52 protein-coding genes (1 of these 52 running past the window's edge) are annotated in these 57,671 nt (G+C 69.0%); 27 read left to right on the forward strand and 25 right to left on the reverse strand.

All coding sequences use genetic code 11. The annotated features are described in order from the left end of the window. Positions 1-281: 281 nt before the first annotated feature. The 6 genes from AB0C66_RS35145 to AB0C66_RS35170 all read right to left on the reverse strand — a co-directional run bounded on the left by AB0C66_RS35145 (position 282) and on the right by AB0C66_RS35170 (position 5,842). Positions 282-581 (reverse strand): hypothetical protein, encoded by a 300-nt coding sequence (locus tag AB0C66_RS35145; RefSeq protein WP_362448387.1) that lies wholly within the window; start codon positions 579-581, stop codon positions 282-284. Next, positions 574-864, reverse strand: coding sequence for a hypothetical protein (locus AB0C66_RS35150; RefSeq protein WP_362448390.1), 291 nt, complete (start codon positions 862-864; stop codon positions 574-576). Before AB0C66_RS35150 ends, AB0C66_RS35145 begins: the two co-directional genes overlap by 8 nt. 172 nt (positions 865-1,036) lie before the next feature. Continuing rightward, positions 1,037-2,491 (reverse strand): replicative DNA helicase, encoded by a 1,455-nt coding sequence (locus AB0C66_RS35155; RefSeq protein WP_362448393.1) that lies wholly within the window; start codon positions 2,489-2,491, stop codon positions 1,037-1,039. 82 nt (positions 2,492-2,573) lie between these two features. Beyond that, entirely contained in the window at positions 2,574-3,839 is a 1,266-nt protein-coding gene (locus tag AB0C66_RS35160) for a hypothetical protein (RefSeq protein ID WP_362448396.1), read from the reverse strand. A 630-nt stretch (positions 3,840-4,469) separates the two neighbouring features. Continuing rightward, a complete protein-coding gene (locus tag AB0C66_RS35165) occupies positions 4,470-5,033 on the reverse strand; it encodes an ATP-binding protein (protein WP_362448399.1) in 564 nt (187 codons plus the stop codon). Positions 5,034-5,077: 44 nt separating this feature from the next. Further along, the gene (locus tag AB0C66_RS35170) at positions 5,078-5,842 is read right to left on the reverse strand and encodes a GntR family transcriptional regulator (RefSeq protein ID WP_362448402.1); all 765 of its coding nucleotides are present in this window, start codon (positions 5,840-5,842) and stop codon (positions 5,078-5,080) included. Between the two features lie 464 nt (positions 5,843-6,306). On the opposite strand from AB0C66_RS35170, the gene AB0C66_RS35175 reads away from it, so the two are divergent. The 16 genes from AB0C66_RS35175 to AB0C66_RS35250 all read left to right on the forward strand — a co-directional run bounded on the left by AB0C66_RS35175 (position 6,307) and on the right by AB0C66_RS35250 (position 31,858). After that, positions 6,307-6,693, forward strand: a complete 387-nt coding sequence (locus AB0C66_RS35175; RefSeq protein ID WP_362448405.1) for a hypothetical protein — start codon at positions 6,307-6,309, stop codon at positions 6,691-6,693. 193 nt (positions 6,694-6,886) lie between these two features. Further along, positions 6,887-7,231: a hypothetical protein gene (locus AB0C66_RS35180; RefSeq protein ID WP_362448408.1), complete on the forward strand. Its 345-nt coding sequence runs from the start codon at positions 6,887-6,889 to the stop codon at positions 7,229-7,231. Positions 7,232-7,306: 75 nt separating this feature from the next. Then, on the forward strand, positions 7,307-9,145 hold the full coding sequence (locus AB0C66_RS35185; protein WP_362448410.1) for a hypothetical protein: 1,839 nt from the start codon (positions 7,307-7,309) through the stop codon (positions 9,143-9,145). Between the two features lie 96 nt (positions 9,146-9,241). Next, positions 9,242-9,745: a hypothetical protein gene (locus tag AB0C66_RS35190; protein ID WP_362448413.1), complete on the forward strand. Its 504-nt coding sequence runs from the start codon at positions 9,242-9,244 to the stop codon at positions 9,743-9,745. Then, positions 9,742-9,933 (forward strand): hypothetical protein, encoded by a 192-nt coding sequence (locus tag AB0C66_RS35195; RefSeq protein ID WP_362448416.1) that lies wholly within the window; start codon positions 9,742-9,744, stop codon positions 9,931-9,933. Before AB0C66_RS35190 ends, AB0C66_RS35195 begins: the two co-directional genes overlap by 4 nt. A 124-nt stretch (positions 9,934-10,057) precedes the next feature. Next, complete coding sequence (locus AB0C66_RS35200; protein WP_362448419.1) at positions 10,058-11,944, forward strand: hypothetical protein; 1,887 nt, start codon at positions 10,058-10,060, stop codon at positions 11,942-11,944. A 2-nt stretch (positions 11,945-11,946) separates the two neighbouring features. Beyond that, positions 11,947-12,420: a hypothetical protein gene (locus AB0C66_RS35205; RefSeq protein WP_362448422.1), complete on the forward strand. Its 474-nt coding sequence runs from the start codon at positions 11,947-11,949 to the stop codon at positions 12,418-12,420. Positions 12,421-12,455: 35 nt separating this feature from the next. Further along, positions 12,456-14,561 carry a hypothetical protein gene (locus AB0C66_RS35210; protein ID WP_362448424.1) on the forward strand — a complete coding sequence of 702 codons (2,106 nt, stop codon included), beginning with the start codon at positions 12,456-12,458 and terminating at the stop codon, positions 14,559-14,561. Positions 14,562-14,742: 181 nt separating this feature from the next. Then, the gene (locus AB0C66_RS35215) at positions 14,743-15,246 is read left to right on the forward strand and encodes a hypothetical protein (protein ID WP_362448427.1); all 504 of its coding nucleotides are present in this window, start codon (positions 14,743-14,745) and stop codon (positions 15,244-15,246) included. A gap of 59 nt (positions 15,247-15,305) precedes the next feature. Continuing rightward, positions 15,306-15,542: a hypothetical protein gene (locus AB0C66_RS35220; protein ID WP_362448430.1), complete on the forward strand. Its 237-nt coding sequence runs from the start codon at positions 15,306-15,308 to the stop codon at positions 15,540-15,542. Next, complete coding sequence (locus AB0C66_RS35225) at positions 15,539-15,874, forward strand: hypothetical protein (protein WP_362448433.1); 336 nt, start codon at positions 15,539-15,541, stop codon at positions 15,872-15,874. Before AB0C66_RS35220 ends, AB0C66_RS35225 begins: the two co-directional genes overlap by 4 nt. Further along, entirely contained in the window at positions 15,871-16,323 is a 453-nt protein-coding gene (locus AB0C66_RS35230) for a hypothetical protein (RefSeq protein WP_362448436.1), read from the forward strand. Before AB0C66_RS35225 ends, AB0C66_RS35230 begins: the two co-directional genes overlap by 4 nt. Positions 16,324-16,521: 198 nt before the next feature. Further along, complete coding sequence (locus tag AB0C66_RS35235; protein ID WP_362448439.1) at positions 16,522-17,418, forward strand: ParA family protein; 897 nt, start codon at positions 16,522-16,524, stop codon at positions 17,416-17,418. Then, positions 17,415-18,272 carry a hypothetical protein gene (locus AB0C66_RS35240; RefSeq protein ID WP_362448442.1) on the forward strand — a complete coding sequence of 286 codons (858 nt, stop codon included), beginning with the start codon at positions 17,415-17,417 and terminating at the stop codon, positions 18,270-18,272. The genes AB0C66_RS35235 and AB0C66_RS35240 overlap by 4 nt, the downstream gene beginning before the upstream one ends. A gap of 330 nt (positions 18,273-18,602) precedes the next feature. Continuing rightward, positions 18,603-18,893, forward strand: coding sequence for a hypothetical protein (locus AB0C66_RS35245; RefSeq protein WP_362448445.1), 291 nt, complete (start codon positions 18,603-18,605; stop codon positions 18,891-18,893). Between the two features lie 92 nt (positions 18,894-18,985). Then, on the forward strand, positions 18,986-31,858 hold the full coding sequence (locus AB0C66_RS35250) for an SNF2-related protein (RefSeq protein WP_362448448.1): 12,873 nt from the start codon (positions 18,986-18,988) through the stop codon (positions 31,856-31,858). 73 nt (positions 31,859-31,931) lie between these two features. Here AB0C66_RS35250 and AB0C66_RS35255 read toward each other — a convergent pair whose 3' ends face one another. The 4 genes from AB0C66_RS35255 to AB0C66_RS35270 form a co-directional block, all read right to left on the reverse strand. After that, positions 31,932-32,597: an HNH endonuclease family protein gene (locus AB0C66_RS35255; protein ID WP_362448451.1), complete on the reverse strand. Its 666-nt coding sequence runs from the start codon at positions 32,595-32,597 to the stop codon at positions 31,932-31,934. 251 nt (positions 32,598-32,848) lie between these two features. Beyond that, a complete protein-coding gene (locus AB0C66_RS35260) occupies positions 32,849-33,367 on the reverse strand; it encodes a hypothetical protein (protein WP_362448454.1) in 519 nt (172 codons plus the stop codon). A gap of 49 nt (positions 33,368-33,416) precedes the next feature. Next, positions 33,417-33,686: a hypothetical protein gene (locus AB0C66_RS35265; RefSeq protein WP_362448457.1), complete on the reverse strand. Its 270-nt coding sequence runs from the start codon at positions 33,684-33,686 to the stop codon at positions 33,417-33,419. Between the two features lie 34 nt (positions 33,687-33,720). Further along, positions 33,721-34,041: a VOC family protein gene (locus AB0C66_RS35270; protein ID WP_362448460.1), complete on the reverse strand. Its 321-nt coding sequence runs from the start codon at positions 34,039-34,041 to the stop codon at positions 33,721-33,723. A gap of 210 nt (positions 34,042-34,251) precedes the next feature. Between AB0C66_RS35270 and AB0C66_RS35275 the strand changes: the two genes are divergently transcribed. After that, complete coding sequence (locus tag AB0C66_RS35275; protein WP_362448463.1) at positions 34,252-34,944, forward strand: hypothetical protein; 693 nt, start codon at positions 34,252-34,254, stop codon at positions 34,942-34,944. Between the two features lie 491 nt (positions 34,945-35,435). Continuing rightward, positions 35,436-35,654 (forward strand): hypothetical protein, encoded by a 219-nt coding sequence (locus tag AB0C66_RS35280; protein WP_362448466.1) that lies wholly within the window; start codon positions 35,436-35,438, stop codon positions 35,652-35,654. Positions 35,655-35,702: 48 nt separating this feature from the next. Here AB0C66_RS35280 and AB0C66_RS35285 read toward each other — a convergent pair whose 3' ends face one another. From AB0C66_RS35285 to AB0C66_RS35300, 4 genes are all read right to left on the reverse strand, one after another. Continuing rightward, positions 35,703-37,661: a UvrD-helicase domain-containing protein gene (locus AB0C66_RS35285; protein ID WP_362448469.1), complete on the reverse strand. Its 1,959-nt coding sequence runs from the start codon at positions 37,659-37,661 to the stop codon at positions 35,703-35,705. A 91-nt stretch (positions 37,662-37,752) separates the two neighbouring features. Next, complete coding sequence (locus AB0C66_RS35290; RefSeq protein WP_362448472.1) at positions 37,753-38,817, reverse strand: DUF6083 domain-containing protein; 1,065 nt, start codon at positions 38,815-38,817, stop codon at positions 37,753-37,755. A 120-nt stretch (positions 38,818-38,937) separates the two neighbouring features. Further along, entirely contained in the window at positions 38,938-39,177 is a 240-nt protein-coding gene (locus tag AB0C66_RS35295) for a hypothetical protein (protein ID WP_362448475.1), read from the reverse strand. Then, on the reverse strand, positions 39,174-40,064 hold the full coding sequence (locus AB0C66_RS35300) for a hypothetical protein (RefSeq protein ID WP_362448478.1): 891 nt from the start codon (positions 40,062-40,064) through the stop codon (positions 39,174-39,176). Before AB0C66_RS35300 ends, AB0C66_RS35295 begins: the two co-directional genes overlap by 4 nt. A gap of 319 nt (positions 40,065-40,383) precedes the next feature. On the opposite strand from AB0C66_RS35300, the gene AB0C66_RS35305 reads away from it, so the two are divergent. After that, the gene (locus AB0C66_RS35305; RefSeq protein WP_362448481.1) at positions 40,384-40,578 is read left to right on the forward strand and encodes a hypothetical protein; all 195 of its coding nucleotides are present in this window, start codon (positions 40,384-40,386) and stop codon (positions 40,576-40,578) included. 224 nt (positions 40,579-40,802) lie between these two features. Next, positions 40,803-41,168 (forward strand): hypothetical protein, encoded by a 366-nt coding sequence (locus AB0C66_RS35310; RefSeq protein WP_362448484.1) that lies wholly within the window; start codon positions 40,803-40,805, stop codon positions 41,166-41,168. A 137-nt stretch (positions 41,169-41,305) separates the two neighbouring features. On the opposite strand, the gene AB0C66_RS35315 is transcribed toward AB0C66_RS35310, so the two are convergent. Continuing rightward, positions 41,306-41,809 (reverse strand): hypothetical protein, encoded by a 504-nt coding sequence (locus AB0C66_RS35315; protein WP_362448487.1) that lies wholly within the window; start codon positions 41,807-41,809, stop codon positions 41,306-41,308. A gap of 310 nt (positions 41,810-42,119) precedes the next feature. Continuing rightward, on the reverse strand, positions 42,120-42,890 hold the full coding sequence (locus AB0C66_RS35320) for a hypothetical protein (protein ID WP_362448490.1): 771 nt from the start codon (positions 42,888-42,890) through the stop codon (positions 42,120-42,122). Between the two features lie 116 nt (positions 42,891-43,006). On the opposite strand from AB0C66_RS35320, the gene AB0C66_RS35325 reads away from it, so the two are divergent. The 7 genes from AB0C66_RS35325 to AB0C66_RS35355 all read left to right on the forward strand — a co-directional run bounded on the left by AB0C66_RS35325 (position 43,007) and on the right by AB0C66_RS35355 (position 49,210). Next, positions 43,007-43,942 (forward strand): hypothetical protein, encoded by a 936-nt coding sequence (locus AB0C66_RS35325; protein WP_362448493.1) that lies wholly within the window; start codon positions 43,007-43,009, stop codon positions 43,940-43,942. Next, positions 43,939-45,024 (forward strand): tyrosine-type recombinase/integrase, encoded by a 1,086-nt coding sequence (locus tag AB0C66_RS35330; RefSeq protein ID WP_362448496.1) that lies wholly within the window; start codon positions 43,939-43,941, stop codon positions 45,022-45,024. Before AB0C66_RS35325 ends, AB0C66_RS35330 begins: the two co-directional genes overlap by 4 nt. A gap of 894 nt (positions 45,025-45,918) precedes the next feature. Further along, complete coding sequence (locus AB0C66_RS35335) at positions 45,919-46,122, forward strand: hypothetical protein (RefSeq protein WP_362448499.1); 204 nt, start codon at positions 45,919-45,921, stop codon at positions 46,120-46,122. An 11-nt stretch (positions 46,123-46,133) separates the two neighbouring features. Further along, entirely contained in the window at positions 46,134-46,649 is a 516-nt protein-coding gene (locus AB0C66_RS35340; protein ID WP_362448502.1) for a hypothetical protein, read from the forward strand. Positions 46,650-46,749: 100 nt separating this feature from the next. Further along, positions 46,750-47,133 carry a hypothetical protein gene (locus AB0C66_RS35345; RefSeq protein WP_362448505.1) on the forward strand — a complete coding sequence of 128 codons (384 nt, stop codon included), beginning with the start codon at positions 46,750-46,752 and terminating at the stop codon, positions 47,131-47,133. A gap of 170 nt (positions 47,134-47,303) precedes the next feature. Further along, positions 47,304-48,167: an ATP-binding protein gene (locus tag AB0C66_RS35350; protein ID WP_362448508.1), complete on the forward strand. Its 864-nt coding sequence runs from the start codon at positions 47,304-47,306 to the stop codon at positions 48,165-48,167. After that, the gene (locus AB0C66_RS35355) at positions 48,164-49,210 is read left to right on the forward strand and encodes a zeta toxin family protein (RefSeq protein WP_362448511.1); all 1,047 of its coding nucleotides are present in this window, start codon (positions 48,164-48,166) and stop codon (positions 49,208-49,210) included. Before AB0C66_RS35350 ends, AB0C66_RS35355 begins: the two co-directional genes overlap by 4 nt. Positions 49,211-49,443: 233 nt before the next feature. Here the strand turns inward: AB0C66_RS35355 and AB0C66_RS35360 are convergent, their stop codons facing one another. The 9 genes from AB0C66_RS35360 to AB0C66_RS35400 form a co-directional block, all read right to left on the reverse strand. After that, positions 49,444-50,280 (reverse strand): hypothetical protein, encoded by an 837-nt coding sequence (locus tag AB0C66_RS35360; protein WP_362448514.1) that lies wholly within the window; start codon positions 50,278-50,280, stop codon positions 49,444-49,446. Positions 50,281-50,986: 706 nt separating this feature from the next. Continuing rightward, entirely contained in the window at positions 50,987-52,126 is a 1,140-nt protein-coding gene (locus AB0C66_RS35365; protein ID WP_362448517.1) for a polyprenyl synthetase family protein, read from the reverse strand. Between the two features lie 18 nt (positions 52,127-52,144). Beyond that, positions 52,145-53,347 (reverse strand): enoyl-[acyl-carrier-protein] reductase FabV, encoded by a 1,203-nt coding sequence (gene fabV / locus AB0C66_RS35370; protein ID WP_362448520.1) that lies wholly within the window; start codon positions 53,345-53,347, stop codon positions 52,145-52,147. Further along, positions 53,344-53,625: an acyl carrier protein gene (locus tag AB0C66_RS35375; RefSeq protein WP_362448523.1), complete on the reverse strand. Its 282-nt coding sequence runs from the start codon at positions 53,623-53,625 to the stop codon at positions 53,344-53,346. The genes fabV and AB0C66_RS35375 overlap by 4 nt, the downstream gene beginning before the upstream one ends. After that, positions 53,622-54,818, reverse strand: a complete 1,197-nt coding sequence (locus AB0C66_RS35380) for a hypothetical protein (RefSeq protein WP_362448526.1) — start codon at positions 54,816-54,818, stop codon at positions 53,622-53,624. The genes AB0C66_RS35375 and AB0C66_RS35380 overlap by 4 nt, the downstream gene beginning before the upstream one ends. Beyond that, the gene (locus AB0C66_RS35385; RefSeq protein ID WP_362448529.1) at positions 54,815-55,282 is read right to left on the reverse strand and encodes a DUF6082 family protein; all 468 of its coding nucleotides are present in this window, start codon (positions 55,280-55,282) and stop codon (positions 54,815-54,817) included. The genes AB0C66_RS35380 and AB0C66_RS35385 overlap by 4 nt, the downstream gene beginning before the upstream one ends. Positions 55,283-55,405: 123 nt before the next feature. Then, positions 55,406-55,912, reverse strand: a complete 507-nt coding sequence (locus tag AB0C66_RS35390; protein WP_362448531.1) for an RpiB/LacA/LacB family sugar-phosphate isomerase — start codon at positions 55,910-55,912, stop codon at positions 55,406-55,408. A gap of 283 nt (positions 55,913-56,195) precedes the next feature. After that, positions 56,196-56,660 carry an ATP-binding protein gene (locus AB0C66_RS35395; protein ID WP_362448594.1) on the reverse strand — a complete coding sequence of 155 codons (465 nt, stop codon included), beginning with the start codon at positions 56,658-56,660 and terminating at the stop codon, positions 56,196-56,198. 553 nt (positions 56,661-57,213) lie between these two features. Next, positions 57,214-57,671, reverse strand: partial view of a helix-turn-helix transcriptional regulator gene (locus AB0C66_RS35400; RefSeq protein WP_362448534.1) — the 3' portion only. Its footprint extends 778 nt past the window's final position; the window shows 458 of its 1,236 coding nt (coding positions 779-1,236); its start codon lies beyond the right edge, outside the window — the gene reads right to left on this strand; its stop codon occupies positions 57,214-57,216.

Consider the following 57,671-nt stretch of genomic DNA (forward strand, 5'->3'; position numbering starts at 1 on the left):
CAGACGCCCGGCCACCCACCCCCCTCTCCCCGCCAGCCGCCTTTTCCAGCCCGAAGCACCCGCAGCCGCCCACGCTCCAGGCCACGGAGGCTTACGGACCCTAGGCGGATACCGCCCGTCCCTGGAGCACCTTCCAGCGGGCACCGCACGGCAAGCTAATCGGAGGTTCCCGCCGACCCCGCTCGCCCAGAACCACTCACGGACCGCAAGATCAAAAATGGCCCCTCGCCCACCGAAAAGCCCGGCGGACGGGTGTCTCGCCGGGCCCGGGGGTGGGGTGGTCAGTAGAGCTGGATGCGAGTGAGAACAATGCTCGGCGGGTCGGCGTCAGCAGAGATGACGTACTCGGCGATACCGAGCTCCCCGGTCGCTCCGAGTGGCATGCGCCGCTGCTCGGGCCACTTCACAGACGCCGTGCTGCCCGGCACCTCACCACGCGTCTCGTTGATCACCACCGTGGCGGCGACGATCGCGCCGAACACCTCGCCGGGCAGTGCCGGGTCCAGGAGGAGCGCAGTGACCTCCTCGGACAGCACGCACGGTAAGCCCTGGGGCTCCTCGCCCCCGTACGACTCACTCAACGGGCAACCCTGCCTGGCGGCGGCGGGCGACGATGTCGCCGACCTCGGCGGTCGGCAGCCTGCCGTCGAGCGCGGCCGCGGTGAGCCGGTCACCGGCCGGGTCGGTGTCGAGCATCGCCTCGCACCACCAGCGCTTCAGCACACGCTCCGCTTCCTCCGGGGCAGCCGCGAGCAGCTCACGGTAGAACTCCATGCGTCGCTCGCCGTCCAGGGCGGCCGCGATGCCCTCGGCGTTGCGCGGCACCCGCTCCGGCTCGTGCGGCTGGATCGGCTGTGCGGTCATCGCGATCCCCTTTCGGTCTGGTCTGAGTCTGCCGTGTCCCGGCGACCGGCGTCGACCGGCTATGAGAAGGTCTCGACAGGCCCCCGGAAGTAGCAGGCCGGTGAACTGCGGTTTCCCGATTCGGTGCCAAGATCGTGAGACTGTGCCACGGAATCTGAGACACCACACGTTTTCAGAAGTCCTGGCCCATGGGTTCGATCTTGCTGAAACGGCCCCGGAATCCGCAGGTCACGACTCCGGTGGAACCTTCGCGGTTCTTGGCAACGATCAGGTCGATCTCGCCAGCGCGCTCGCTCTCTGGCTCGTAGTAGTCCTCCCGGTGCAACAGGATGACCGCGTCGGCGGCCTGCTCGATCTCTCCGGACTCGCGCAGGTCGGACAGCTGCGGGACCTTGCTCTCCCGGCCGGTGGTCTGGCGGGAGAGCTGCGCGGCGGCGAAGACCGAGAGATCGAACTCCAAGGCGATCTCCTTGAGCCCGCGGGCGATGGCGTCGACCTCGTTGGTCCGGTTCCCCCCTCGGCTCTGGCCGTCGGGCTTGACGATCTGGAGGTAGTCGATCGCGAGCGCGTGGGGCAGGCGATCCTCGATCTGCCAACGGCGCAGGCCTGACCGGATCTGCGGCACGGTGATGCCGCCGGGCGGCACGATCAGCCGCAGCGGGGCGCCGACGATCCGCGGGCGGACCTTGTCGTACTTCTTCCACTGGTCCGAGGACAGGGCGCGCTTACGGATGTCGTGCTGAGGGATCTCGGCCTCGGCGGCGACCAGCCGGTTCATGATCTGGCGACGGGCCATCTCCAGAGAGATGAACGCGGCCGGACGACCGTGCACGATGGCGAGGTGGCGCACGAGGTCAAGCAGCGCCACCGACTTACCCATGCCGGGACGGCCCGCGAGGACAACCAGGTGACCGGGGACGGTGCCCAGCATGGCCTGGAGGTCCTCCCACGGCATCGGGAGGCCCGGGTCCAGGCCCGCAGCCTGATCGTCCTCCCACTCCTCCACCCGGTCCTCCATGAGCGCGTCGAACCCAGCAGGGTCCTTGCCCATGTCAAAGCTGGCCTGGAGCGCCAGCAGCCGAGCCGCAGAGGCTTCGATCACCTCAGCCGGGTCCGCATCCTGGGCGTAGCCCATCGCGGTCACGCTCGTGCCGGCCTCGATCGCCTGCCGTAGCTTCCACTTGTTTCGGACGATCTCGGCGTAGTACGAAGCGTTCGCCGCCGTGGGCACGCACTGGACGAGGGCGTGGAGGTAGGACGCGCCGCCGATCCGCGCGATCTCTCCGCGTCGGGTGAGCTCTTCCGCCAGGGTGATGGGGTCGACCGGCTCGCCCTTGCCGTACATGTCGACGATGGCGAGGTAGATCGTCTCGTGGGCGGGCTTGTAGAACTCGTGGCCCTTGAGGACCTCCACGACCTCGGTGATGGCGTCCTTGGACAGCTGCAACCCGCCGAGGACGGACTGCTCGGCATCCCGGTCCTGGGGCGGAACCCGGTCGAAGCCGTCGCCTGGCGCTGTCCGGAAGGTCTCGGGGATGTCTCCGCGATCCTGAGCAGGCAACATCACGGGGTCGCTTTCGAACAGGCTGCCTTCGCCCGCGGGGTTCTGGGGTGTCATGCTGGTCATCGGATCTCTTCCTTCGCGGTTGGGATCAGCACGGCGGCCGGTTTCTTCGCGGGAGCACGGCCGCCGTGACGTATTTCGGGGGTCAGACTGCGGCAGACTGCCGCACACCGCCGGGATGGCACTCCGGGCACTTGACCAGGCGACCGCCGTGCCGACGGAATCGCTCGGCGACAAGCTCGGGCTCGATGCCGTCGTTGCACTCGCCGCACCACTCCAGGACGCCGGGCCGCTGGCCGGGCACCTTCGTGCCCTGCGGGGCCGGGCACTGCGGATGGGTCTTGGCCCTGGCAAGGTCCAGGTAGTTGCGGCTGACCATGAACGGCACCACCGACTCCGTCAGCCACTCCAATGAGTCCTCGGCCGCGATGGCCTCGGCAACGTCCAGAGCGATGCTGTCCAGCTGACGGCGGCCCGGCCGCGTACCCCGCGCGGCCTTCCACAGGATCGCGAACTGCTCAGCAACAGCAGCAGCGCCGGGCTCCTCGCCGACTCCGGCGTCCGCCGCCGGGGTGGTGCTCGTCGGCGGAGCCGGAATCTCTCTCCCTTTGGTCGGTGAAGTCCTGTCGGCCGGAGCCTCTGGGACGGGTGAGTAGGGAGAGAGAGATTGGTCTAGTTGATATTGGTCTCGTTCAACCCCCTGGGGCGGGGGTACCGAACCCCCTTCAGCGGGGGTACGTACCCCCTGGCGCGGGGGTACGGTGCGACCAGTGGGTTTCTGGATCGGTGCAGGTCGTGCCGTACCCCCTCCAGCGGGGGTACGGAAGTCTGTGAGGACCGGCGCGATGAACAGCTCGATGGGTGGAAACGCGGCTTTCGCCTTCTTCGCCGCCGCGCGGGCTTTGGCGACACTGTCGCAGTGAGCCTTGAGACCATCGCGGACCGCCAACAGCCACTGGTCGAACTCGCTCTCACGCGCTTTACGGGCCTCGGGGGTCTCTCCCTTTGGGCCTCGGTTCAGCGCGTACCACTCGCTCGTCGACCGCGCGCCGGTGTGCGACGTTGGCGGCGTCTGGTGGACGATGTACCGGTTACGTCGCACCAGCCCGACCATGGTGCGAACGACCTCGATCGCGCCGATGACCTCCAGCTGGAGCATGTACTTGGAGACGTTCTCCGGCTTCTTCAGCTGGAGGATCCGTGCCAGCGCGGCCAGGCCCGGCCAGACTTCTGTGTCGTCGCGGACGCTGGTGTTGATGTGCGCGGATAGCCCCCAGTACAGGGTGCGGGCATCCGAGTCCACGCCGGAGAACAGCACCCAGTCGCCCAGTTGGCTGAAGGGGGCACGGCGGCCGAGGCCGACCTCAAGGGTCTCGTCGAGCTCGTTCGGGTCCGACAGGTGGTCCTTCATGTGACCACCGCCGACGCGGCCGGGACAGAGAGGGGGTCGAGCATAGGGTGCGATCTCTCAATCGGGGTAGAGAGTCGCACGTCGGTGGTTACAGCAGGTGACCGTGTGGGTCAACAGGCAGTGCTGCACAAAACCTGTCGCGCCGGTTACTCTAGCTAACGGTGACCGGGCCCCTTGGGGTCATAGGGAGCCCGGCGTTACCGCCGACGTACGACTCAGGATCTGGAGGCTGGGGAGCCAAGGAGCTGGGTCAAAGTTGAGATCGAGGGCCGTCTCTGCGCCAACAGGGGCGGCCCTCGGCGTTACGGAGCACGTGCACACATGAAGATCATGGTGGGGTCCTCCACCCACTCAGCGAAAGCGGGATTCCCCTCCCGCTCATTGAGGGAGAGCTCGTCGGCCCGCCGCGTCATGCGGAAGTAGCGGGTTGTCATCGGCGTGTTGCCGTGTCCCGTTGGCTCACCGGTGGCGGGCTCGCGTAGCCTGCTAGACATCGCAGGCACCTCCTATTCAGGTGCTGTCGCGGGTCGGGGCCACCACAACACCGACCGTGCGACTGACAGGCCCCCGCGGGGGCCTGTTTGCGTTCTGCGGAGCAACATCCTCCCCCGCTGGAGCCTTCTCGCGTGTTCAACGGGTCTGCTTCGGAGTGTCGCCCATGCTGTTGCCCTGGGGCTGCTCGGGGTGAGCCTCAACTTGGGCCAGAGCGAAGAGGATCGACGCAGGGTTACCGTCATAGACGATATGAGGCTCGGTGTCACTCGGTGAGATGAAGCGGCCTTCGTATCGGCGAAGGTCGGACTCTGTGAACGAGATCGCATTGGCGTCGGCGTGGGCTCGCGCATTACGTCGCTGGATGCGGGCCCACCTGGTCTCGTGCGAGACGTTTAGGTAGACCATCAGCGGCGCTACCCCGACCTCGATTGCGAGACGTTGCCAGCTGGCACGTTCTTCCGGTGTCCACCAGCCGTGGTCGAAGACCACGTCTTCACCGCGCCTGAGCGCTTCTTGGAACTCGACGGCAAGATCCGCAAGAACAGGCGCCTCTCGGACCTTGAACTCGCCCCGAGGGAAGTCGGTTCCGTAGTGGCCGTAGCGAAGCCACATCTCCTCGTCCGGACAGAGACGCGTAAAGCCATGCTGCTCCAGGGCCCGGGCCAGAGAGGTCTTCCCCGCCCCCGGCAATGCACTCATCAGGACACAGTGCGGAGCGCGCATCGTCGTTCCCCCCATTTCTCTCAACCCTCAGTCGCCGAGCTCTCGACGCGAGTTCGGCCGGGGGCGCCGAGGTCCACCCCGTATTCCAGTGGTGTTCCGTCGGCGTCCAGAAAACGCGCAGTCAGCACGAGGATCGCGGCCACCATGCTCTGATCCAGACCGAGGAGCAGCAGGTCCTCGCGTGTGGCGATCCTGGCAGCCGTCTCGCTCACCCGGGACTCAACTGACCTACCGGTCTTTTCTGCAATGAGTTCCAAGGACGTGCCCCCCACCAGGCGCTCGCTGCGCAGCAACCCCGGCACCACTCGGGCGAATTCCTGCGGCAGCCATGAGGTGGAATGAGCCACGACTCCTCGGGCGTCCCGGTAGAGACGAGTCCTCTTGATGACCCGCTCGTCTTCCTCAAGGCCTAGGGCCACTGCCACCGTCCGCGGCGCCGGAACAAGGTCGGCCGTGTGGGAATCGGACGTCTCCCCTGTCCCCCACGAGGAACCGGTCCGGTGTCCGCGTTCCAGACGCTGAGAGCCTGATGACAGTGGTACGGGGCGGCCGATCACCTCCGTTCCGATCCCATGGATCCCCCGAGCGAGCCCCTCATTCTTCAGCTGCGCTACGGCCTTTTCAGCTGTCGCTTTGCTGACTCCTGCATCCTCAGCAATGGTCTTGATGCTGGGCAGCAGCGATCCGGGGGACAACTCGCCGGTGGCGATCTGATCGCGGAACATCATCGCAATGCGCAGGTACGGCGGCCTGTTATCGCCTGTGCCACTGCCTGTCTTCGGCATCTCACTCCCTCGCCTCTCTGATCGGAACCCTACTGTAGCGCTTGACACCCTAGGGTGTCCTAGGATTCCCTAGGAATGCAACGCCCCGCAGGGCCCAGGCCCTGCGAGTTTCGGTAGGCCAGCCGTCGTTGCGCCTTCGGAACCGGCTCCACACAGGGGCAAGGCCGGATGAGCGTTCGTGGTCTTGAGAACTCAACAGTGAACTGATTCGGGCGCGGCGCCCCTGCCGTCATTTCGACGAGACGACCCTCTCACCAGCGCATTTCTGTTGGTGAGGTCTTGAGCGGGGGGCTGGCCGCATGGCAGCCCGAGAGCGGATCTGAGAGGGCCCCAAGGGTGGGGCTGCGGGTGCAAGTCCCTGTCCGCTCGCCGCGCCGCAGAGACGGCGCGGCCCCCCACACGGCGTTGCAGCGCCATTTGTGCCGGGGGCCCACCACGGATCTACCAGCGAAGGAGTGATCCGCATGACCATCATGCCGTCTGGCATGCCGGTGAACCCCACGGGCATGGCCAACGAGGTTCAGGACACGATCAACGAGGTCTTCCCGCTCTACGCCGAGGTCCAGATGCTGGCCCAGCGTGGAGTGTATGTCTCGGTGGAAGTGGCGCCGTCGAAGGTCGTTGTCACGATCAAGGTCGCCCGCTCCGTGGCTGCCACCCTGCCGGAGCTCCTGGCACACATCGACGACACACGGCCGGGCCAGTTGCCGAGCGGTCAGTTGGCGGTCACGGGAACGATGTGCCAGGGCAGCGCGCTCCTGCGAGTGCTCATCCCGGAGTCCTGGGTGAGCGCCGAGGAACTCGCGCTGCTGACCGGCTCTGAGTCCGCCGACCCCACCAGCCTGCTGTGACCCGGCAGGAGCAGGCCGCGGCAGCAGCGGCCGCCGCCAAAGCGGCGAAGAAGTCAGACGAGAGCCGCCGGAAGGCGGCGGCGGACTTACAGCGTCACGGGCAGGCCAGGTACGGGATGGGAGCTCGCCGGTGAATGTGCTGCTCAGCAAGCCGAAGCGGGCGGTTCGTACGTTCCATCAGCACCACGGACCGATGGAGACATGGACGAGTGAGGAGCACACGCTCTTCCAGGACCTGCTCTCCGCCGCCCATGGTCAGCGGAGGCCGTCGTCCCGGTCGTTGCGACGCATCAAGATCCTGGCGCTCGTGGCGTACGCCATGCCGCTCTACGTGGCGGATGAGCTGATCAGCATCGTGCGCGGCTCCTACTGGGACCGGCTCACCCGGCATGTGGACCGTGTCGACAGCAGGTACGTCACCGTCAGCCGAGGGTGTCTCAGGGCTGGGGACTACCGGTTCGTGGCCCGGGTCGAGGTGGTCGCCGAGGAGCTCGTGGAGGCGATGTACCAGGTGCGCCGACGGCTGGATCGGCGCTGACGAACCGCTACATCAACGCACGTCAGGTGACCGCCCCTGCGGGGGCGGTCACCTCTGCACGAGAGGAGAGTCGGTGTGGCGGCCCGTCCCGGCACCCGTAACACCCGAAGCAAGACGGCGGCCCGAAAGCCGCTGAAGACGACACCGCCGCCGCGCCGCCAAGCCCCTGCGGCGACTGTGCCGCCGAGCCCGGAGGTTCAGGAGGAGGCGGACTCCCGGCTCGCGGATATGCGCGACCGTGCCCACGACATGAGGGACCGGGCTGCTGATGTGCTCGCATCGGCTAGGCAGGCCGCTGCTGATGAAGCGGCGGCCCACATCCGGGCCGCCGAGGGTCAGGCGCACTCGATCCGGCGGGCTGCGGCCGCCGATGCCAAGCAGGTTCTTGCTGAGGTCGCCGACGCCGCCGGCCACCGGCTGCGTCAGGTCGCCGGTGAGGCGGACACCGTCCGTACCGCTGCCGAGCAGGAGGCTCGGGCGCTTCTGGATGCCGCCCGCATGGAAGTGCAGCTGACGGCCAAAGAGATCACCCGGGCTGCCGAGGAGCAGGCCCGCACGCTTCTTGCTGAGGCAGAGCAGCAGGCGACCGCGCTCGCTGCCCTGCGTCGGTCCTCCGCTGAGGCTGCCTACCGCGATGCCCTGGCGGACGCGGCGCGGATCCTCGGGGAGGCCCAGGAGAAGGCGAGCGAGACGGCGGCCGCGCACGCGGCGGCCGAGGCCGAAGTCGACCTGATCCGTCGCCGGTCCCGACTGGAGATGGATGAGGAGCTCGAAGAGCGGCGGGCGGAGATTCGGACCGAGCTGGAGCAGTACCGCAGGGACACCGAGGTCGCCCGCGCCGCAGTTGAGAAGGAGTTCAGCGATCTCGGTGAGCAGCACGAGCGTCTGCGACGGAGGCAGCAGGAGCAGCTGACCGCCGAGCTGGCGGGGATGAGGGCTGCGGCCGAGGCAGAAGCACGTGGGACTGCTGAGGCAATCCTCGCCGAGGCGGAGCGGGAGAAGGAACGGGTGATGGCGGAAGCCGTCCGGGCCTCCCGCACCGCTGAGGCCCGTGAACGCAGGGCCGAGGCTGCTGAACGCCGGGCCGAAGCCGCCATCGCTCGTAAGAAGCGGCGGGTCGGCCGTCGGCAACGGATGGCGAACAGGTTCTGGGACCTGATGGTCTGGCTCGCGCTCTTCGCTGCGATCGGCCTGGCTGCCTCGGGCGAGTACAAGCTGGCGCTCATGGTCGGACTCGGAGCCTGGTCTCCGCTGCTGCCCGTGTGCATCGACATCTACTGCGTGGTCGCCTTCAAGCGGGAGAAGGATGTCTACCCAGCCCTGGCGCTGATGTGGGCTGCGAACGTCACCTACCACGTGACGGCGCCTGAGGCGGAGGGCCCGCCCTTTCTGATCATCTCCGTGGTCACGATGTTCGTGAGCGTCGTGTGGCGAGTCCACAAGCTGATGGACAACCACGCCGCGGTCGACGACGGGGACGACGCGGAGGCGGAGCCCGTCACCGGGGGCGAAGCCGGTAGCGGCACCGGTAACCCCGCCCTTACCGGGTCCGGTAGTGCGTCCGGTGACCGGTCCGGTAAGCAGCGACCTACCGGATCCGGTACCGGGCCCGGTAAGACGTCCGGTACCGGGTCCGGTAAGCAGCGACCTACCGGATCCGGTAAGGCGTCCGGTAACCCATCCGGTAAGCAGCGTTCTACCGGATCCGGTAAACGCCCCAGCAAGGCATCCGGTAGCGCCCCCTCCCCCGAGACGCGCGAGGCCATCCGCGCCCGAGTCTGCGAGCTCCTCGACCGCGGTGTTGAGGTCTCCCATGCCGAGGTCTCCCGGGAGTTCGCCCTTGATCCGGTAACCGGCCCGGAGTACGTGCGCAACCAGGTGCGCGCCGTCGAGCGCGCCCGCGCCGCTGCCTGAGCCGGTCGCGCAGCATCGGCACCCGCCCGCGGGTGCCGGTCCTGTCCGCCTGGCTCGCCCAGTTCGACTATCCCGACCCCCAGGAGGGCTCACACCATGGAGCGCAACGACATCAACGTCTTCGAGGACGAGACGAACTTCCGGCGATGGACCGGTCACCGCGCCCACATCCTGCGGAGCGACCTGACCGAGCTCGACCGCCGGATCGCGGACCTGACCGCCGTGGTGAAGTCGATCAACCTTGACGGCGATCACAAGTGGGACCAGGCCCTGCGTACCTGGCGCCTGGTGCGGCACCTCAAGGAGGTCCGCAAGAACACGGCCAGCAGCCTGGAGTCGATCCAGCGCCTGCACCCGGCCTACGTCCACGAGACGGTCGAGGTCCCGCGCCGGCGCCTGGAAGCCGCGAAGAAGAAGGACGAGCGGCGCGCGCGCAAGGAAGAGCGCAAGACCATCGCTGCTGGTCAGCGCCGTGCCGCGATTGCTGCGGCGGTGGCGCGTAAGGGCGAGGAGCTTGAGATCCCCGACCAGGACGAGGCGAAGGACGGCAAGTCCCCGCGGACCCTGGCCGACTTCGTCCGGACGGAGAAGGGACGTTGAGCAGAGTCACCGCCAAAAGCCTGGCGACCTGGACGCAGCGGCTGGACCGGACGACGGCGAGCGAGGAGGAGTACCTCGACACGGTGCTCGACTTCGCCCGCTGGCTGGCGAAGTCCAAGGGTCTGCGGCGGGACCTGGCCAAGCACGTTCACACATGGGCCGCCTCCCGCAGCAGTCACAACGCGTGATGTTCATGTTCATCTTCATCTGCCCCGACAGGCTTGACTTTTGGGCCCCAACACGCGCACGCGCGCGTGCGCGCGAGGGGGCCCGGCCTGTCGTCACCGGATGTGACCTTTCAGGAGGCCCGTTATGGGCGACGTAATCGATCTGCCCGGCGCTGCCGAGCCCACTGCGGAGTGGTCGCCGCCCGAAGATCCGCGCGACGCGCCGTGGTGGAACACCAGCGAGGGGGAGACACCCGACGCGCTGGTCCTGGCCCCGCCTGAGCCGGACTCCGCCTCGGGAGCGGTCCCGGATACCTTCCGCTCCACCTTGGCGAGCGAGGTGCCGGAAAGCACCGGCTTCAGCGAGGTCACCGCACTGGCACTGGCACTGGCGACTGCCACGGGCATTGAGGCCCTCCGGTCGCTGGGGAGTGTCTCCGCGGCCGCGATGGAGCGGGCAGCCCACTGGCGCAAGCAGCGCCAAGGGCTCGCCAGCCCTGGCGCGCAGAAGGGAAGCCCTCGCACTGTTCAGAACAAGGCGCCCTCGGCGACTGGTTCGGGGTCTGCGGCCGGGCCGGGCCGCGGGGGCAAGGGCGGTGGTCGGACGCCCGAGGCGTCCGGGAATGCGGGGAAGGGCCGGACACCGGCCGGACCGCACCACAAGCCCGGTCGCGACGATGGCAGGCGCCACAAGGCCTCGACCGATGGTGCGGGCAAGGCTGGGAAGGACGTCCGCTCCGGCAAAGTCGACAAGCCCGGTAAGAGCGGCGGCTCCGGTACGGACGGCAAGCGGCCGACCCACCGGCACGAGACGGCCCGTGACGGGCTGCCGCCGAAGTCCCCGAAGAAGCCTTCCGCAGGGAAGGAGACAGGCGCCGGGCCCGGCCGTGGCGGCGGGGGCGATGCTTCGAAGTCCGGCAAGAAGCCCAAGGGCAGCGGAGGGGGCAGCCCTCCGAAAGCCAAGGACGGCCCCAAGGCCTCCGCCGCGGATGGCAGCTCGAAGAGCACCAAGAGCAGGGGCGGTGCGGGCAACGACCGATCGGCCGATCGGCATGAGACTGCTCGCGACGGACTGCCCCCGAAGGGGACCAAGCGCGGGGGAACGGACGGCGTGGGCGCCGCAAAGGCTCCCGACGCGCCGCCCGGAACCGACGGCACCTCGAAGCCCACAGACGGCCCGCAGGGCGGCTCTGACGACTCCAGTGGGTCGACGCCCTGGTCGGCGGCCTGGGAGCGGTGGAAGAAGCGGAACAAGCGCCGCACGGACAGTCGTGACGACATGAATGACAGTGGCGCGACCGCCGATGAACCACCGGCCGCGCCCGGCGGCGCAACACCCGGTGGAGCCCCTGGTGGTGAGGGTGCGACCTGGCGCACTGACGGCTGGCGTACCACCGCCTACGACGGCGTCACCTACACCGTTGAGCGTGACGATCAGCCGCCCGGTGCATCCGGGCAGCCGGGCGATCCGGCACAGGCCCTCACCACCGGGCAGGCCGCGCTCACCACCGGGCAGGCCGCCCTGACCGCCGCGCCCCACCGAAACCCGGGCACCGTCCAGCGCCCGGGAACCCGACGGCCCCGACCCATGCCCGGAGGAACGATGACCGACCTCGTCACCAGAGGCGGGGCCGACGCGGCTCTGCCTCAAGGACAGAGCACCGAGATCAGCGCAAGCGAAGCCGTCCGTGTCTTTGCGGACATGGCCGCGGAGATGGTCAGCGACTACGACGACACCGTCGAGCTCTCCCGTCGCCTCAGCCGACTGGCCAGCAGCATCGACACCTTCATCGACACCCTGGCCGAGCACAACATCTGCGGCCGGTCGATGGAGCGCGCCTACGAGCTCTTCGACGACGTCCACAGCCTCGCCCGCTCCGGCGAGGAGTTCAGCAAGAGCGTGATGGACGGCTACGAGGAGGCCCTCGACACCGAGGCGTACCTCGAGGACCACTACATCCCAGTCGTCGACGCGACCGCCGACCAGGGACTGACGACCCCCTCGACCCGTGCCCACAACCAAGGAGACTGAGCGTGTCCGACCTCGTACCGGCCGACGGCAACCTGCCCGTCGCCGCCGACGAACACCCGCCCTCCCGAGCCGACGGCGGCTACGTGCCCGCCGAGGACGATGGACCGGACGTCATCACCTACCTGCTGACCCTGGCCAAGCTCAAGATCCTCCAGGCGCGGTTCCGCAGCGCCCGCGGGCAGCTGCTCCGCCTTCAGCGCCGCAAGGAAGAACGGGCTGAACAGGCGAGCCAGGCCGCCGACATGCTCAGCCAGGCCGGTGTCACCGGCGAGGGCATCGCCCGTGTTCGGGAGACCGCGGCCGCGGCCACCGCTCAGTCCGACCAGGTGACCCGGATCGTCGGGCTCTTCCAGGAGGCGGAGGAGACGGCGGCCGCGATGCACCAGGCCCACCAGACGACCTATGGCCCCATCCACGAAGCCGTCAACGACATGGGCGTCGAGCAGGCCCTTGCCGACTTCTACCGCACCGACTGACCGCACACGCACACAACAGAACAGGAGGCCGCCGGGTGCGCGCCCGCTGGATCACTACCCCCATCACCGCAGCAGGACTCACCACGGCGGCCGCCCTCATGCCGCCCGCCGCCAGCCTCGGCGCCGGCGCCTTGGGCGGAATCGCCCTGTGGGCGGCCGCCAACTCCGCGCCCGAGAAGAAGATCGGACGCTGGCGGGTAGCACTGCCCCTCGCCGGGGCGACCGCCCTGGAGGCGGTCACCGCGTTCGCAGACCCCGGCCTGCCCACGATGCTCCCCGCGGCTGCCGCATGGTGCGGGGGCACCATCCTGCTGTGGCCCCGACGCCCCAAGCGCAGCACCACCGCCCCGGCCTCGACGGCACCGGCCGAGACGCCAGTACGGGTGCCGCAGACCTTCGAGGCGTTCCTCGTCTCCCTGTGGGAAGAGCACATCGGCGTCTCCATCGCGCCGGGCACGCGGCTGGCGAACATCGACCACAAAGGCGGCACCGCCTTCAGCGCCATCATCGTCGGCCCGGCCGGGCAGCCCGTGCCGAAGATCGACCTGCGGGAACTGGCCGCTGCCCTCGGCGTCGGCCAGGAATGCCTGAAGCTGCGCCCCATCTCCGGTGCCAGCCCCAACCTGGTCCGCCTCATCTGCGGACCGCCCGCCGCGCAGCCCACGACCCTGGAGGAGATGTGGCAGCTCCAGGCGGCCGGGGCGAACGGGCCCGCACCGAACACGATCATCCTCGACCACAAGGCGACCGACGCCGGGGTCCGGCTGATGCTGGAGCGCACCGACAGTGAGCCCATCTCCATCAACACCAGGCGACTCGCCACCCGCCTGGACGTCGACGACCCCACCCGGATCGTCGTCGAAGCCGACCTGACCCGGGCGGTGGTCTCCCTCTACGACACCCACCCGCTGGAGTCGGTCCGCGAGGCGACCATCGAGGACCTGACCGTCGCCGACGACGGCACGATCGCCATCGGCGTCGCCCACGACGGCACCGTCATCCGCATCCCGCTGATCGACCCCACCGGCGGCGCCCTGCACAGCTTCGCCGCTGGCTGCACCGGATCAGGCAAGTCCGTCCTGGCCTACCTCGTCATCGCCGCCGAGCGCCTGTCCGGCATCGTCTCCTGGGTCGGCGACTGCCAGGGCGGCACCTCACTCCCGGAGGTGGAAGGACTCGTCGACCGCTACGCCACTGGCGTCGAAGGTGTCGTCGCCATGCTCCTGGACCTGCGGCAGGAACTGCGCTGGCGCACAGCGGTCATGGCTCAGATGAAGCTCGGGAACATCGCCGACGCCGCGATCCCGCCGTTTCCGTATCTGTCGGTCAGCATCGACGAGTTCAACATGATCGGACGGCACCCCGACCAGAAAATCCGCAACCTCGCACGCGAAATCGTCGAGGACGTAGTGTCCATCGGCCGGAAGGTCGGCATCGGCTTCCGCATTCTGGGCCAGTCGCTGCTGCTGAAAGACCTCCTCGACTCCAACCTGATCCGTGAGCAGGGCCGGACCGGCTTCGCGATCCTCCTGCGCGTCATGTCGGAGATGACCAAGCGCAAGTCCCTCGAAGGGTTCGTCGAGGATCCTTCCCTGGTCTCCAACATCCGCCGGGACCTGGGCGGTACGACAATTGACGACGTCTTCTACGGCCGGGAGAAGGCCCGGATCTCCTCCGCCGGAATGGGATACGCACTCAGCGACAACCGCGCTGTGCTGATGCGCGTATTCCATACCACTGCTAAGAGGGCTCGCGCCCTCCTCTCCCACGGGTATACACCCGTTCTGGGCGAGCGCCCCTACCCGGTCACCACCGTCGAGGCCCTGCGCACCCTGCTCGCACCCAAGGGGACAGCAGCCGCCCGGGGCGACAAAGCCGAGGAAGCGAAGTTCGCCGAGGACCTCCACGGCGAACCGCTCGACCAGCCCGAGACCGCGGGTGATGACGGCCGGTCGATCGCCGACGCCATCGTGGCCGTCCTGGCCGAGGAAGGCGAACCGATGCGCCGCAAGGACCTCATCGCCGCCGTCGCCAGCCTGCTCGACTGCAACCACGGCAGCGTCGACAACGGGCTCAAGATGCTCGTCGACGAGGGACGGCTCATCAAGCCGGGCCGCGGAATGTACGCACTGCCCAACTAGCCAGCCGCGTCAGCGGCGCCATGGGCACCGCAGCCATTGGCCGAGCGCTACCGACTCGGGTGAGCGGGACTGTCGGCGCTGCGACGCCACGAACCACCCCCACCCACCACTCCACACGCCGAGGGCCCCGGAGCAACCTCCGGGGCCCTCCCCCATGCCGCAAGCATCAAGGAGCTCACCAGTGAACCGACACGAGACGGCGTCCGACCCGGTACTGACCGAAGCCCAGCAAGAGGCCGCAGCCCAAAGGCTCATCGCGGACTGGGTGAGCGAGAACACTCCCACCGCCACCCACTACAAGGACATTTCGCCCGTGCCGTCCATCGGCGACACCCCACCCGTCGCCCAAGCCGGAAGGGCAGCGATGAGCAAGCGCGCAACAGACATCAGCAGCGTCATGCTCGCCGCCGGAGGCACCTTCATGATGGTCGCCCTCGGCACCTCCGTGGTGCTGCTCACCGCCGAACGATGTGACCCGACCGTCGTCGGCATCGTCTTCGCCGCGCCCACCACCCTCCTTGGCGCCCTCGGCCTCGTCCTCAAGCGGGCGAAGAGCGTTGTCGCTGCCGCCCCGCCCGTTCATCACCACCACTACGAGGGCGACGTGCACCAGGACTTCAGCACCCACAGCTCCCGCAACGCCGGACTGATCGCCAAGACCAGCAACGTCCACCGCCCCCACTGACCGGCTCAACCCCAAGGCCGCCATCCCGCACCACTCCACCACGAACAGGAGAGTCCGCCGTGCCGTTAGACCAAGTCGACCCCAACACCACCTACCGCCTCCTGCCCGTCGAACCCGAATCCGCGTCAGCCAAACCCGCCCCTCGACGCTTGGGCTGGATCATCGCGGCTGTGGTCATCGCTTACCTCCTCGGCGCCAGCCGCGGCGGGGAACACCACTCCCCCGCCGACCCGCCTCGCCCCGCACACACCACCACCGCTCCCGCCTCGCACACCGGACAGGGAGCCAAGCAGTGAACACCCACATCACTACAAGCCACGGCTCCGACTTCTACGGCCTCGACACCTACACCGTCACCGTCCTGCATGACCTGGGACAGCACCTTCGCGGCGTCCTCCCCTCGGCCGATCACCCGCCGCTGACCCGCATCCTCGACGCCGCCGGGCAAGGCCAGCTCATTGTCGAGCCCGACCAAGCGGCACTACTGGCGATCCTGCTGCGCCGGGCGGCTACCCACCGCAGCCTCAAGACCGCCCACTCCAAGGTGGCGATGCGGCTGGGCATCGCTGCTGCGAGTGCCGCCAGGGCTGGTGAGATTTGGACCTGGAACCTCGGGAGCGGCCAGTGACCACCAGCTGTTCCGAACGCCTTGCCGTCGAGATCGCCCGTGCGATTGAGGAGGGGCGGGCGGCGGAAGTCAAGGCGACTTCGCTCCTGAGCGCGCTCAGCCTGCCGCTGGCCGTCCTCGTTGCCGTCATTCCGGGGCACCCTCTGCCTTCCACCGCGAGCACCCTCGTGGGCATGAGTGCTCTCGGCTTCGTCACCGCCCTGCTGATTGTGCTGAGAGCCACCCGCGCCCGGTTGGGTGGCCCCAGCCGCGGCTCCTACCTCCACTGGGCTGACAGCGCACCCGAGGAGGTCCTCACCGAGGTGATGGGACAGCCTCCTTGTGGGGACGCCGAGCGACTCATCGCCATCGCACGCAGCACGCGGCGTAAGCACCGGCTGGTCCGCGCCGCCAACGACCTTGCCAGCCTTGCGCTCCTCCTCCTGGCGGCCGCCCTCCTCTTTCCCTGACGAGCGCCCGGCCGCCCCCCATACGAAAGCGGCCCCGTCCTCGGACGGGGCCGCTTTCGTGCTTTCTCGGACTGTCTCTCATGAGAGACAGTCCCACGGTGGCGGCGCCCCAAGGTGTGCTCGGCAGACGGTGGTGGTGGCAGAATGCCCGAGCACTGCACCTGATTCTTCTTCTGCCCCCTGAAGGAGCCCCCGGCCATGAACCCCATGCCCATGTCGGCCGCCGAGCTGGGGATCGACTTTCAGCTCTTCCGGACTGTCTGCGCCTTCGCGAGCGGTAAGGGGGGAGTCGGCAAGACCACCCTGACTGGTAACTCGGCGGTCAAGACCGCCGCACAAGGGGTGCCTACTCTTGGAATCGACATAAACGGCCAAGGGAACCTTCGTCGCGAACTGGGCTATGACATTGGCGATCAAGGGGCAGGCTTCCTCGACTCGATGAAGAATGGCACCCCTCTTGTGCCGATCAAGAACGTGCGGCCCAACCTGGATGTGGTCGTCGGCGGGCCGAAGACTCGCGAGCTCAGTCAGCTGTTCATGGTGTTGGCTCAGGAGCAAGGCCCCTACGCCGCCTTCCTGCGGTTGGCTCAGTGCCTCCAGCCGCTGCTGAAGGACTACCGGGTGACCTTCATCGACGCTCCGCCGGAGAACCCGAACCTGCTCATGATGTGTCTGTGCGCCGCCCGGTGGCTGATCGCCCCGGTCAAGTGCGACGTGTGTTCCCTGGAGGATGCACTCACTGACATCGCGAACGCCTTCAAAGCGGCCCGGCAGGTGAACCCCTTGTTGGAACTGCTCGGGGTGGTGCACTTTGGGTCGCCGAACGGTGCGACAGGCATCCACGACGAGGTCGTGGAGGAGACGCGGAAGCACCTCGGGGCACACGCGCACGTCTTCGACTCGGCGATCCACCTGTCAGTGAAGACAGCGAAGCGATGCCGCGAGCGTGGGCTGTCAGCCCGTGAGCTGGCAGACGCGAAGCTGCCGAATGACAGGGACCTGGGGGCAGCCTCACTCGCGCTAGCTGAAGCCCACGACAAACTGACCGTTGAGATCATGAGGCGTATGAAGATGCGATTGGAGCAGGCAGCATGACCGCCGGGGACGACACCACGGGCAAACTCGCCGATGCCTTTGGCCCTGGGGACGCTGGCGGCGATGGCACGGCTGTCTTCGACTGGTTGCACAGCACTGGCGTGAGCGACAGCGGCTCAGCGGGACTCCCCGTCCAGAATCGGCCCGTACCTGCGGAGAAGCAAGAAGTGCTGTCCCTGGACCCTCCAGGAGATGCGTCGCCGATCGAGCGCCTGCATCACTACGAGGCGATCATTGACAGCGAGCGTGAGCAGTACCGGCAAACGCTCGATGCTGCCGACGAACGCTTCAACGACAGGACGAACGAGGTTCTCTGGCGGATCAACAAGGAGAAGGCATACCGCAACAGAAAATCGAAGGCGACCGGTAAGAAGTTCACGAACTTCAAGGACTACCTGGCCGAGCGCCACAGCATCTCCCGCGCCCACGGGTACCGGATCTTGAACGAGTTCCCCGTAGCGAGGGCGTTGGTCGGCGTAGCCCCCGATGGCTACAGGTTTTCGACTCGTCAGGTTCCCAAGCTCATCAGCGTCTTTCGGGCTCACGGCGCTGAGAAGGTGCAAGAGGTCTGGAAGGAAGCTGGCGAGGACGTCACTCCTGCGGGTCTGGAACGCGCGATCGACCGGTTGGGTCTTGCGTCTCCTGAGACCGAGAAGCTGGACGAGCTGAGCAGCAGCGGCGACCAGGGTGGGAAGACGGTCGTGGATCGATGGGACCACGCGGTCCGGAGTCTTGATCCCTCCAAGGCTCGGCAGATCCTTGCCAGCGACCCCACTGCCGCCAAAAGGCTCTACGACCAGCTCAAGCCCTTTGTTGACGCGCTGGCTGAGGTTGCGGAGCTGCCAGGCTCGTGATGACAAGAGATGGGGTGGGTTGTCTCTCATGAGAGACAACCCCACCCCAGCGCCAGTGGCCCACCACTCTGAAGAGGTGGGCCACTGGCATGTCAACTGCCGGTGCGGCTCAAGGAAATCAACTATGCGCGCGGCGTAGGGTCGCGGAGGATGGATCACTCCCGGTTGCTGTTGAGGTGGCCGGGGTGGGGCCGGGGGGCTCGCGTCGCGCCCGTGGTGACGGTGTGCAGTCGGACCGGATTGGAAGTCTGCGCGCACACCGCGGGGGGAGAGCGTTCATGAGTGTTGGGGGAGTGGAGCCGCCGCTCCACGAGGATGAGGGGAACCGTAGTGACGCAGCTGAGCAGGCACGGGAAGGTGGCCAGGGAGTACTGGGAGACCTACCGGCCGCAGGCCCTGGAGTCTCTGGGGAGTCCGGCACGGCAGGAGGAGTTCTTCCAGGAGCTCGACCTGCGGGTGACGGAGAAGATCGGGACGCTGACGACCGAACTTCTCCAGAAGCTGCCGATGGAACAGCGCGCGGCGGCCCGGCGGGCGACTCGGTCGCAGGCGCAGGAGCTGGTGTACGCGGAGGAGATCTGGTTGGAGAAGGAGCCGGGGGCGGAGCACCGGGAGATGTAGCTCCGCCCCGCTTCCGGCCGGAAGATCAGCGAGACCTCGCCCCCGCCGGCCAGAGCGAGCGGGCCCGCGCCAACCTCGCGGCCCTGGAGACGTTGCGGGGCCTGGAGCGCGAGCGGCGCCCGGCCACCGAAGAGGAGCAGCGAACCCTCGCCCGCTGGTCTGGCTGGGGCGCCCTGCCGGTCATCTTCAACCCGCGGCCCGCGCGCGCCGCGTTCGGCGAGGGCGCCACCGAGGAGGAGCGGTTCGAGCGGGCGGCCGCGCGCTGGGACGCCGTCAGCGACCTGCGCGAGCAGATCAGGGAACTCCTCTCCGAGGACGACTGGGCGGCGGCCCGCCGTAACACCATCAACGCGCACTACACCGACGCCGACCTGGTCCGCTCGATCTGGGGCGGAGTCCGCGGACTGATTCCCCGGCCCCGCCGGGGTCTGCGCTTCCTTGAACCGGGCTGTGGCTCCGGCAACTTCATCGGCTTCGCTCCGGTCCTGCTGCAAGTGCAGATGACCGGCGTGGAGGTTGATCCGGTCACTGCGGCGATTGCTCGCCACCTGTACCCGGACGCCGAGATCATCACCAGCGGTCTGGAAGAGGTCCCGCTCGCCGACGGCGGTTTCGACGGCGTCGTCGGGAACGTCCCCTTCGGCCGGTACAAGCGGTTCGACAAGGTCCACAACCGGGACCTGAAGCTGTCGATCCACGACCATTTTGTGCTGAAGTCTCTGTACGCCACCCGCCCGGGCGGCGTCGTCGCGCTCATCACCTCCCGCTACACCCTGGACGCGGAGAAGCCGGATGCGCGCGAGCGCATGTACCAGCTCGGCGACCTGGTCGGCGCGGTCCGTCTGCCCGCCCGGGCGCACGCGGCGGCGGCTGGGACCGATGTCGTCACCGACGTGCTGTTCCTGCGGCGCCGGATGCCCGGCGAGGAGCCGGGGGACAAGACGTGGCTGACCTCCCGCAAGCGGGTGCTGCCCGGCCATGACGACGAACTCGCGGTCAACTCCTACTTCGACGCGCACCCCGAGTACGTGCTCGGCGAGCTGCGCGCGGGCTCCCGGGAGTGGGGGCCGGACGTCACCGTCATCGGGCGTACCGACCAGGCGCCGGCCGAAGCCCTGGCGGCCGCTGCCGCCGCCATCTCGGTGGAGGCTCGGGCCGCTGGGCTGGCCGCGGGCGCCGACCAGCGGACCGAGTCGGTGCAGACGATCGTCACCGGGGGCACCGAGGGTGCGCTCGGTCTCGACGCCGAGGGCAAGCCCACGATCATCGACGACGGCCGCCCGGTGCCGCTGGAGGTCCACCCCGACCAGCGCGAGCAGCTCATCCAGCTCATCCGGCTCAAGGGCCTGACCCGCGGCCTGTACGAGGCGGAGGCGGACACCCCCGAGCCCGGCGAGACCCCGCAGCTCGCCGCGATGCGGGCGGAACTGCGGGTGGCCTGGCGGGACTACCGCAAGAACCACCCGCCGCTGACCAAGCCGCGCCAGCACTACGTGTTCACCCCGCCCGAGGCCCGCGCGCAGGCCACGGCGCAGGGTCTGAAGGACGTCCCGGCCGCGTGGAAGCAGCGCACGGCGTTCGCCTGGATTGACGACGACCCCGACGCGAGCCTGCTGTTCGGCCTGGAGGAGTGGGACGAGCGGACGGGCAAGGGCACCGAACAGAAGGTGCTCCTGACACGCGTCCTGGAGCAGCGCACCCTGCCGTCCCGCGCGAACAGCCACGAGGACGCCATCGCCCTGGCGATGGAGTACGACGGCGGCCGCCTGGACATGAGCCGGGTCGCCAGCCTCCTGGGGTTGGATGAGGAGAGCGCGTCCGCGCAGTGCGCGGACGCCGGGCTCGCCTACCGCGACCCCGGGCAGCGTGACGCGGAACAAGGCGACGTCTGGGAGCCCCGGCACCGCTACCTGTCCGGCAACGTCCGCACCAAGCTCGCGGCCGCCCGGGAGCGGGCCGCCGACGACCCGACGTTCCAGGCCAACGTCTCCGCCCTGGAACGGATCCAGCCCGCCGACCTGGCGCCGTCCGAGATCAAGGCGAAGATCGGCGCCCCGTGGATTCCGGTCGAGACCTACAAGGACTTCCTCACCCACCTCGGCTTCACCGACGCCAGCGTGCTGCACGCTGGCGGCACCGTGTGGGAGGTCCGCGGCGCCAAGAACGGTGACCTGGCGCGCACCGAATGGGGCACCAGCTCCCGCCCGACGAAAGACCTGTTCAACGCATTGCTGCGGCAGGCCGACTCGACCATCCAGGTCACCTACACCGACAGCGACGGCCGGACCTACGTCGACAAGGCCGCCACAGACGAGGCCCAGGAGAAGGCCAAGCTGATCGTCGAGGCCTTCGAGGACTGGGTCTGGAACGACGAGACCCGCGCGGCCCGCCTCGCGAAGATCTACAACCAGCAGTTCAACAACCTGCTGCTGCCCGAGTATTCGGGCTCCGCACTGACCCTTCCCGGTCTGATCGGCGACTGGACGATGAAGGAGCACCAGAACGCGGCGATCCGCCGAATCGTCAATGAGCCGACGGCGTTGCTCGCGCACGTCGTCGGCGCGGGCAAGACAGCGACCATGGCCGCCGGAGCGATGGAGCTGCGCCGCACCGGCCTGGCGAAGAAGCCGTGCATTGTCGTCCCCAACCACATGCTCAAGCAGTGGTCGAGAGAGTTCAGCCAGCTCTACCCCCCACCCACCAAGATCCTGACGATCAGCGCGAGCGACCTGAACAAGAAGCGCCGCGCGAAGTTCATGGGCCGGATCGCGGGCGGCGACTGGGACGCCGTGATCCTCACGCACGAGGCCTTCAACCGGGTGCCGCTGCGCCCCGAGACCCAGCGCAACTACCTCGACAGCGAAATGAAGTCGCTGCGCGACCAGCTCGACGCCGCCGCCGAGGCGGGGATGCACCGCAACACGGTTAAGCAGATCGAAGAGTCCCTGGCCAACGCAGAGGCCAAGCTCCAGAAACAGATCGACTCCATGGACGACGAGAATGGCGTCTTCCTGGAGGACACCGGCATCGACTACCTCTTCTTAGACGAGGCGCACGAGTACAAGAACCTGCGCACCGTCTCGGCGATCCCCGGCGCCGCGATCCAGGGCTCGGCGAAGGCCACCAAACTCCACATGGTGCTCGACTACCTGCGGGCAACCAACGAGTCCGACCGCGTGGCGACCCTGGCCACCGGCACCCCGATCGCCAACTCGGTGACCGAGGCATACGTCCTCAAGCGCTACCTCGCCCCGCAGATCCTGGAGGAGATGGGGCTCGACGCCTTCGACAACTGGGCCGCGACCTTCGGCGAGGTCGTGACCCAACTTGAGCCCGACCCCAAGGGCGACGGATACAAGTACAAGGCGCGGTTCAGCCGCTTCTTCAATGTGCCAGAGCTGATGGCCGCCTACCGCACGTTCGCCGACGTGCAGATGGCCGAAGACCTGGACCTGCCCACCCCGCCCGTAAGGGAGAACGAGGACGGGCAGCGCGGCGAGACCATCCTCATCCCGCCCACCCCGGCACAGCGGCAGTTCATCAAGGAACTGCCGCACCAGCCCTGGGTGCGTAAGCCCGGCGGGGTCCTCAAGGCCCTCGGCGAAGGCCTGCGTGCCTCCGTCGACCTGGACCTGGTCGACGCCACCGAAGCCCTGCGCAATCTCGGGCTGAGTGTCACAGCCGAGCAGATCACCAGCGAAGGCCCGGCGCACGGCGGGCGCGTGCTGGACATGGACAAGATCGCTGACCTCGCCGACGCCGCCACCACCGACATGCGCAACCTCGGCGGCAGCAAGGAGATGGGCAGCAAGATCCCGTACGCGGCGGAGAAGATCGCGGAGATCTGGCAGGAGACGAAGGACATCGTCTACCCGGCCTCCGGCGACGACCCGACCCCGCAGGATCTCCCCGGCGGCCTCCAGCTCGTCTTCCTGGACGAGGGCACCCCGGGCAGCACCGCCAAGCACGCCGCCGACCTGTACGCGGACCTGCGTGACGAACTGGTCGCCAAGGGGATGCCGCGCGAGTCCATCCGCTTCATCCACGAGGCGGGCACCGACCGCAAGAAGGAGAAGCTGTTCGCCGACTGCCGCTCGGGGCGCGTCCGCGTCTTGGTCGGGAGCACGCAGAAGATGGGCACCGGGACCAACATCCAGGACCGGGCGGTCGCGCTGCACCACCTGTCCTACCCGTGGCGGCCGGCGGACATGGCCCAGCGCGACGGGCGGATCGAGCGGCGCGGCAACCTCAACGCCCCGTGGATCGACAACACTCCCGACCACGTCCGCATTCTGTACTACATCACCGAGCGGACCTTCGATGAGTTCCGGCTGACCACCCTCGCCCGCAAGGCCCGGTTCATCGGCCAGATCCAGCGCAAGGACTTCAGCGCGCGCGAGATCGAGGACATCGGCGCCGACGCCATCAACCTCGGTATGCTCTCCGCCCTGGCCTCCGGTGATCCGGCGATCCTGCAACTTGCCGAGGCGACCGCCGAACGGGCCCGGCTCCAGGGCCTGGCCCGGAGCTGGGACCGCCAGCAGGACACCCGCACACAGCAGCTCGGCGACATCGACGACTTCCTGGCCCGCGCGGACACCGCCCTGGAGGGCATGCGGGCGGCGGCACCGAACCGGAAGCCGACCACCGGTGATCACTTCGCCATGACCGTGGGAGACGCCACTTACCGCAGCCGCGACGCGGCCGCGAGCGCGCTCGGGGCCCGCATGGTCGCCATCGCCGGGGACCAGTCTCTGCGGCCCGGCGAGCGCATCCCGGTCGGAACCTTCGGCGGGCAGGACTTCCACACGGAGATCGCCTACGGAGCCAGCGGCCGCCGCCAGATGCGCCTGCGTTTCGCCTGGGGTCACGTCGTGCCCATAGGGCAGCGCGAGGACCGCGCCCAGTGGCAGACTTCTTCCGTCACCCAGTCCAACGGCCGTGGCGCCATCCAGAGCCTGGAGCACTTCCTCAACCACCTGGACGACGACCTCATCAAGTTGGAGCAGTCGGCGGAGTCCCTGGGCGAGCGTCGCGAGGAGATCGCCTCCAACCTCCGGCCGAAGGACGAGAACCCCTACCGCATCCAGGCCCGCTCCAAGGAGCGGGAGGAGAATGCCTTGGGCAGGCTCGTCGTCGCCAACGAGAAGGAGGCCGCCCTCGCCGAGCGGGTTGAACGTGCCGCGAGCGTCAACGAAGACGCTGCCGAGGGGGTCAACGAGGAACTCGAAGCACTGCGCGGGCACATCGTCAACCTGCGGCAGATCATCGCCGACGAACACGAGGTCCAGGCCCGGGTCCGGGGTCTGGTGCAGGACGAGAACCGCTCCGCCGACGCGCCCACCCCTGCGGAGAAGGCAGCCGAAGCGTTCGCCGCAGACCTGGTCAACGCGTTCCTTCCTGACGGCAGCGCCGAACCGCCGACTGCGAGCCCGTCCACGGGCAGCGCCGAGCCCCGGCGGGAGGACCCGCTGACCGAAGCGCAGGACCAGCCCGGCCCGGACGCCGAGCCCGCACAGCGCGCCCCTGAGCCCACCGCTCCCGGTGAGCCCGAGGCGGAGCCGTCCCCCGGCCCGAAGACGCCCGAGGCCTCCGGCGACAGCGAGGCCGCCGAGCAGGCTTCCCGGGAACAGCGGTTCCAGGAGGCCGTGGACGACCTCCTGTCCGGTGCTGCGGAGCTGGAAGGCGACTCGCCCGCCGCAGGAAACGACCAGGAAAGGGCCCCCGACGAGGACCAAGAGATTGCCGTGCCCGCGGGCTACCAGCCGTTCAGCGACAGCTCGGTGGACCTGGTGCCGGGCGACGTGGTCCGCGAGGGATGGCGGCAGTACATGGAGGACCGCCACCGTCAGTACCGGACGGTCGTCATCGTGGAAGGCCCCGACACCCGGGACGGCTACTACATCTGCCGACGGCAGAACAGCAGTGGAACCCACCGCGTTCACCCCCGGGAGATCGTGGCTGTGCCCGACGGCTCACGCCTCCTGGAACCCAGCACACCCGTCGCACAGGAGGGGCCTGCCCCCACCTCCCCGGAGACTGTGGACGAGGAGCAGGCGCCGCTCCAGGATCTGATCGACCTCTTTGGCGACCGGGTGTCGGTGACCCACATCGGCGGCGAGCCCACCGGCCAGCAGTCGGAACCTGCCGCCGCACCCCGCCTCACCGATGCTCAGGTGTGGGACGAAGGGCTCCGTGCCCTCTCGGACGCGGCCGCCGCGTCCGAGACGCTGCAACAGGCCGCCCGCGCCAACGACGCCGACAACTTCGTCCACGCCTTCGCCCGCTGGGCCGAGGACTGGACGATGGACCAGCACGAAGGCGTCCACCACTTCGAGCGTCCCCTGTGGGTCCGGCTCTACCTGGCGGGCGGAGAGCAGGCGTCTGCCGACCGGGAGCAGATGCACCAGACGGTCGCCGCGACCGTCTACCCGTTCCTCCGGGCCGCGGGGACTGAGTCGTCGGCGCAGGGACCGACGCGGGAAGCGCCCGTCCTCCTGGCCGCAGCGGAGACCGGCGCGGCCCCAGCGGCGGAGGAGCCGGGCGTCGCCCCAGCCGAGCAGCACACCGGCCCCTCCCCGGCCTTTGCGCGCTGCGCGGCCGTCCTGCGGTACTACGAGCCGCTGTTGCAGCGGCACAAGCTCTCCGGCCGTCAGGCCGTGGCGTTCATCGACCGGCCCGGTGTCGGCTACCGGTACGAGCCGGGCAATCCGCTGCCGGACCTCATGGCTGAGATCGGCAAGGTCGCCGAGCGCGTCGGCGGCTCCTACCGCATCAGCTACAGCGAGTGGGTCAACTACTCCGTCGGCGAGCGCCGACAGCAGCAGAGCGACACCCTCACCAACCTGAACCTCGACCTCATGACCCTGTACTCCGGGGAGACGGAGCCGCTGTTCCTGGTCGACCTGGAGGCGATCCTCGCCGCGCCCGGGACCGTGGTGGAGCTGCCCTCCGAGGCGGAGATTGAAGCCGAGGAGGCGGCCGCGGCCCGCATCGTGATCAACCATGACGCCGAGGGCACCGAGGTTCGCAACACCCCGCGCGGCGGGAACCAGGGCATCCGGGACGCGCTGAACGACCTGGGCTTCAACTGGTCGCGCCGTCAGCAGAAGTGGTACCAGCGCCGCGACACCCCCTTCGAGGAACGCGACACCGCCGTACGCGGTCTGCGCGCCGCCCTCGAGCGGCTGGGCGTCGCCTACACCTACAACGGGCCCGACCCCGCCCCGGAGGTGGAGGACGCCCCGCAGACCGAGGAGGAGACCACCACCGTCGGCGACGCCCCGGACGGGACACGGGCGCCGGAGAAGCCGGAGCCCGCCCCGCTGGCCGTCGCCGACGATCCCGGCCCGGCCGCCGACGGTGAGTCCGCGCCGGACACGGAGCCCGTCCCGCCGGTCGCAGCCGAACCGGCAGACGCACCCGCCGACACCACAGCGTCGGAGGACGCACCGGAGGACTCGGACGCCGACGGCGCCGACACTGTCCCGGCCGCCGAGGACACGGTGATCGTGCAGACCCCGGACGGGCCCGGCACGGTCATCGGCACCGACGACGGCAACCTGGTGCTGGTCACCACCCAGTCCGGCACCCGGGTCTGGGAGAGCAGCGACGTCCAGTGGCCCGGCAGCACCGACCGGCCGGAGAACACCGACCGCGCCGCAAAGGAGCGCCAGAACGCCGCAGACGCCGCACAGGCCGCGACCGCCGAAGGCATCGAGCTGCGCTACGGCAACGGCAACCGGCTGGTCGACCTGGACACGGAAGCCGGACACGGCACCGTGGTCGACGCCGAGGGCGCGGTCATCGGCTGGGTCCGCGCCCGGCTCGGCGACGACGGTCGCCGTTACTGGTGGGCGCAGGACTCACGCGGCGGTAGCCCCGACGACATGCCCTATTCCGAGACGCTGCCTCCCTCGGCCGGCGTCCCGGCGATCCGGGCTGCTGGGAGCATCCGCTCCGAACTCCACGCCGTCAAGGAGCCAGCGCACCGCAGCCCGACCTCGGCCGAGTTCGCTGCCCGCGAGGTGCGGCTGACCACGGCTCAGGTCCGGGAGCTGCGCCGCCTGGTGCTGGACGCCACCTACTCGGACGGCGACCCGATCGAGCCGCCGGAGTGGGTGGCCGCGCACCGCAAGTACGTCCTGAACACCGCGCAGATGCAGGCCCTTGGCGATGCGGCACAGGCTGCCGCCGACGCCTTCCCCGGCGTCACCGCCGAGGAACGGCGCACCGCACGCGTACTGCGCAACGCCGTCGAGCGCTTCGAGTTCGAGGTGTACGACACCGCCCGGTGGCGGGCCACGATTCCACCGATCGGTGAGACGGACCCGTACGCCGAGCCCTACCAGGCTCGCCCCCGCGCACCGGAGGAAGCACCGGACACCTCCACCTCTGCCAGGGAGCCCGCGCCCACTGCGACGCAGAAGACCCTCATCGGGAGCGAGGCGGAGCCTGCGGCCCTGGCGGACACCGGCGTTGCCGAACAAGGCGCGCAGGCGGATCCCGCACCCGAGGATGCACAGGCCGAGGTCCGCGTGGACCCGGCGCCGAACACCACCGTGCCAGACCCGGCGCCCGCCGACTCGGCACCCGAGGGCACCGGAGCACAGGAGGAAACACAGCCTGACCTCTCGCCCAGCGAGACCTCGGATGCCCCCGCACCCGCGCGGCGTATCGGCCGCCGACGCACCAGCCGGAAGGAACCCGCTATCCACCCGGGCGCCGAGGGCAGCCCGAAAGACGGACGCCTCGGCGTGTACGGGCACGCCGATCACGGCGAGTGCGATCGGTGCGGCACTCCCGACACCGACCGCTACACGACGGTGTGGACCTGGTACAGCGGCACCGAGGACGGCGGCGCCATGGCCGCCGAGTGCGGAAGCTGCGTCGAACTCACCACCGGCCTGTCCTACACGCAGTACCGGCGCCTGGCCGACATCGCCGAGGCCCGGCGAGGCGGCCGCCGCATGGAGCCGCGCCCGTTCCAGCGGGACGACGTCACCCTCCAGCACACGGCCGAGAATGAGTGGACCTACATCCACCTGCCCACCCGCAAGCGCTACCGCCTCGCACGCGAAGCCCAAAGCGGGTACCGGGGGTACGTGCTCCGGGATCTGTACGGCATCTCCCAAGGCACAGGCATCAGCGTGGACTCCGGCTACGAGCTGGCCGAGCGCGCGGCCCTGGGCCGCACACCGCAGACCCATCCGACCGACAGCGACGACTGGGTGCACTTCACCTACCGCTCGGGCATCGCCGAACGGGCGCTCCACGAGGGCGAGAGCATCCATGCCGACCACCCCGACCGGCCCCGCCGCAACGGTGCTCCCTACGAGCACGGACCGCGCTGGGACCTCACAGTAGGCGGGACCGACTACCAGGTGGAACTGGTCTACCAGCAGGGCCAGCCTGGCGATGACGGCCACCGCCTGGAGGTCACCGCCCCGGACGGCACCAGCGCCCGCTACGTGCAGTGGGACAGCGTGCTGGAGTGGGTACGCGAGCACGCCCGCGCCCCGGAGCCCCCGCAGACAGCACCAGCGATTGCCGCGCCGATCACCGAGGCTGAAGAAGCGCTGTCCACGGCAGAGACCATCCGCAGCACTCTTCAGAACAGCAGCACCACCAGCGCTCTGGCTCAGGCACGCGAAGCCTGGGACCGGGCCAGGACCCATTACGAAGTCGGTCGGCTCACCGAAGGGGACGGCCAACTCGCCACGGCACGCACGCACGCGATCCTGGCTCGATTCCAGGAGAACTCACGAGCCGACTTCCAGCCGCTCAAGGCCGCTGTACGTCAGTTCCACGACGCGGTGGACGACATCCTCTACCCGGGGGGCGCTGGATGGCGGCCGACGGTGGGCGACTACGTTCGTGCTCGGCACCGGTACGTGCCCCAGTCCGAGGGCTTCTGGATGAAGGTCACGGCGATCGGGGCCGACGGCATCCACGTCGTATCCGGCTCGACCGGCGACGCCAAGGCCGTCGTGCAGCCCACCGACCTCGGGCCCCACGCCGATCTGCCCTGGCAGGAACAGCCATCCCGCGCTCCCGGAGAGCCAAGGGCATCGGACCAGGAACGGCGGGCCCGCCTCGGCCTGCCTCCGCAGACGGTGCCCGACTCCGGCCTTCCAGAACCGACGGAGACGCAGAGCGCAGAGGCGGCATCGGACCCGGAGCAACTGAACCTGTTCGCCGCCGCGACCCCGGAGTCGTCCGCAGCTCCGGCGCCCGCCCCGCCGACTACGCCGGAAGACACTGAGGCGTCCGGCGCCGAGTCATCGGGCGAGCACAGATTGGGCCTGGTCGACGGGGAGAGCCTGACGTACCGGGGCCACTGGGACGGCCGCTACGAGATCAGCCTTCCGGGCACCAGCTACCTCCTGTTCCTGCCCTCCATCGAGTACCGGCGCACGAAGTGGGCCATCGCGTCGAACGACGAGCCGGACACCGTGTCCCCGAAGCGGCTGCGCCGGTTCGATGATCCGAACGAGATCATGCCGTGGGTACGGACCCACGCCTCCAGGCGGCAGACCGGATTCGTCTTCGGCGGCGGCGCCTGGACCGAAGCCCCGCAGGCCACCGAGCCGGAGCCGCCAGCGGCCGCCGAGGACGGACTGCTCCCGCCCCTCGGGACCGAGGAGACCGCCCCCGCCTCGGACCCTGCCGCCACCGACACGTCGCCCGCCGAGGCGGCTGCGCCGGATGAGGCTCCCGCTCCGGACCGCGCGGGCGAGGACCCCGACCCACAACCCAAGGAGGAAGCAGTGGCAGACGAGTCGGAACCCACTTCCGTCGCGACGGACGTCCCGGCCGTCGCCCCGCCCGTGGAAGACCTCACGGCGGCAACCCCCGCACAGGAGACAGCGGAGCCCGCCGTGGACGTCGAAGACCCGCCCGCGGCCCGGAACTTCACGGAGACGGTCCCGCTGGCCGCCGACGCCCGGTACCAACTACGGCTGACCAGCACGGAAGGCGAGGGCCCCCGCGAGGGGGAGCTCCGGAACGGCGAGATCACTATCGCCGCCGTCCGCCTGTCCGCCTCCGGACGCTGGTTCGCCCGGATGACGGTGGACGGGATGCCCGCCGACGTCACGGAGCTGAACGGCTCACCACAGGGGGCGGCGCACCAGGGCGCGGTCATGTACGCGGCACTCACCGGGGAGCCCTACGGGGAGCCGCCAGTCGCGGCCGACGCCCGTGGGCCGCTCTCGCGGGCGGACGTGCTGCGCGGCGAACTCCGCAGTGCTGCTGAGCAGCAGCTGCGCGCCATCACCGCGGCGGCCGCGCGGGTGACTCCGGACTACCGGCAGCATCCTCAGTTTCAGGCCCTGAGCAACCGGCTCGGGCGGCTGGGTGCCGCCGATGTCGAGGAGCACGGCTCGCAGCAGATGGCCGCGAACCTCACCGCGGTCCAGCAGGCGGTCAACGTCTGGGGCGCTGCCCTGCCCGTGGACCCCGCCCTCGATGAGCGCCAGCACCTGGTCTTCCCGCTGGTGAACCTGCTGCACCAGACCATGCTCCTGCACGGACGTCTCCAGACCACCCTGGACGTGATGCGGGCCGAACGCGAGGCCGCGCGGGAGCAAGAGGCCACGGCCGCCGCCCTCACGGCGGCCGGGCCCGCCCAGGACGACAGCGCACAGCAGACTCCGGCCCCGGCCTCCGACCCCGCCGACGCACCCGGCCCGGAGCGGGATGCCGACGTGGCGGCAGCTGACCAGCCCGCCCCGAGCGAGGCACCGGTGGACCGGGAGATGGCCGCTCCTGCCCGTCCCGCGACACCAGATGCGATCCCACCCGTCCCCACCCCGGAGGTGAAGAAGGCCCCGCGGGGTGAGCAGCCGTCTGCCGCCTCACCCGCGCCGGACGCGGCCGAACCCGCCACGGAGGCCTCCGCCGACGGCCCCGTTCCGGCCGCCGACGGCGAGCCCGCCCCGGGCGCGGACAATGCCGGGGCCGGGTCGGCGGCCGAGCCGTCCGCCGCTGCGGAGCCGGTGGGGGAGCTGCCGTTGTGGACTGGCCCGGCGGAGGCCGGCCCGGCGGACGACCGCCCGGTCGATGTCGTCGCCGACTTCGCGCCCGTCAAGGAGGCATTCGACGAGCACGTGCCCGCCGACAGGGGCACAGGCGATGACCTGTTCGCCACGGTGGAGGACGAACTGCGGCGACTCGAGGGGCTGTTCGCTCAGGCCGTCGCCAAGGTGAAGCCTGATGCCGGACCGGAGACCGGCCCCGCAGCGGCGCTGGCCGCCGCCGTGCACAGCACCGAGCCCGGGTCGGCGGCCGCGCCGTCGCCCCGTGAGCCAGGGTCGGCCGCCAACGGCACCGGCCCGCAGCAGTCGGCGGACGCAGTGAACTCGGCGCTGAGGGAGGCCGACAGGCACGCCCCCGCCCTCCGCGACCTGCCGGAGTGGCAGCGCATCCAGAGCGTGAGGGGCGCATTCGGCCACCTGATGAGCGTCATCAAGGAGCGGGCGGGTGAGCATTTCGGCAAGCTCATGGGAGACGGCCGCGTCTCCGATTTCGTGCGCCGCGTCTCGATCCGCGCGTGCGAGAGTATCGCCAGATGGGCGCAGAAGGGCGCGGACCGGCTGCGCCGCAGCGACGAGCACGGTACGGACAAGAGGGCGAGCCTGCCGAGCGCGGAGGCACTGCTGCGGCTGGGAGATGCGGCCCGCGAGTACCGCAGTCCGCGGCACGGGGGCGGCACTCCGCCTCCGCCCGCGACCGGTGCGAACACGGTCGACATCCCCGCGATGCGCAAGATGGGCGAGGCCCTGAACCGGCCGATGCCCGGTGCCACCAAGCGCGTGGTGTCCACGGCGGCAGCCCGGGGCCGGTCGACCACCGGCGCCAAGCGGGGAGGCAAACAGGCCGCACCCGACGGCACCGAGCAGGCCGGGCACCTGCGCCGTGGCGGCGCCGAGCCGCAGCAGGAGCCCCGTAGGCCCAAGCGGTAGCCGCAGGCCCACCGCACGCAGCCCCCGGTGGTCAACGCCGGGGGCTGCTCGTACAAGGGTTGGTAACAGGCGTTCAGCGGGCCGTGCGGTAGGCGACCGCGGAGTCCGGACAGCCGTTCGCGATCTCGACCAGTGTGGCCTTCTCCGCAGGATCGACCGCCAGACCCCAGCGGGACTTCACCACGGTCCACTCCTCGAGGTACCGGCAGTGCGCCGCGGGGTCGGAGGGCAGCCACTGGGCCGGATCCTGGTCGGCCTTCGAGCGGTTCTCCCGTGCGCTGACCGCGACCAGCGCCCGGGCATCGTCCAGGTCGTTGGCGTAGGCCTGCCGCTCCTGGGCCGACCAGGTGGAGGCTCCGCTGTCCCATGCCTCGGCGAGCGGTGTGAGGTGGTCGATGTCGAGGCTCCGTGCGTCCGTCACGTCGGCGTCGTCGTAGTACGAGTGCCATGCCCCTCCGCTGATCGAGCAGCGACTGCTCACGGTGGGCGGCTCGACCGCCTCGTCGAGCAGCACCTCCTGCCGGGTTGAGCACCCGTCCCGGTCCGCATCGACCCAGTGCCGGAATGCGGTGCGCTGGTAGCCGGTTCGGTCCTCGGCCGTCACGGGCAGCGAGTTGATGGCTTCCCGCAGCGTGGTGGTCACGTTCTGGCCGGGCTCTGCTGACGCGGGCGTCACCGCACCGGCCAGCGCCGCGGCGGTGGCGGCGAGCACGAGGACGGTGGACCGGAGGTGGATCATCTGTCTGCCTTCTCTCTGGAGAGTCGGCTTCACGTCTACCGGGGCCCGGCGGAGCACCGGATGAATCTCGGCGGATCCTGCTGTCGCAGTTGGGCTCCCGGCTCCGAAGGGGTGAGGGGCGACTCCTGCGGGCGTTGGAGGAAGCCGCGCTCGGCGACGCGCGCTGACGACAGCACCAAGGCAGGTGGCCCCGGACCGTAGTCCGGAGCCACCTGCACTGCTGGCCGGAGGGGGCGGGGCCGTCCGGCGTGCTACTTGCTGCGGCCGCGTTTTTGCTCGGGGCCGGCGGGACGGTGGGCGGGTGACTGGGCGGCGCCCGGGGACGGGGTGGAGGGCCGTCGGCCGCTCGTGGTGGACCGGGCCTTGGCGGCCTTGGAGTTCACCCGCTGCTGGGCCTGTTCACCGCCCGGAGCGGTTCCGGCCCCTTGGCGGCGGTATACCTCGTCGCCGGTGCGGCGGCTGCTGATGACCAGGGTGCCGTCTGCCGAGGCATGTATCTCGTTGCCCTTGGTGACGGCGTGGATGCTGCCGTCCTCGCCGCGTGTGGTGAAGTCGGCGCGCGGGTGATACATCCGGCCGTCGAACTTCAGGCCCGGGTCAGGGTTCTTCGCCACACCGCTGTACTGGTCTTCCACTTCGTCCAGCACTGCTCCCAGCCGGTCGAACGCCTCATCGGCGCTGGTGGCCGCAGGGAGGCGATCCAGGCGCTCGTAGACGATGGCGAGACGCTGCGGGAGGGAGAGAGGTTCGTCGGGGCTTGGGTCCGGCACGGAGTGACTCCAGGAGACGGCAGGTGGGTGAGGGGTGAGTTCCGGTGCCTCAGTGGTTCAGCAGGTTCCGGGCGTGGGCCAGAGCCAGGGGGAGCGAGGCGACGGTGGTGTCGTGGCCGGTGAAGGCCGCCGCGTCGTCGGGGTCGACGGACACGCCCCATTCGTCTGCTGTCCCATCGATGACGGCGTGACGTCCGCCGAGGTGAATGCTGATTGATACCGCACCCGAGGCGTGGACGGTGACCGTGCTGTCGGCTGCGTCTCCGAAGGTGGTGCGGACGGCCTTCTGCACGGCGTCCTCAGTGGGGGTGTCGGTCACTGACGTCTCCTCATGTCTGCGTTTCCGGTTGGGCTCAGGCCGTGTAGAGCTCGACCATCCGCCCGTCTGGATCTTTCACCACGTGGTGGCCAGGGGCCAGCGGCGGGGTCAGGGTCTGGCCATCGACGGTGAAGCCGAGCCGCGCGCTGCTCGCGGGCCGTTTGGCGGTGGCGGGGTAGAGCTCGATCACAGTGCCGTCCGGCAGCGTGGTGGAGTAGTGAACCGGCCCGTTGCCGTGCTGTTCCCGCACGAAAGGGAATCCCAGGCCGGTGTAGAACGCGCGGGAGTCCTCCAAGTGATCGGTGTAGAGGACCATGAGGGCGATGCGAGCGGTGGCGGTGGCCGTAGGGGGCAAGGGATCTCCTTCGGCGGCAGGGTGGTCGTGGCGGTTTCGCTGAACAGGTGCCAGTCTCCTGGCAGATGGCGCGGGCCGCCGTCGTGTGGGACGGCAGGCATGATCAGCCTACCCCTAAACTCACCTCTTAAGAGGTGAGTTTAGGGGTAAGTGCCGATCTGCTCCGGCGGAATCGTCCCGCATGCTGGGCCGGTCCGTGAGGATGGAGCTATGTCTGACGATCAGCAGCCCGATTACTTCGAAGCCCTGGCCCGGCGGATCGGCCAGCAGATAGCCTCCGGCCCCGCCTTCGAAGGTTTCCGCGGACATCTGGCCGACGGTCTCACTCCTTCAGGAGACCGCTGGCAGGAGTATGTCGTCCAGGTCCTCACCCCGAGCCTGAAGTCCCGTAGTGGGGACCGCGGCCCGGACCTCACCACCGCCTTCACCGCCGAGCTCCAGCGGCGTGTCCAGGACTTCTACGCCCACTTCACTGCTGGCGCTTCATGGACAGAGGCGCTCCAAGCTCCGCCTGGGGCCCAGCTCGTCACCAACGACATCCGCCAGCGTGCCTTGCAGGCCGTACAGCAGACCGCCGACCGCCTCGACACGGGTGAGGCCACCGCCGAGGGCCTCCCGGACGAGCTTCTGACCGTCATTGCGGAGTCGGCGCAGACGTTTGTCGCCTCCCAGCCTGCCGGCCTGTCCTGGGAGACGCGCCGCAACCTGTTCATGTGGTTCTGGGCCGTGCTGGTGTTCTTCGTCGTCATGCAGGCCCAAGTGCAGAGCGAGACTGCCAAGGAACTCCTCGAGGACGCAGGCGGCGCCACCCTCGTCGCGGGTCCGGTCGTCACCGGAGCCGCTTATATCTGGAACAAGGTCCAGCCCAACCCGGACCCCGGCGGTGAGGATAACGAGGCCTGACAACAGCGCTGGCGCGCCGTCGAGATCTGGGCCTGGGCCAGGAGAGCGGAAGTGACCGCCACGCATCGGCGTTTGGCCGCAGATAGCGTCTCGTGAAGCAGCATCGCTGCTCCATGCCCGGATGGCCGGTGCTTGAGTGAACGGGCCATTGCCAGTGGGAGAGACGATATGGCGGCACAGGAAGATCTGTACGACCGAGCCGCCCGAGTCTTCGGCAGAGGCCAGGGCGGAGGGGTGAACTGGCCCTACGGCGTCGCCACACCGACGCGGTTCCACTACCGCAACGACGCGACCCCTGATCGGTACGAGGCGAGAGTGAAGGACCGCAGAGCAGCGCAGGAGAAGGTCACTTCCTGGGCCGAGCGCTACGGCCTGCGCAGAGCAGTGTGGACTGCTGTCCCCTGTGGCTCCAGCGTCGGCGCAGTCGAGGCTGCGGGTACGGGTCCAGCAGGTGTTCCCGCTATGGCGTCTCCTCCGGTGATAGCCGCTGGATGGACCATGCCACGCTGTGGATCAAAGACCAGGTTCCAGCGGTCATCACCTCCGCGCCCTACAGCGTCGGGGAGGAGGATCGGCTGCGTCTGAACTGGTGGTTGGCGCAGGATGCACGGCTTCGTGTGGCCTACGGCGACGAGGGCTGGTACGGGTTCAGTACCCGTCAGATCATCCTGTGGAGATCGGACATGGTCGAGGTCATCGCCCCGGCCTGAGACGACTGATGACGCAGAACTGCTCGGTCACCTGGTGGTCGGCTCTGCTCACACCGGCGGCGGGGGCCCCAGCAGGTCCCACGGCGATGCCACACCGGCAGTCGACACGTCGTGGGAGTCTGTGGAGCCCTTCTGCACCGGTGGGGTAGGACTGGTGGGCCCTTCCGGGTAGTGGTCCACCCAGGACAGTCCGAAGGGGTCCAGCTGCTGGCGGGCTCGGGTGACCGCCACGTAGGCGAGCCGGGATTCCGGCACGCTCAGGCAACGCGCTCCGCTTTGACCGTCCGGGCCGACGGCGTCGTTGGGGGCCGGTTCGAAGTCGGAGGCGATGCGGACGGTGGGCCATTCCCGGCCCTTGGCCTTGTGGGCGGTGGAAATGGTCACCTCTGCATGGTCTTCGGAGTCCAGCCGACGGACGGCGTCCAGCACCAGCTCGACGCCGTAGTCGTCGATGATCTCGACCAGGGCGAGCAGGTCACCTCCCGCCGGATCGTAGTTGGCGTAGTCCTGGAGTTCGCCCCAGGTCTGGAACAGGATGAGCTCCGGGTGGCTGGCGCGCCGGCCCGCCTTGAGGTCACCGGCGGCTCGGGCGAGATCTTCCAGTGGCTTGCCTCCTCCGACCAGGGCGACACGCTTCTTCTGCTCGAGCAACTGAAGGATCTCAGTGATCGTCCCGGCGTTGGTGCGGCACAGAATGGCGTCAGGGTGCTCGAGAGGGCCGATCTTCGTATCCAGCGACGGTGTTCCCCTCAGCCGGAGCGGGGACTCGACAATGCGTAGCCAGCGGTTCGCCTCTTCGGCCAGGGCGGGTCCGAAGCGGAAGGACTGGGACAAGGTGAGCTGTTCACCGTCGAAGCCGGTCATGACGTCGCGTGCGCCTCGCCACTCGTAGATGGCCTGGGCGGAATCTCCGACCATGATGAGCTGAGCGTGGGAGCGCTGGGCGTTGAAGACTTCCTCGAGTACGGGGTTGGTGTCCTGGGCTTCGTCCAGGAGGAGGTAGTCGGCCCGGATGACGGGATTGGTCAGGGCCCAGATCTTCAGGGCGTGGTTCGGGTCGAAGCGCACACGGCTGCCCCGCGGGTCCTGGAGGTCCGTCCACGCTCGCCTGGCGTAGGGCAGGACGATCTGGACCAGCTGATCGTGGTACTGCTCCTCCAGGCCCCGCACCCGGGGCACGTGGCGCGGCAGTACTTCGGTGTCGGCCGATTCGCAGAACCGGTTCACGGTGGCCAGTGCCGCGTGGGACAACGTGCGGTTGGTGAGCTTGCGTTCGCCGAGCCTGATGCTCATGCGCACATCGATGCCGAGCCGGGCTCCGGCCTTCCAGCCCGGCTCGCGGGGAGTGTTCATCCGGGGCCCGTACTGGCTTCCCACCGCGCGCATCGCGAGGGAGTGTCCTGTCCGGCACTGGACGTTCCCCGGGAACTTCCGGCTGGCGTCTTTGACGACCGACCGGTTGAAGGCAATGAAGACTCCGCGTCGGCGGTCGCTGCGCGCCAGCATGGCCAGCGTGGCCGTCTTGCCCGTGCCCGCCCCGGCCTGGAGGACGAAATGCGCGCCCCTTCTCTTGGCATCGATGGCCCGTTCCTGCTCGGTGGTGGGGGCAGGCCCGCTCGTTCTCGGAGAGGGCGGGAGAGGTGGGGCTGTGTGCGCGGGGTGGGCGGCCAGGTGATTTTCCTGCGGCTGGCGCGGGGCGACGATCGTCTCGAGCCACTGCTCGGCGAACAGCACGGCCCGGTGTGTCAGGTCCTCGGAAGCACCGGAGCGGGTGGTGACGCCGAGGCGGCGGTTGAGACGTCGGTTGACCTCCGCATAGCTCAGCCCGGACGCTCGGGTGATCTGCGCGATCAGCCTGCTTAACGCTCTGGTCGCGGAGACGGGGGCAGAGGACGGCTGCTTCCTGGCCCTGGGCGGGGGCGCCGCTTCGGTGAAAAGGGCCATCTGGTCCGACTCCGGCTCCTGCGGCGAAGCCGCAGCCCGTCGGCGTGGCGGCTTACTGCTCACCTCTGTTCTCCTTCTTCTTCCGAGAACATGCGCCGCATTCACAGCGCCATGAAGGCATAGAGTAGCGGCGTCAGAAAATGAGGCGAGCGTGCTAATCCTTGGGTTGTTGCCACTTCTTATGAGTGCGCTCGCGCTTGGCGTGCACAGGCTTGCAGCGTCGGCACAGCCAGCCTTCCTCCACCGCTCCCAGGCGGCCGTTATTGCAGCCAGTGCCAGCACAGGTCGTCGGCTCTTGCGGTTTCCACAACGCGCTCAGCGGCGACTGTGATTCAGGCACCCCCGCCGGGCGCTCATACAGGATGAACTTCGCGTGCCGCCAGGTGTTGAACTGGTTCCACTCCGGGGGCGTGTCATCCGGTGCCGGGCTGCTGGGCCCGTGGGAGGAGCACCTCTGCCCAAGCCACCGCTGCATTTCCCCGGTCTCGAGGCCGCTGAGGTTGTAGACCCACATCTGTCGTCCGGCCCACAGAGTTTCCTGTCCGGCTCTCCCCGGCGGGACTGGAATATCGCGCTGGTCCCAGTAGCCCTCGCGGATGTCGGAATTGAACACCGGGTTCTTGCAGCGGGAACCGCTGCTGTGGGCGCGGGCCACGCAGCGCAGGGCGTAGATGGTCGTCGGTGCGATCCACAGTGTGTGCAGGTAGAACATGACGTGCCGTACGTCGCTGACTTGTGTGGGGACCCGCTGGTCGGTGACCTCCTCTTCATCACCGGGGCCCTTGGCTGCCGGGATGAAGGCGCCCTCGTCGATCCACTTCCGCGTCCTGGTCGCATGGGCCCGGCGCGCGCCTTCGAGAGCGGGGTCGTTGTCCTCGTGCTCGACGGCCGGGCACATCGTGGGGTGCGCAATGCGGCAGCGGTCCCGACCGCCGTCCCCGATATAGGCCAGGCCGTTCACGACGCTCCATCGGCAGCGGTCGGGCACCGCGCGCGAGGAGAATTCCTTGGGGAGCAGCGGGATGCGGCCGCCTCCGAAGCGGTCGAACCATTCGATCCTGTGGTGGCAGTACAGACATCGGGAGGCATTGTCGGCGCGGAGAGCTTTGGAGGCGCTGGAGGCGTGCAGCCGTAGTGTGCGCGGTTTCCAGGAGAGGGCGTCTGGATTCCGCGGACTGCCGTCCCAGTTGAAGCCGCCACTCCCGCCGTCAGCGATCATGGTTCAGCTAGTACTAGGCGGGCCGCCGTTTCTCGAGGATTTGCATCGCTAGGGCCGGTGTTGCCACCAGCTCGGCGTAGTCATCTGAAGGTCCGCAGGGCGAGTCGCGCTCGGCGGGGGCTACGCCGGCGGGTCGGGCGGGGCGATGACTTCGTGGTCGCCGGCCCATTTGCGCAGGGTCCGGGTGGTGCCGTCGTGTTCCTCGAGGAGTTCGACGGTGACCTCGGGGTTGTGGTCTTTGGTGTGGAGGCCGATCCAGGTCAGGTAGGCGGCTTCGGCGGGGCCGGGGGTGGTCCAGTGACCGGTGACGGCGGGGCCGCCGGGGTGGAACCGGAGGATGGCGAGGTGCCGGGTGGTCATGGCGTCTCCTCGCCGGTGGGGGCGAAGGGGCTGGGGGAGTGGGCGATGGTGTCGGCCAGCAGGGTGGGCGCGTTGTCCGCGAGGTCGGGATGGGTGGCGGCGACCTCGCGCAGCAGCCGGGGGAGGGTGACCCGGTCCAGGCCGCGTCCGGTGCGGGAGAGCAGCAGGGGGCCGGTGGTCTCGGTCGAGTGAGGGGCCTTGTGGGGGCGGACGGGGAGGTATTCGTCCAGTGCCCACACCACGGGCCGGGGGATGGGCGCCGGGGCGGCGACGGCGGAGGCGCTGTTGTTCTTGGCCGGTAGCCGCCAGGTGGGCCCGGCCTGGTTGTGGCGCTGGATGTGCTGGAGGTGGAGGGCGATGGACTGGCCGGGGCGGAGTCCGGCGAGGGTGAGGTAGACGGCGAGGCGGGCGCGTTCGGGGTGGGGGCCGCGGTAGCGGTCGGCGGCGGTGCGCAGGGCGTCGGTCTGGTGGGCAGTGAGTACTTCGCGGTCGGCGGCTGGGGTGGGTCCGGCCAGGGCGCGGCGTGGGGGGATGTCCCAGTCGGCGGCGCCGAGGTCGTCGGTGCAGTGGGCGTAGAAGGAGCGGACGGCGGAGACGGCGCGGCCGCGGGAGGCGGCGGCCAGCGGGGTGCCGTCGAGATTGGTGAGGCGGGCGGCCCAGTCCTGGATGTGTGTGGGGGTGAAGTGCCAGACGAGGTCTCCGATGTAGGTGAACCAGTCCTGGCGCCAGCTGGTGGGGGCGTCGATTCCGGCGAGGAGGAGGCCGTAGCGGTAGCGGGTGTCGTCGTCCCAGGCGCGGCCGCGGACTTCCCTACCGTCGGGCCGGGTGTAGGTCCCGGCGAGCCAGCCGTGGAGGATCGCGCGCGGGTCGGGGTGCGGTGAGGTCACCGCCCCACCCTACGAACCCTCTCCGTGAACTTTACGGAACAGACCGACGACCTTCCCACCCGGCGCCGGTGGCCGAGCGCCGTACCGACCGTGCGGGACGGCGCCCGCCCTGCATCCGGCGAGAGGGGGGTGGTCAGTCTGTTCCGTAAAGTTCAGTTAGTGGTCGTCAACGACTGCCGCCGCGTCCCGGCATGAGGCCATGCCCGCACACCTCAACCGTCTGGCCCTTCTCCACTCCCGTCGTGACGACCAGCCGGGCGGCGATGTCGCACAGGCTCATCTGGGACCGGCCGGCCGCCGGACTGACCGGTCAACGGCGGTGCGGAGCGTAGAGACGGCCGACGCCCCGGAAGACGGCACGGCGCAGCCGCTCCTGGAGTTCCGGATCCCGCAGGGCGTCATCCTGCGGCTCGCCCGCGACGAGTATCTCCAGGAGAAGCCGCTGAACCACCTGAAGGGGGACGATGTCGACGTCCGCTTCCACCGCGGCGACGGCGCACCAGCACGATACTGATCTTCCTGACCCCCCTGGCTTAACGGGCCATCCTGAAGTTCCGTCTCCCCCTGAGCCAGCAGATCGTACGCTGGGTACTGATCACCAGTGTGATCAGTACCCAGCGTACGATCCGGGTCCTACGGTGCGGACCTGCCGTCAGGTTGGACTGACTGCCTGCCTGTCGGCAAACGATCCGTTCAGTACCGGGGCCCAACCCCACCCGCATGCGACACCATGAAGCGGTGACCTCTAATGCGTTCGCAGCCTCCCTACTCGAACTGCTCGCCCTGGACCGTCTCGTCCACACACCCGACACTGCCGTAGGCAGCCCACGCGAGCGTGAGTTCCTGGTCCGGCAGGCGGGCTACTTCGACCGGATGGCTGAGTACGACGGCGAGATCGCCGTCCTCGACTCCGCCGACGCGGTGCACTACGCCGTCCACTACGCCCACCTGCTCCTCGCGCACGATCGCGAGCACGGAACCACCAGCGGACCGATCCCGGCGGCCGCCCCCTGCTGGCACGACAGCCCTCGCGGCTACGCTCAGCAGGAACACCGAGCCTGGATGCACGACCACCCCGACCTGCATCAGCGGCCGCGGCCCTGACTGCTCTCCGGCCCGCCCAGGTCGCGGGGCGGACCGGGCCGCTGTTCCGGCGGCGGAGCAGCCGCCTTCTTCACTCTCCGGGGAAGGGTGGTGGAACGCTTCCGAACGGCCGCCGTGCTCGGCCCCCTATCCGGTGATCACAGTTTGGAATAGGGCACTCCACGCCAGGTCCATCCCGCCTTGAGGACCGTGTTCCTCAGGGGATCTTTCAGCGACGAGCTGTCGAAGCGGAACACTTCCGTCCTCTCAATACGGCCATCAGCCCCCCTCCCGAGCTCCCATTGCACCGAAGTCTGTGTTACTGACCCACGTCTGTAAGTGAGGGACACTGGTGTGCCATTAACCCATTTGACCTCCGTCTCGAGGTCGAGGGCACGGACCACATGGTCCTTCGGGATAAGACGCATCCGGATCTGAAGCGCACGGCTCAACTGAGACTTGACGAAGAAGGTCTGCCAGGCTGGCTCCATGATCCGCCACTCGGCGACCAAGTTGACGCCCTCCGGGGCGCCATCACGTACAACCCAGGGGCTATCGGGCTTGTTGAGGCCGAGCAGTGCGATCTTAACGAGCCCAGCAGATTGCGGCTCGACATCGCTGCTGGGGCGCATCGTGCCGGTCAGTTTGTCGAAAAACCTCATCGAACCAACCTAGATGAGGCAGGTCCCCAGCCGCCCGTCGTGGGGACCCGGGTTGGTGTTGTAGGTCTCGGGCGTGGGGCGCGTCCGACGGGGGTCTAAGGAGATCGAGCAGCAGGGGCCCCGAACCACGCTTCGGGGCCCCTGTCCAGTCTCGCGGCGAACGTCTGCCGCCAGCCGCCGCGGTGGCCGCGAGGACGGCCCCGGCGGGCGGCCCAGGCACGGGGTTGCCCGGAGCGGGCGGCCCTGCTGTACCGCTGTTCCCCGAGGCCGGCCAAGTGCTGGGCCAGGCGCCGGGCCTGGGTGCTGCGGCTCATTTGGTGATCTCCTCGGGGGTGCGGCCCCGGAGGATGTCCTGGGCCAGGCGGCGCTGGGCGGCGGCGCTGCGGCGGTGCTCGGCGGCGATGGGCTCCTCGAGGGTGGCAAGCCGCTCGTAGACCTCGGCGCGAGCGAAGTGCTTGGCCGCCCACACCGCGTTCTTCTCCTCGGACGCGTCGGTGCCTACGGCTTCCATCGCCGCGTTGTACGCCGCCTCGGTCTCCTTGCGCAGCTCTTCGGCCCGCTGGGTGAGCTGCTGCACCTCGGTGCGGCAGGCGCCTGCCTCGGCGCGGGCTGCCTGGTCGTGGAGGGAGGGAAGCAGGGTGCTGATCGCGTGGGGGCCTTCGCCGACGAGGTCGGCGTACCACTCGTCTAGGTCCTGGGCGTGATCCGCCGGGTCGGCCGGGCCGCGGCCGAGGCCGGTGCGCTGGCGGCCCATGGCTACCCATGCGCCCATCTTGGTGTTCCATCGTTCGTTCGCGGCCTGCTTGGAGCTTCCGGCGGCCTCGCCGATATCGGCCCAGCTGGCGCCGCGCTCGCGCTCGACGACGACGGCCCGCTCGACCAGCTGCTCGGCGAGACCCTTCACGAACAGGGCGTCGCGCAGCACGCTGCCGTGGTCGTCGCTCGGGTAGAGCTGGGCGATGTCGCGCAGGACGGCGTCGCCGATCTCGCGCAGTATCTGCGCGCGGGCGAGCATCGCTTCATCGGTCGGGCCGAGAGCCGGTGGCCGCTCGCCCTCGGCCGGTTGGGTCACTTCATCCATGCCGTCAGGGTAGCCTTGACAGGCTATAGCGTCAGGGTTTCCTTGACACCGGGCCGGGTTCACTCGTCGGAGTGACTCGAAGGAACCCACAGGATAATTACGGTTATCCTGTGCGTATGCTGACACCGAATCAGAATGCCATGGAATCGGGTGAATCGTCCGATATGCCGGGGGGGCAGCTGGACTTCCCGCCGGTCCCCAACGGCATCGACTACCTCGTCGGCGTCGTGAACCACCTCACCGCCGACAAGGTCGGGCCGCGTGAACTCAAGTACGCGGTGCTCCACCTCCACGCAGCCGCCGAAGTACTCCTCAAGGCCCGACTTCAGCAAGAACACTGGAGCCTGGTCTTCGACGACCCTCGCAAAGCCACCCGCAGGGCCTTCGAGTCTGGCAACTTCCAAAGCTGCGGGATCACCGACACCGTTACCCGGCTCAACGAGATCGCCCGAGTCACCCTCACCGCCACCGACCAGAAGGCGCTCAAGAGCCTGGGCCGGGACCGCAACGCCCTCCAGCACTACGGCCTCACCCACAACGCCCGCGCCGTAGAGGCCCGAGCCGGGCAGGTTCTGGACTTCCTCGTCCGCTTCCTCGACGACGAACTCCAGCCGCAGCTTAGCGACGACGCGGTGAAATGGGTCCGGCAGGACATGCTCGGGAAGGTCAGGAAGGGGCTGCGGAACATCCGCGCCTACCGCACCGAACGCAGAAAGAGGCTGCTCGACACTTTGAAGGACGTGGGGCACCGCACGCTCGAATGCCAAGAGTGCGGCGAACTGGCCCTCATCGCCCGAGACCGCTGCCACTTCTGCAACTATCCCTTTGGCAGCCAGGCTCCCGAGGAGGCGGCAGACCTTTACATGTCGTACCGCCACTTCGAGCCGCAGGAACTGATCAGCGACTGCCCCCGCTGCACGCGACGAACCATGGCCCAGGAGGTCGTCACCGCTGCCAGCGCCGACCCGGTGGACTTCTGCTTCAACTGCGACACCCCCATCCCCAGCACGGAGATCGGCGAGCCGACGGCTAGGCCACAGGGCCGACCGTGACCACGATCGAACCGGCCCCGCGGGCCAACCTCAGCACCCTCCACCGTGACCCGCGCGACCAGTGGCCCGAGCACGCGAGGAAGCTGTACGACTTCCTTCTCGAGATCTACGGCGAGGACGATCCGCTGCCGACGCTGGCCGCCTCCTGGATCGCGCACCAGCGCTCGGTGAACACGCAGAAGTCTTACGCCCGCGGCTTCCGCGTCTTCGAGGAGTTCGCCCGGGAGCATGGCAGCCACCCGATGGCGGTGAAGTTCCTCCTCGCGGACACCTTCCGGATGTATCTGGAGAACACGCCGACCTGGGTCCGGGTCAAGGGCGGACGCCGCGGCGAGATGGCCCGGACCGGGAAGCCCTACAGCGACGCGTCCCGGGCGAACGCGCTGTCGGCGGCCTCCTCCTTCTTCGGCTACCTGGACAAGGTCAGCGACGACGGAGTGAAGAACCCCTTCGACGCGGTGCAGCGGCCGTACATCGACCCGGACTACTCGCCCACCCCCGGCTACACCGAGGAAGAGTGGGCCAGGTTCCTGGCCGTCGCCCGCGACGAGCACCGCGTCGCGGCGTACCGCAAACGCGCGTACGCGCTGCTTCTGGTCCTCTACACCTGCTGCCTGCGTATCGACTCCCTGCTCAACGCCCGGGTCGAGGACCTGGGCTACGACAGGGGACACCGTGTCCTGCTCCTGGAGAAGGTCAAGGGCGGCGGCCGGAAGCAAAAGCCGATCCCCCCGGTGGCCTGGGATGCGCTTCAGGAGTACCTCGACGGCCGCACCACCGGGTGGTTGTTCTGCACCGCCAGCGGCGGCCAGCTCGACGAACCGGCCGTGTGGCGGCTGCTCCAGTCACTGGCCAAGCGCGCCGGACTGCCCCTCCGGGGCCCGCATGGCACCAAGGTCGACGCCATCACTCACGCCCTGGCGAAGAAGGACGCTCGCCCCGACAAGGTGCAGCGCTGGGCCGACCACAAGGACTCCCGCACCACCGGCCGCTACAACAAGCGCAAGGAACTGATGGACGACAGCCCTGGCTACAGCATCGGAGCGGATGTGGCCGGCGCTCTGGAACGCGGCTCGCCGTGATTCAGCGGGAGAGCGTGAGCCGAGACTGCGGGGGGCCGCCAGTGACGTCGTCGGCGGAACTGGAACGCCCAACTCGCCTTTTCTGACCACGATTTGACACTGAAGGGACTCGCCGGGCACTCTCGATTCCCACAACCGAATGACACGACCGCCCGCGGTGACGAACCACGAGATCCCGCACTGGGCGCAGCACAACCGTACAACGGCACCACCCACCCGGGGTCGAGAGCACGACCAACTCCCCCGGCGACGGCCCCGCTCACCTCGCCCGGCGCCCAGCGGCCGTCCTGCTGTCCCGCTCTTCCACCGGCGGGCTGACACCACCGAGACACGCCGCCCCGGCTGATGCCGGGGCGGCGTTGCTTTTCCCGCCTTGCCATGCGTCGCACGAATCCCGTGTGCCGCGACCACGCACGCCCTGATGAAGGAGACTTCCGTGACTGCTTTGCCTCCTGTACCGAGGGCCTCGCTGACCAAGCCCTCGACCAACGACCGCTCCGGGCGCCACCGGCGCCGGATGAAAGTGCTGTTGTGGCGGTCTGCGCTCGGCGCGGCATCCGCCGCAGGAGCGGGCCTCGTCACGATAGCTATTGACCGGATCACCGCCCTGTTCTGAGCGCGGCCTTAAGGCCGTACCCGACAGGCTTCGACGGCAACGCCGCAGGTCGGACTCCTATCGGCTCGGATTCGGCACGTTATCCGAGCCGAGACGCGCCGGGCTACCACCTCACCCCAACGCGTGCAGAATTCCGGCCAGATTCTCCGGGGTCTAGACGAGGAGCGGTCCGGCGGGCCACACTCGCCATGGAGACCCCGGAGAACCGGGCAAGAATCTGTCGGACGGCACGGATCATGAGGACCCGTCGCCCGCCGACGGACAAGAGGAGAACTGTGGTGAAGAACAGGAAGCTCGCCAACGCCATCGAACGGGAGAACAAGGCAGAGGTGCTCGACGGCCTGAGCGCCGACAACCGGACCACCTGCTACCCGCACCAGTCGTGGACCGAGGACTGCACCGCCCAGCACTCCCCCGGCGGCACCGGCCGCGGGATGGACGAGAGCCTGGACCTCGACTACATCCGCGGCACCCGAAGCTGAGAAGGGCCTCCATGAGGATCACCATTGAAGGCGCCTCGGCGGAGTTCGAGCGGAAACTGCTCGACCTCGTCGCCGAGCACCGCCACGAACTGATCGTCACCGCGGATACCGAGTGGACGGTCGAGCGCGCCGAACGCTACCTGCGGTCGCTTCCCGCCGGCGCCCGCAGGTTCGCCGAAATGGTCGTCGTCGACGGCGAGGGCTACATCGACGCCGACCAGCTGCGCAGCGTGCTCGGCAAGCTCAACGGCCCGACCGTCGCCCTGTCCCGCGCCATCCCGCGCGGCGTGCGCGAAGGCTGGTGGCCCGAGGGCACCAGCGCGCCCATCACTGCGGTGTACGACCCGGACAACCCCAGCTGGCAGAAGGCCATCGCCTACGAGATGACCAGCGAGAACGTGCCGGTCTTCCGCGCTGCCATCGCCCAGTTGGCCACCGCGAAGGCGGCCGCGGTGTCCCTGGGGCTCTCCCCCGGCGGTCCGGGCAAGACCTCCGCCGTCTGGGCCCCGGACGAGGAACAGCCGTGAGCGTCCGGATCCCCCGCTGACCGACCGAGCGCCCGACGGTGTCCGTGGTGCCGGATACGGTCGGCTGACTCACCGACCCACCTCGAAGAGGAAACGAGACATGGAACCAATGGAATCAGTGGAACGGGCCTTGCAGACCCTCGCCCGAGTGGCCCGCATCGGCAGCCAGGGCGAGATCATCGGACATGCCATCGCCAGGGACGAAGACGGGGAAGAGTTCGGCCAAGCCATCCTGTGGCGGCTGAACTACGAGCTCCAGGAGGGGTTCCCGCACACCGACTGGGCGGTGGCCGCGATCGACGACTTAGGGCGTCCCAGCCAGCTCTACGCCCGCGGCGCAGGCAGCGACAGCGCGCCCGTGATCGCCGACGAGGCCAGGCAGCAGTACGGCATTGCGGCGCGCAGCATCGCGTTCGCCGCCCGGGAGGGAAAGACCGTGCTGTCTTGGGAATTCCCGGCCGGGGAGCCGGTCATCGGCCTATAGCGCCCATCCGCGGGCCCGGCTCACCGTACCGGGCCCGCCGCCTTCGAGAAGCCCGAGGCGCGCCGTTGGCTATTTGTGGATCTTTGCGCAGGCCAGGCGGTCGGGCTTGTGGGCAAACTCGGCACTCAACTGGCTGCCGTCCGCGACACCCCGGACCGAGAGGAATCGTCGTGACGCTACCCCCACCCGGCCCGCTCGACTTGGCGCCCGGCACACTCCTGGTCGCCGTCGGCCCCGGTGCGGCAGGCAAGTCCACCTACGCCGGGACAGCGGCCGTGGTCGCAGTGATCTGTCTCGACACCCTGCGACGCGAGATCGGCGGGGACGAGGGGGACCAGTCCATAACCCCCGTGGCCGTCGCCCGGCAGAACGCCCTGTTGGAGCAGTACCTGACCACCGGGATCACGGTCTTCCTCGACAGCACGAACGTGGAGGCGCACGTCCGGGCGGGGCTGGTGAAGCGGGCCCGCCGGCACGGCCGCCCCATCGTCGCCCTGCGCATCCTCCCCGACCTCGACACCTGCCTGGAGCGGAACCGGATCCGCCCGGCCAACCGGCGCGTGCCGCCCGACACTCTGCGCTGGCAGCACGCCCTGGCGGCCGAGGCCACCCCGCAGACCCTCCTCGCCGAGGGCTTCACGGCCGTGCACGACATTGACACTGGCCTGCGCTCCGCTGAAGGGGAGCCATGCAGAATGATCATCAGTACTGGGAAAGGGGATTCCATGCCCAACAACGACGGCATCTCGATCACCGGCCATCTGGATCCGTATGAGTGGTCTGATGAAGAGACGGCCTCGTATGAGGCGGCGATCGAGGCGGTCAATGGAGCTGTCGGCGCCTACAGCGCTGTCATCGCTGCGGAGGAGGCCAAACCAGAGCCGGACCAAGGCATCATCGCCAAGGCACGCCAGGAGCAGAACCGGCTGGCCCGCGAGCGTGAGCTCCTGCGTTCCACTGACCCCTGGCAGATCGCCGCAGCGCGGAGGCGGTACGCCGAGCTCGCGCGCGAGGTTCTGGCGGGTATTTCGTGATCGACCCTGCCGAAGTCGAGCGGTACCGGCTGCCGGAGGAGGAAAACGAGCGGATCTTCCGCGAGCGGATTGTTCCGGACCTTCTGGAGGGCCGACGAAGGTCCCAGGAGACAGCAACGGTCGTCTTCCTCGTCGGGCAGCCCGGCGCCGGTAAGAGCCGGGTCACCGAGGTGGTGGCCGCGCAGCTCAACCGCCACGGCGGTTTCGCGGACATCGACAGCGATCTCTACAAGCCCTACCACCCTTCCTACGCGGAGCTGATGGCGCAGGACGACACCCTCATGGCGGCCTATACCCGGGCTGACGGGCGGGCATGGATGGCGCAGGCAGAGGAGTACGTCCGCAGCCATGACCTGCACGCGATCATCCAGGAGACCTCGCAGAACGCGGAGGCGGTGGAGGAGAAGATGCGCGCCTACCGGCAATCCGGTGCGCGCATCGAGGGCCTGTTCATGGGCGTCCCGAAGGCGTTGAGCGATCAGGGCATCGCCAACCGGTACTTCGAGCAGCTTGCCGACCGGGGGCAGGGGCGGCTGACCGTGCAAGCCAACGCCGACGAGTCCTACGAGGGCATCCTCGACCTCGCCGACCGCGTCGACCGCGAGGCTCTGGTCGACTTGGCCAGCGTCTACCGGCGGGGCGAGAGCAAGCCCCGCTACAGCAACGCCCTGGACGACGCGGGGGCCTGGATCACCCCGACCGCGTTGCGTCAGGGGCTCGAAGCCGAGCGGGCTCGGCCGCTGACCGCGGCGGAAAGCGATGCGTTCGTCACCACCCAGCTTCACTTGCGTGAGGCCAGCCGCGGACTCGGCTCTGAGTGGATGGCACGTCTCAGGCGCATCGACGACCAGGCGCGGCCGCTGCTGACCCCCGCTGCCAACCAGCGGCTCGGACCGGCGCGCCCTTCGGCGGCGGCGGCGCGCTCCCGGAGCACCACGCAGGGCAAGCCGCCCCAGCGGCAAGGCCCGGGCGCCGGTCCCGACCGAGATGCTCCCCGCCACGGGCTGGACGGGCCCGAAACTGGCCGCGGACGCAGCAGGTAGCCGGAGGCCCGACGTTCGCGAGTCCCGGGGTCTGTGACTCCGGGACTCAGCCATGTCGAATGTCACAGGGCGCTGGTCCCGAGCAACAGAATCGGCGGGGACGCGGCCGCTGACCGCCTCGGCCATCAGCAGGCAGCCCGCGGCAGGCAAGTCAGGCCATGGACGGCCCGGGCCCCGGCTCCCCCTCTACGAGGGGACCGCCGGGGCCCGGTTCATCTGGCCACATAGGCCACTCAGCCGGACTCCTCCAACGCGAAGGCCTCCATGCAGTCGCCGCACATGATGTTGCGGCGCTCCAGCGTCTTCGGGGAGACCCGGATGACAGCGGCCGGGGTGCACTGGCACACCGCCTTGACGTAGTTGCGATCTTCCTTCTCCTTCTTCCCGGACGGCACCTCGTCGTCCCCGCCGACGTCGGCTCCGGTGCCCGCGTCGGCGGTGGTCCCGCCCTTGTTGACCCCGCCCCCGCGGCTGCGGGTGGCGTAGATGTCGGGGGTGCGGGTGGCATGCATAGCCTTGTCCAGCGCGGCGATCTGGTCGGCGTAGGTCTTCGCGGCCCCCTCGCCCAGCTCCGTACTGGCGAACCCGTACTTCTTCTTCCACTTCTCGGTGACGTCGGGCCGCTGGACGAGCCCCATGGCCTCGGCCATCTTCCGGAACTCCTTGTTGTGGTACTGGCTGGCCGAGCAGTCGTTGACGCCGCGCGCCTCGTTCGCCGCGTGGGTGGCTTCGTGCAGGAGGTACCCGAACACCTTCTCCGCGCCGTCGGCCAGCGACTCGGCGGTGACGAACACCTCATGGTGGACATCGTCGCCTCCACGCAGGCGCCACCGGCGGGGCGCGAAGTGGGCCAGCTCGACCGAGCTCGGGCGGCCGCCGGTGGCCATGCTGATGACAGCTTCGGGGACGTCCTTGTGGCGGGCGCGGACCGCGTTCCAGGCCTCCACCAGGGCGGAGGTGACTCCTGCGGCGATCTCCGCGATCGTGACCTCGGCGGGCGGGTCGGGCACGGCCTCCAGGGACGGGGCGGGTGCGGGCTCAGGGATGGCGGCGACGGCTTCGGTGGTCATGGCTTCACCCTACCCAATACTCACCTCTTAAGAGGTGAGATTTTAGGGTGGGTTGATCACGCGCTCCACCACGGTCCCCTGTCATAGCCGGAGTCAACCCCTCGATGCGCCGAGGGCCGGGCCTCGGGCCCTGCGGCCCGGCTCACCGTGGCGGAACCATCGCTGTCGAGCAGCTCCAGGGCAGACCGTGTGCTAGTTGTGGATCTTTGCGCAGGCCAGACGGTCGGACTCGTGGGCAAACGCGGCGCACAGCTGACTGTTGTGCGGGAACCGCTTGTCGATCCGCCACTTGGTGACTTCGAATGTACGGCCCGCCGTGTGGACCCTCTTGGCGTGCTTCCATCCAGTGACCCACCGGCGCCAGTCACCGTGCTGCCACAAGGAGACGCGGGCTCTCGCGCCGGACTTCCGGCCATCGAGCGTCGCTCGCACCTCCCGGACGTGAAGCCCCTCGCCGATGACACCGATTCTCACAGGCCCGTCGCTCCCGCCCCCTGAGGCGTGTGCGGGAGCGACTGGAGCCACTGAGAGCACAACGGCACTGGCCATAGCGGTCACTGGTCGATTCATGCCCTGCTTAACGGCACCGCAGAGCCAGAGTTGCGCTGGGTGAGTTCTTCGAGCGGAGGAAGTCCGACCGGTCAGGTGGAACCGGAAAAGGCCGCACACGACGTGCTCTGTGTGCGGCCCTTTGCATCTCCTGGTTTCAGCCGATGGGCTGGAGGTCGGAACGGGCCTCCAGGTACAGGTGGCTGACGGGCGAGCTGGGGTCGTAGAGGTCGGTCATGTACTCGAAGGTGGTCCGGACCGCGGTTCGTACGTCTGCCGGGAGCTCGGAGTCGTTGGTGATGCGGTCGCGGGACTGGGCGTGCAGGTGGCTGATGAGCGATGCGCAGTACTCGGCGGCCCCGGCTTGTTCCACCAGGGCGCAGACGGCGGCGAGATCGGTTTCGGCCCCGGCCAGGTAATCGGCCATCTGGGCGTGGTCTGTGCCGCTGAGCTTGGTGAGCGCTGCGCGGACCAGCACGGTTCGACGCCGCCTTGCCAGATCGCTGGTGTTGGCGAAGGTCAGCGCCTCGCTTGTGTCGTCGCCAAGGCTCAGGATGCGGGCGAGCTCGGTGTATCCGGCCAGATCGTTCTGTACCTGGAAGCCCTGGCACAGCGTGTCTCCGGCACGCACGATGCGGTTGATGACCGTGTCCTCGAGTCCGGCCAGCGCGGCAGCGAGCTGGAGAGAGCACAGCAGGTAGGGGGCGAACTGACCAGAGTGGATCCGCAGGATGTCGGCCTCGGTGACCTCCACGGCGCTGCGGATCCTGTCGAGATCGAGCTGCTCGGTCTGCCCGGCGGCCACCAGGGCGGTGGTGTCCTGGAAGAGGTCGGTGAGCCGGATGCGCAGATGGGCAGGGATGCCTGAGCGCAGCAGGGGCAGCGGTGCCAGTCCGGCCAGGATGTTGCCGGCGAAGAGTGCGGCGCTGGGGGCCTCGGTTCCGAAAGGGGCTTTCAGGGCGCGGTGGGCGGTGGGGTGGCCGCCGCGGGTGGTGTCGCCGTCGACGATGTCGTCGTGCAGGAGGATCGCGCCGTGCCGGATCTCCAGCGCGGCCGCGATGTCGATGCGGTCCTCCAGGCTGGTGTCCTGGTGTCCGAGGGTGTGGGCGGCGTGGAGGAACGCCATGCCCAGAAGCCGCTTGCTGGGGCGGGTCAGGTAGGCGGCGGCCGCGGTGTGGACGGCTGGTTCACTTATCCGTGCGGTGGTGGCCCGCAGATCGGTGTCCGCGAAGCGGGCTAAGGCGATCTCGAGTCGCTGCTGCCAGTGAATCAGGTCGTCGTGGCTGGGCTGGGGCATGGCGGTTCTCCCGGTGGGTCAGGTGGTGGTGGGCCAGGGGATGTCGGTCTCGACGGCGGCGTCGTAGTCGACGCCGGGCACGGCAAATCCGTAGAGGCACTGGACCTCGGCGTGGAACCATCCGAGGTCGGCGAGGTCGGCGATGTTGTCGGTGGTGGCCTGGTGCCACCGTTCGGCGATCGCGGCCTGGACGTCGTCGGCGAGTTCCCAGGTGTCGAGGCGCACTCGGCCGTCGTCGTCGACCTTGAGCGGGGCGGTGCCGGTGAGCTGGTCCCACAGGTCGGTCAGCTGGCCGATCGGCGGGACCAGGGAGTCACCGAGGACGCCGCGCAGCAGCCCCACGTACAGGGCGATGCCGGGGATGGCGGTGGAGGACTGGGTGACGGCAGCCCCGTTGACGGAGGTGAGGGCGCGGCCGCCGCACTCCTTGTCCAGGCGCTCGTTGAGGGCGCGTGCGGTGGCTTCCAGGTGGCTCTTGGCGGCTCCGATGGTGCCCTGCCGGTAGATCGCGGCGGTCAGGGATGAGCCGATGTAGGACAGGGCCGCGGTGGTGAACCCGTCGTTGAGGAGTCCGCGGTCGGAGAGATGGGTGATCCAGCGCTCCCAGTCGGCTCCGCCCATCACCGCGACGGTCTGCTCGATGTCGTCTCCTTCGGCCGGGGCGGTCTCAACCTCGCGGATCACCGGGACGTCGTTGTCGAAGGCGAGGGTCTTGGTGCGGTGCGCCGTGCCGATGGGCTTGAGGACCGAGGCGTAGGTGGAGCCGGTGTCGGGGTCGGTACGGCGGGGTGCGGCCACCGAGTAGATGAGGTAGTCCAGCCGTCCGTAGTGCCGCTCGAGGAGGTCGGCGACCTCTTCCTTCATGTTGTCGGAGAAGGCGTCTCCGTTGAGGAACCGCATGTCGCTCCCGGCCTGGTGGGCGAGCTGGGCGGTGGCGGCGGTGCGGTACCAGCCCGCGGTCCCGGTGCGCCGATCGGGGGCCTTCTCGAAGCAGACGCCGATGCCGCGGATCCCGGCGCGCTTGAGTCCGGCGATGGTGGCCGCCAGTCCATATCCCGCGGAGGAGCCGATGACCAGCGCGACCGGGCGTCGTTGCTGAGCCCCGGCAGCAGGAGCCGGGACGGCCTGCCACATGTCATCCACGATCCGCTGGCAGCCAGCGGGGTGGGAGTCGAGGAACAGGAAGCCGCGGCGGCGGGGGGCGATGACGCGAGCGCTCACGAGATGTCCTTCTGCGTTGGCACGGATGAGGATGCGGCACCCAGCCGGGCCACCGCATTCCGCAAGTCTGCAACGGTGCGGATACGCGCAGTGACCTCATCCGGCACAACGATTCCGAGTCGCGATTGGAGCATCTCCACCAGTTCCAGCAGCGCGAGGCTGTCGACACCCAGCCCCTGCTCCAGCAGCACTTCGGGTCCGGCCTGCGCTGCGCGAGAGGTGCCGGTCACCACTGTCAGGGTCTGGTTCACCACCGCGGTGATGTCGTCTCCGGTCATCGGGCGCCCCCCGCGGTGCTGATTCGGGAGAGGAGAGAGGAGACCGGGATGACCGGTGCGGCAGGATCTCCGGTCTTCTCACCGGTGATCTCGTCGTGCCGGTCGATCAGCCAAGTGCACGAGTCGCAGAAGCTGGTGCCGGTCGTGGAGCTGGACTCCGCGCGCGGAACCACATCGTGCAGAGCCTTGAGACCACCGCCGGCACGGACACGGGCGACGTAGGCCGAGGAGTTGGCCCGCGTGAGCACATCCCTGGCGCGTTCCCGCAGGAGATTCCCCATGGCCAGTTTCTCCGGCACGTTGAACGCTGCGCAGGTGTACCAGCATCCATCCTGCTTCAGCAGCGACGTCGGCAGCACATACGCGCCCACGGTGGGGCGGAAACAGTCGAAGCAGCGGTCCATCCACTTGCTGACCGGTGTCCGGCCCGGTCGCTCGGCGCGGGCCTGTCCCTCCAGGCGCTCGTTGTTCAGGTAGACCCGCATGGTCGAGTGCACCCGGTCGTGCGGGAACGCCCCGTACGCGGCCTCGTACACACTGATCAGGTCGTCCACCCTGTGCTCGCGGGTGGTGGGGTCGGCCAGCGAGGAGAGAGCGACGTTGAGGTCCCTGGAGGTGTAGTGGGTCACGGCGTGGTGGAGGATCCGGGCGATGCGGTCCAGGGGCGTGGTCTGCTCACCGATGGACAGCATGAGCAGCGGCACGAACAGCTTCGAGTCTAGGAACCCGGCGCGCTCCAGCCGGTCGAAGACCGGCCCGCAGCGCCGCTGGGTGCCCCATATGCCGTTCGTGGTCAGCTTCGAAATGTCGATGCTGCGCTCACGAGCTCCATTCAGCAGCGCCAGGAGAGCCCGCCATGCGGTGAACGGCTCCCCACCGGTAATGGCCAGTGACGGCAGGCCGATGGAGGCGAACTGGCCCAGCAGGAAACCGATCTGCCCGTTGCTCAGGGTGCGTCCCTGGCTCAGCGGTAGCGCGCCCATCCCGCAGCTCGGGCAGTGGTCGTTGCACTTGGTCGTCAGCTCCAGCTCGACGCGCATCGGCAGGTAAGGCGACGCCGGGTCCAGACCTGCCCTCGCCCATCCCGCCCGTACCTCCTTGAAGATCTCCGGCGTCTTGACCGCGTACTTGCCGCGGTATGGCTCCACCGGCCCCTGGTCCTCGACGAAGAGATCCGTTCCCTCCTTGATCACGCCTCGGCCCCCGGCTCCCGGCCCGCATCCGTCAAGGCGCGGTCGACCTCCGCGGCGGCGAAGGCGGCGTCCATGATCGTGTTGAACTCACGATCGGTACCGTCCGCTGCCTGTTCATGGCTGATGTCGCGGCGCCGTTCCCAGCACAGGCGGCCGCGCTCGTGTGTCATCACCTGTGCCGCGCTGGCGCGTAACGCTGCCCGGCTGAGGAGGCCGAGCCGGTGCCTGACCATGAGGAGCAAGATCAGCCGGTCGAAGTGCAGTACCTGCTCGAAATCCTGAAAGGGAATCTGCCCGTCGGCGCTCCGGACGTCCTCCCGGTAGGGGTTCTCGTCCAGGTCGGCCAGCCCTCGCTGGTGCATCGTCGCAGCGGCCAGGGTCATGCGCTGGCGATGCCTCCTCTCGGCCAGGGCGGTGTGCGTGAGGACGGCAGCAGCCAGGGCTACCGCATGCGGTTTTTTCATCTTTATGCTCCTTATCTCCTTGATGCGAGCTCGCATCTCGGGGGTACGGCGGGCGGGGTCAGGCTGGCGCGGCGGACCCCGTTGGCTTTCGGCGGTGCTGCGGCCGCTGGATCAGTCGCTGTGTCAGCGGAAGGCGACCGGGCGCGCGATCCGGTTTTCGTAGCCGGTGATGACCGCGACCCCCGCGGCGGCCGGCGCGGAGCTGTCGAACTGGAAGGTCACCCACGCGGCCACCACATGGCGCGCGACGTCGAGGCCGATGTGGCCTTGCCCGAGAGTGAGGACCTGGGCGTCGCTGGCCTCCACGGCGGCCTTCGCAGCCAGCGGATCATGAGCGTTGACTGCGCGCACACCGCTGACCTTGTTGGCGGCGATGGCCATGTCCACACCGGTGTGGCTGACCAGCAGTGCCCGGTCCGCTGCGCCTTCCGCGACGAGTTGCGCCCCGGCGAAGGCGACCGCGACTTCGGGATAGGCGGGCGGCCGCTCGGTGGTGTCGAGGTCGAGGACGTAATCGACCAGCGGGTGAGCAGACAGTTCGCCGGTGAGCGCGCTGGCGTAGCGACGACCGGCCCTGTCGGCGCCGATGGCGATGCGAAGAGGCGAGCGCAGCCCACGCGCGAGGTGCACGGCGGTACTCCCGTCTGATGGTGGTGTGGAAGAGGAAGAGCCCTGCATCCCTGCTGTGTCCGGCGGGTGCCGGGCCCGGCCACCGGCCCGCTTCCCCTCGGGGAACGGTGGCCGGGGCTGCTGCCCGGACCGGGGGCATCTCGGTCCACGGGGGTGGCAGCAGCGCCCCTCGAGGAATCGCCCGGAGGGGCCCGGCGGCGGAGGTCATCTCAATTCGGGAGGCTGCGACTGGATCCCGCCGAATCGGATGCCCCGGTCATGGGGACTATCGCCATGGCCTGAGTCAGCTGCCGGTTGCCGGGGCGGGGTCGGCGATGAAGACCCGCACGTCCTTGCCCGAAGCGGTCAGCGATACCTCCGACTCGTCGACCAGGGCACCAACGAGGGCAAGTCCGCGACCGCTCTCATCCAGTGGCGCGGCGGCGACCGGTTCGATCGGGCGAGGGTCCTTGTCGCCGACTACGGCGACGACGCCGTCCGGCACGCGCTGGACCAGCAGATCAGCCAGTCGGCAACCGTGGGCGTCGGGGCTGACGTGCTCCACCACGTTGGTGAGCAGCTCGTTGACAGCGAGGAGCATCCGGTCAGAGCTCTCCTCGCTGACGCCCCACCCACGCAGCCTCTGCGCCATGATGCGCCGCATCGACACAAGGTCTTCGGGCTCCAGGGAAATGGATACGTCCAACCGATCACTCACGGGCACGGGCACGCGGGTGGAGCCCTTGCGCGTTCCGCCCGTCAGGGGCATCACCGCCCGGCCTTCTCGGTGAAGTGGAGCAAGGGGCTCACCCCCATCAGGCCGGGCCTGCGGTGCACATCCATCCGGCGGAGCCGCACGAGGGCTCATGCTGAAGGCCGAGGAATCAACCGCTGCCGCATCGGCGAGGGCAAGGCGCCGGGCTCGCTCGCCTGCCGTCCTGCGCGGGCCGGTCACGAGGCGACCTCCGCCGCGGACGGGGCAGGGGGGTAGAGCACCATCCCGATTTCGGCGTGGAGCGATTCCGCCCCTTCTGCCTGAAGGACGAGCGTCAGGTCCGCGACGTGCTCGGGCCCACGGGAAAGGGTGAGGGGGATGGCGATCCGGCCCGCCTGCGTGAGGCACACCGGGCGGCCGTCAGAGCGATCGATACGTAAGGGTGCGGAGCCCGAAGGGCGATGACTTTGCGTCATGGCACACGAACGTAGTGCTATACGCGCAGGACAACCCTGAGGAAAAATCAGGCTTACTCCGGCTCAGGGTGCGCCTCGTTTTGCCCTGACTCCAGCTCAGGGTGTTGGCATGGATCCGCCCTTACTCCGGGTCAGGGTGCGCCTCGACGGTCCGGCGTGATGCCGATGTGAGCGGCCACCTTCCGGAGGTCCTCACGGAACATGGGCTTCTCGCGCTTGAGCAAGGCCACCACAGCTTCCCTGACCAGGGGGGAGAAGATGATCTCTTCCGGGGATTGCTTCCTGAGCTTGCCCAGGACGTGCACCGTCGCGTAGTCGTCCCCTTGGATCCGGTTGCAGTTCATCACTTCGATCAGGTAGCGCGTCCGGCGCTCCAGCGGCAGTTCTGGGTTGACCTCGACGGTGTCCGCCAGCCGCAGAGCCTCGCCGACGTTGCCCTCCTCGGCCGTGAGGTGTACCTCGTGCATCGCGACATTGCTCGGACCGAAACATGCGTGCCAGTGATTGCGGTCGCTGCCGACACGTCGGGCAGCGAGCTGTGCGCCTCGGTACAGGTCCCAGGCGATGGGGCCCTGCGTCGCGCGGACCG

It is taken from the genome of Streptomyces sp. NPDC048636, assembly GCF_040650655.1.
In the GTDB taxonomy this organism is placed as follows: domain Bacteria; phylum Actinomycetota; class Actinomycetes; order Streptomycetales; family Streptomycetaceae; genus Streptomyces.

Coding starts and splice junctions, on each gene's coding strand:
- AB0C66_RS35315 (WP_362448487.1), bottom strand. CDS start 41,809: ATGAGGTTTTTCGACAAACTGACCGGCACGATGCGCCCCAGCAGCGAT.
- AB0C66_RS35340 (WP_362448502.1), top strand. CDS start 46,134: ATGAGGATCACCATTGAAGGCGCCTCGGCGGAGTTCGAGCGGAAACTG.
- AB0C66_RS35375 (WP_362448523.1), bottom strand. CDS start 53,625: ATGACCGGAGACGACATCACCGCGGTGGTGAACCAGACCCTGACAGTG.
- AB0C66_RS35295 (WP_362448475.1), bottom strand. CDS start 39,177: ATGACCACCCGGCACCTCGCCATCCTCCGGTTCCACCCCGGCGGCCCC.
- AB0C66_RS35200 (WP_362448419.1), top strand. CDS start 10,058: ATGGGCGACGTAATCGATCTGCCCGGCGCTGCCGAGCCCACTGCGGAG.
- AB0C66_RS35150 (WP_362448390.1), bottom strand. CDS start 864: ATGACCGCACAGCCGATCCAGCCGCACGAGCCGGAGCGGGTGCCGCGC.
- AB0C66_RS35320 (WP_362448490.1), bottom strand. CDS start 42,890: ATGGATGAAGTGACCCAACCGGCCGAGGGCGAGCGGCCACCGGCTCTC.
- AB0C66_RS35165 (WP_362448399.1), bottom strand. CDS start 5,033: ATGAGTGCATTGCCGGGGGCGGGGAAGACCTCTCTGGCCCGGGCCCTG.
- AB0C66_RS35365 (WP_362448517.1), bottom strand. CDS start 52,126: ATGCCCCAGCCCAGCCACGACGACCTGATTCACTGGCAGCAGCGACTC.
- AB0C66_RS35175 (WP_362448405.1), top strand. CDS start 6,307: ATGACCATCATGCCGTCTGGCATGCCGGTGAACCCCACGGGCATGGCC.
- AB0C66_RS35160 (WP_362448396.1), bottom strand. CDS start 3,839: ATGAAGGACCACCTGTCGGACCCGAACGAGCTCGACGAGACCCTTGAG.
- AB0C66_RS35255 (WP_362448451.1), bottom strand. CDS start 32,597: ATGATCCACCTCCGGTCCACCGTCCTCGTGCTCGCCGCCACCGCCGCG.
- AB0C66_RS35240 (WP_362448442.1), top strand. CDS start 17,415: ATGACCGCCGGGGACGACACCACGGGCAAACTCGCCGATGCCTTTGGC.
- AB0C66_RS35385 (WP_362448529.1), bottom strand. CDS start 55,282: ATGAAAAAACCGCATGCGGTAGCCCTGGCTGCTGCCGTCCTCACGCAC.
- AB0C66_RS35155 (WP_362448393.1), bottom strand. CDS start 2,491: ATGACCAGCATGACACCCCAGAACCCCGCGGGCGAAGGCAGCCTGTTC.
- AB0C66_RS35275 (WP_362448463.1), top strand. CDS start 34,252: ATGTCTGACGATCAGCAGCCCGATTACTTCGAAGCCCTGGCCCGGCGG.
- AB0C66_RS35360 (WP_362448514.1), bottom strand. CDS start 50,280: ATGACCACCGAAGCCGTCGCCGCCATCCCTGAGCCCGCACCCGCCCCG.
- AB0C66_RS35190 (WP_362448413.1), top strand. CDS start 9,242: ATGGAGCGCAACGACATCAACGTCTTCGAGGACGAGACGAACTTCCGG.
- AB0C66_RS35170 (WP_362448402.1), bottom strand. CDS start 5,842: ATGCCGAAGACAGGCAGTGGCACAGGCGATAACAGGCCGCCGTACCTG.
- AB0C66_RS35180 (WP_362448408.1), top strand. CDS start 6,887: ATGGAGACATGGACGAGTGAGGAGCACACGCTCTTCCAGGACCTGCTC.
- AB0C66_RS35235 (WP_362448439.1), top strand. CDS start 16,522: ATGAACCCCATGCCCATGTCGGCCGCCGAGCTGGGGATCGACTTTCAG.
- AB0C66_RS35345 (WP_362448505.1), top strand. CDS start 46,750: ATGGAACCAATGGAATCAGTGGAACGGGCCTTGCAGACCCTCGCCCGA.
- AB0C66_RS35325 (WP_362448493.1), top strand. CDS start 43,007: ATGCTGACACCGAATCAGAATGCCATGGAATCGGGTGAATCGTCCGAT.
- AB0C66_RS35280 (WP_362448466.1), top strand. CDS start 35,436: ATGGACCATGCCACGCTGTGGATCAAAGACCAGGTTCCAGCGGTCATC.
- AB0C66_RS35290 (WP_362448472.1), bottom strand. CDS start 38,817: ATGATCGCTGACGGCGGGAGTGGCGGCTTCAACTGGGACGGCAGTCCG.
- AB0C66_RS35395 (WP_362448594.1), bottom strand. CDS start 56,660: ATGCCCCTGACGGGCGGAACGCGCAAGGGCTCCACCCGCGTGCCCGTG.